48 protein-coding genes (1 of these 48 cut by a window edge) are annotated in these 57,061 nt (G+C 58.7%); 30 read left to right on the top strand and 18 right to left on the bottom strand.

What is annotated here, in order from left to right; all coding sequences use genetic code 11:
• From ACJO3M_RS19055 to ACJO3M_RS19035, 5 genes are all read left to right on the top strand, one after another.
• A protein-coding gene (locus tag ACJO3M_RS19055) for a marine proteobacterial sortase target protein (RefSeq protein ID WP_407002963.1) crosses the window boundary here: on the top strand, positions 1 to 1,513 show its 3' portion. Its footprint begins 620 nt before the window's first position; only the last 1,513 of its 2,133 coding nucleotides appear in the window; its start codon lies off the left edge, out of view; its stop codon occupies positions 1,511 to 1,513.
• Positions 1,510 to 2,121: a class GN sortase gene (locus ACJO3M_RS19050; protein WP_407002962.1), complete on the top strand. Its 612-nt coding sequence runs from the start codon at positions 1,510 to 1,512 to the stop codon at positions 2,119 to 2,121. Before ACJO3M_RS19055 ends, ACJO3M_RS19050 begins: the two co-directional genes overlap by 4 nt.
• 48 nt (positions 2,122 to 2,169) lie before the next feature.
• Positions 2,170 to 2,871, top strand: a complete 702-nt coding sequence (locus tag ACJO3M_RS19045) for a lysophospholipid acyltransferase family protein (RefSeq protein ID WP_407002961.1) — start codon at positions 2,170 to 2,172, stop codon at positions 2,869 to 2,871.
• Between the two features lie 96 nt (positions 2,872 to 2,967).
• A complete protein-coding gene (locus tag ACJO3M_RS19040) occupies positions 2,968 to 3,210 on the top strand; it encodes a GlsB/YeaQ/YmgE family stress response membrane protein (RefSeq protein WP_213477575.1) in 243 nt (80 codons plus the stop codon).
• Between the two features lie 2 nt (positions 3,211 to 3,212).
• Positions 3,213 to 3,614 (top strand): MAPEG family protein, encoded by a 402-nt coding sequence (locus ACJO3M_RS19035; RefSeq protein WP_407002960.1) that lies wholly within the window; start codon positions 3,213 to 3,215, stop codon positions 3,612 to 3,614.
• Between the two features lie 60 nt (positions 3,615 to 3,674).
• Here the strand turns inward: ACJO3M_RS19035 and ACJO3M_RS19030 are convergent, their stop codons facing one another.
• Complete coding sequence (locus tag ACJO3M_RS19030; RefSeq protein ID WP_407002959.1) at positions 3,675 to 4,118, bottom strand: OmpA family protein; 444 nt, start codon at positions 4,116 to 4,118, stop codon at positions 3,675 to 3,677.
• Between the two features lie 275 nt (positions 4,119 to 4,393).
• On the opposite strand from ACJO3M_RS19030, the gene ACJO3M_RS19025 reads away from it, so the two are divergent.
• The gene (locus tag ACJO3M_RS19025) at positions 4,394 to 5,842 is read left to right on the top strand and encodes a rhomboid family intramembrane serine protease (RefSeq protein WP_407002958.1); all 1,449 of its coding nucleotides are present in this window, start codon (positions 4,394 to 4,396) and stop codon (positions 5,840 to 5,842) included.
• Positions 5,843 to 5,987: 145 nt separating this feature from the next.
• Here the strand turns inward: ACJO3M_RS19025 and ACJO3M_RS19020 are convergent, their stop codons facing one another.
• Positions 5,988 to 7,442 carry a hypothetical protein gene (locus ACJO3M_RS19020; protein WP_407002957.1) on the bottom strand — a complete coding sequence of 485 codons (1,455 nt, stop codon included), beginning with the start codon at positions 7,440 to 7,442 and terminating at the stop codon, positions 5,988 to 5,990.
• 300 nt (positions 7,443 to 7,742) lie between these two features.
• On the opposite strand from ACJO3M_RS19020, the gene acnA reads away from it, so the two are divergent.
• Positions 7,743 to 10,499 carry an aconitate hydratase AcnA gene (acnA, locus tag ACJO3M_RS19015; RefSeq protein WP_407002956.1) on the top strand — a complete coding sequence of 919 codons (2,757 nt, stop codon included), beginning with the start codon at positions 7,743 to 7,745 and terminating at the stop codon, positions 10,497 to 10,499.
• Positions 10,500 to 10,557: 58 nt separating this feature from the next.
• Here acnA and ACJO3M_RS19010 read toward each other — a convergent pair whose 3' ends face one another.
• A complete protein-coding gene (locus ACJO3M_RS19010; RefSeq protein ID WP_407002955.1) occupies positions 10,558 to 12,552 on the bottom strand; it encodes an ATP-binding protein in 1,995 nt (664 codons plus the stop codon).
• The gene (locus tag ACJO3M_RS19005) at positions 12,549 to 14,360 is read right to left on the bottom strand and encodes a sensor histidine kinase (protein ID WP_407002954.1); all 1,812 of its coding nucleotides are present in this window, start codon (positions 14,358 to 14,360) and stop codon (positions 12,549 to 12,551) included. Before ACJO3M_RS19005 ends, ACJO3M_RS19010 begins: the two co-directional genes overlap by 4 nt.
• A 106-nt stretch (positions 14,361 to 14,466) precedes the next feature.
• Between ACJO3M_RS19005 and ACJO3M_RS19000 the strand changes: the two genes are divergently transcribed.
• The 6 genes from ACJO3M_RS19000 to ACJO3M_RS18975 all read left to right on the top strand — a co-directional run bounded on the left by ACJO3M_RS19000 (position 14,467) and on the right by ACJO3M_RS18975 (position 19,476).
• Positions 14,467 to 16,173, top strand: coding sequence for a diguanylate cyclase (locus tag ACJO3M_RS19000; protein WP_407002953.1), 1,707 nt, complete (start codon positions 14,467 to 14,469; stop codon positions 16,171 to 16,173).
• Between the two features lie 16 nt (positions 16,174 to 16,189).
• Entirely contained in the window at positions 16,190 to 17,335 is a 1,146-nt protein-coding gene (locus ACJO3M_RS18995; RefSeq protein ID WP_407002952.1) for a response regulator, read from the top strand.
• Complete coding sequence (locus tag ACJO3M_RS18990; protein WP_407002951.1) at positions 17,328 to 17,726, top strand: response regulator; 399 nt, start codon at positions 17,328 to 17,330, stop codon at positions 17,724 to 17,726. Before ACJO3M_RS18995 ends, ACJO3M_RS18990 begins: the two co-directional genes overlap by 8 nt.
• 99 nt (positions 17,727 to 17,825) lie before the next feature.
• Positions 17,826 to 18,146 (top strand): DUF2288 domain-containing protein, encoded by a 321-nt coding sequence (locus ACJO3M_RS18985; protein WP_407002950.1) that lies wholly within the window; start codon positions 17,826 to 17,828, stop codon positions 18,144 to 18,146.
• An 18-nt stretch (positions 18,147 to 18,164) separates the two neighbouring features.
• On the top strand, positions 18,165 to 18,536 hold the full coding sequence (locus tag ACJO3M_RS18980; protein WP_407002949.1) for a PA4575 family protein: 372 nt from the start codon (positions 18,165 to 18,167) through the stop codon (positions 18,534 to 18,536).
• A 31-nt stretch (positions 18,537 to 18,567) separates the two neighbouring features.
• Entirely contained in the window at positions 18,568 to 19,476 is a 909-nt protein-coding gene (locus ACJO3M_RS18975) for a LysO family transporter (protein WP_407002948.1), read from the top strand.
• 22 nt (positions 19,477 to 19,498) lie between these two features.
• Here the strand turns inward: ACJO3M_RS18975 and ACJO3M_RS18970 are convergent, their stop codons facing one another.
• A complete protein-coding gene (locus ACJO3M_RS18970) occupies positions 19,499 to 20,308 on the bottom strand; it encodes a TatD family hydrolase (RefSeq protein WP_407002947.1) in 810 nt (269 codons plus the stop codon).
• A 161-nt stretch (positions 20,309 to 20,469) separates the two neighbouring features.
• Here ACJO3M_RS18970 and ACJO3M_RS18965 point away from each other — a divergent pair, with 161 nt between their 5' ends.
• Both ACJO3M_RS18965 and ACJO3M_RS18960 read left to right on the top strand, forming a co-directional pair.
• Entirely contained in the window at positions 20,470 to 21,741 is a 1,272-nt protein-coding gene (locus tag ACJO3M_RS18965; RefSeq protein WP_407002946.1) for a D-amino acid dehydrogenase, read from the top strand.
• Complete coding sequence (locus ACJO3M_RS18960) at positions 21,738 to 23,021, top strand: methyltransferase (RefSeq protein ID WP_407002945.1); 1,284 nt, start codon at positions 21,738 to 21,740, stop codon at positions 23,019 to 23,021. The genes ACJO3M_RS18965 and ACJO3M_RS18960 overlap by 4 nt, the downstream gene beginning before the upstream one ends.
• Here the strand turns inward: ACJO3M_RS18960 and ACJO3M_RS18955 are convergent.
• The 3 genes from ACJO3M_RS18955 to ACJO3M_RS18945 form a co-directional block, all read right to left on the bottom strand.
• Entirely contained in the window at positions 22,978 to 23,457 is a 480-nt protein-coding gene (locus tag ACJO3M_RS18955; RefSeq protein ID WP_407002944.1) for a DUF4124 domain-containing protein, read from the bottom strand. The genes ACJO3M_RS18960 and ACJO3M_RS18955 overlap by 44 nt on opposite strands.
• A gap of 70 nt (positions 23,458 to 23,527) precedes the next feature.
• Entirely contained in the window at positions 23,528 to 24,721 is a 1,194-nt protein-coding gene (locus ACJO3M_RS18950) for an OmpA family protein (protein ID WP_407002943.1), read from the bottom strand.
• 152 nt (positions 24,722 to 24,873) lie between these two features.
• Positions 24,874 to 27,147, bottom strand: a complete 2,274-nt coding sequence (locus ACJO3M_RS18945; protein ID WP_407002942.1) for an ATP-dependent helicase — start codon at positions 27,145 to 27,147, stop codon at positions 24,874 to 24,876.
• A 116-nt stretch (positions 27,148 to 27,263) separates the two neighbouring features.
• Between ACJO3M_RS18945 and ACJO3M_RS18940 the strand changes: the two genes are divergently transcribed.
• The 3 genes from ACJO3M_RS18940 (at position 27,264) to ACJO3M_RS18930 (ending at position 30,859) form a co-directional block, all read left to right on the top strand.
• Positions 27,264 to 28,124 (top strand): patatin-like phospholipase family protein, encoded by an 861-nt coding sequence (locus tag ACJO3M_RS18940; RefSeq protein WP_407002941.1) that lies wholly within the window; start codon positions 27,264 to 27,266, stop codon positions 28,122 to 28,124.
• Positions 28,115 to 30,274 carry a tRNA(Met) cytidine acetyltransferase TmcA gene (locus ACJO3M_RS18935; protein ID WP_407002940.1) on the top strand — a complete coding sequence of 720 codons (2,160 nt, stop codon included), beginning with the start codon at positions 28,115 to 28,117 and terminating at the stop codon, positions 30,272 to 30,274. The genes ACJO3M_RS18940 and ACJO3M_RS18935 overlap by 10 nt, the downstream gene beginning before the upstream one ends.
• Positions 30,275 to 30,343: 69 nt before the next feature.
• Complete coding sequence (locus ACJO3M_RS18930) at positions 30,344 to 30,859, top strand: ankyrin repeat domain-containing protein (protein ID WP_407002939.1); 516 nt, start codon at positions 30,344 to 30,346, stop codon at positions 30,857 to 30,859.
• Between the two features lie 26 nt (positions 30,860 to 30,885).
• Here the strand turns inward: ACJO3M_RS18930 and ACJO3M_RS18925 are convergent, their stop codons facing one another.
• Positions 30,886 to 32,577 (bottom strand): SulP family inorganic anion transporter, encoded by a 1,692-nt coding sequence (locus ACJO3M_RS18925; RefSeq protein WP_407002938.1) that lies wholly within the window; start codon positions 32,575 to 32,577, stop codon positions 30,886 to 30,888.
• 47 nt (positions 32,578 to 32,624) lie between these two features.
• Positions 32,625 to 33,728: an enoyl-CoA hydratase/isomerase family protein gene (locus ACJO3M_RS18920; protein WP_407002937.1), complete on the bottom strand. Its 1,104-nt coding sequence runs from the start codon at positions 33,726 to 33,728 to the stop codon at positions 32,625 to 32,627.
• Between the two features lie 121 nt (positions 33,729 to 33,849).
• On the opposite strand from ACJO3M_RS18920, the gene ACJO3M_RS18915 reads away from it, so the two are divergent.
• A complete protein-coding gene (locus ACJO3M_RS18915; RefSeq protein WP_407002936.1) occupies positions 33,850 to 34,182 on the top strand; it encodes a c-type cytochrome in 333 nt (110 codons plus the stop codon).
• 36 nt (positions 34,183 to 34,218) lie between these two features.
• Here ACJO3M_RS18915 and ppnN read toward each other — a convergent pair whose 3' ends face one another.
• The gene (gene ppnN / locus ACJO3M_RS18910) at positions 34,219 to 35,601 is read right to left on the bottom strand and encodes a nucleotide 5'-monophosphate nucleosidase PpnN (RefSeq protein ID WP_407002935.1); all 1,383 of its coding nucleotides are present in this window, start codon (positions 35,599 to 35,601) and stop codon (positions 34,219 to 34,221) included.
• A gap of 160 nt (positions 35,602 to 35,761) precedes the next feature.
• Here ppnN and thiI point away from each other — a divergent pair, with 160 nt between their 5' ends.
• Positions 35,762 to 37,216 (top strand): tRNA uracil 4-sulfurtransferase ThiI, encoded by a 1,455-nt coding sequence (gene thiI / locus ACJO3M_RS18905; protein ID WP_407002934.1) that lies wholly within the window; start codon positions 35,762 to 35,764, stop codon positions 37,214 to 37,216.
• Between the two features lie 3 nt (positions 37,217 to 37,219).
• Here thiI and ACJO3M_RS18900 read toward each other — a convergent pair whose 3' ends face one another.
• Entirely contained in the window at positions 37,220 to 38,236 is a 1,017-nt protein-coding gene (locus tag ACJO3M_RS18900; RefSeq protein WP_407002933.1) for a histone deacetylase family protein, read from the bottom strand.
• Between the two features lie 181 nt (positions 38,237 to 38,417).
• Here ACJO3M_RS18900 and ACJO3M_RS18895 point away from each other — a divergent pair, with 181 nt between their 5' ends.
• Positions 38,418 to 39,872, top strand: a complete 1,455-nt coding sequence (locus ACJO3M_RS18895) for an NAD-dependent succinate-semialdehyde dehydrogenase (RefSeq protein ID WP_407002932.1) — start codon at positions 38,418 to 38,420, stop codon at positions 39,870 to 39,872.
• A gap of 65 nt (positions 39,873 to 39,937) precedes the next feature.
• Here ACJO3M_RS18895 and ACJO3M_RS18890 read toward each other — a convergent pair whose 3' ends face one another.
• From ACJO3M_RS18890 to ACJO3M_RS18880, 3 genes are read right to left on the bottom strand one after another with little or no spacing between them, the layout of a single operon-like run.
• Positions 39,938 to 40,351, bottom strand: a complete 414-nt coding sequence (locus ACJO3M_RS18890) for a type 2 periplasmic-binding domain-containing protein (protein ID WP_407002931.1) — start codon at positions 40,349 to 40,351, stop codon at positions 39,938 to 39,940.
• 9 nt (positions 40,352 to 40,360) lie between these two features.
• The gene (locus ACJO3M_RS18885) at positions 40,361 to 41,569 is read right to left on the bottom strand and encodes a hypothetical protein (RefSeq protein ID WP_407002930.1); all 1,209 of its coding nucleotides are present in this window, start codon (positions 41,567 to 41,569) and stop codon (positions 40,361 to 40,363) included.
• A gap of 21 nt (positions 41,570 to 41,590) precedes the next feature.
• Positions 41,591 to 43,204, bottom strand: a complete 1,614-nt coding sequence (locus ACJO3M_RS18880) for a methyl-accepting chemotaxis protein (protein WP_407002929.1) — start codon at positions 43,202 to 43,204, stop codon at positions 41,591 to 41,593.
• A gap of 266 nt (positions 43,205 to 43,470) precedes the next feature.
• Between ACJO3M_RS18880 and uvrD the strand changes: the two genes are divergently transcribed.
• Positions 43,471 to 45,636: a DNA helicase II gene (uvrD, locus tag ACJO3M_RS18875; protein ID WP_407002928.1), complete on the top strand. Its 2,166-nt coding sequence runs from the start codon at positions 43,471 to 43,473 to the stop codon at positions 45,634 to 45,636.
• Here the strand turns inward: uvrD and modA are convergent.
• Both modA and arsB read right to left on the bottom strand, forming a co-directional pair.
• Positions 45,633 to 46,382, bottom strand: coding sequence for a molybdate ABC transporter substrate-binding protein (modA, locus tag ACJO3M_RS18870; RefSeq protein ID WP_407002927.1), 750 nt, complete (start codon positions 46,380 to 46,382; stop codon positions 45,633 to 45,635). The two genes, uvrD and modA, sit on opposite strands and share 4 nt — an antisense overlap.
• Before the next feature lie 124 nt (positions 46,383 to 46,506).
• On the bottom strand, positions 46,507 to 47,577 hold the full coding sequence (gene arsB, locus ACJO3M_RS18865) for an ACR3 family arsenite efflux transporter (RefSeq protein WP_407002926.1): 1,071 nt from the start codon (positions 47,575 to 47,577) through the stop codon (positions 46,507 to 46,509).
• Between the two features lie 218 nt (positions 47,578 to 47,795).
• On the opposite strand from arsB, the gene ACJO3M_RS18860 reads away from it, so the two are divergent.
• The 3 genes from ACJO3M_RS18860 to arsJ are packed head-to-tail and all read left to right on the top strand — an operon-like array spanning position 47,796 to position 50,808.
• Positions 47,796 to 48,560 (top strand): metalloregulator ArsR/SmtB family transcription factor, encoded by a 765-nt coding sequence (locus ACJO3M_RS18860; RefSeq protein WP_407002925.1) that lies wholly within the window; start codon positions 47,796 to 47,798, stop codon positions 48,558 to 48,560.
• Positions 48,561 to 48,605: 45 nt separating this feature from the next.
• Positions 48,606 to 49,610, top strand: coding sequence for an ArsJ-associated glyceraldehyde-3-phosphate dehydrogenase (locus tag ACJO3M_RS18855; protein WP_407002924.1), 1,005 nt, complete (start codon positions 48,606 to 48,608; stop codon positions 49,608 to 49,610).
• A gap of 1 nt (position 49,611) precedes the next feature.
• The gene (gene arsJ / locus ACJO3M_RS18850) at positions 49,612 to 50,808 is read left to right on the top strand and encodes an organoarsenical effux MFS transporter ArsJ (RefSeq protein ID WP_407002923.1); all 1,197 of its coding nucleotides are present in this window, start codon (positions 49,612 to 49,614) and stop codon (positions 50,806 to 50,808) included.
• A gap of 63 nt (positions 50,809 to 50,871) precedes the next feature.
• Here arsJ and ACJO3M_RS18845 read toward each other — a convergent pair whose 3' ends face one another.
• Positions 50,872 to 51,276 carry an acyl-CoA thioesterase gene (locus ACJO3M_RS18845; protein WP_407002922.1) on the bottom strand — a complete coding sequence of 135 codons (405 nt, stop codon included), beginning with the start codon at positions 51,274 to 51,276 and terminating at the stop codon, positions 50,872 to 50,874.
• Between the two features lie 194 nt (positions 51,277 to 51,470).
• Here ACJO3M_RS18845 and ACJO3M_RS18840 point away from each other — a divergent pair, with 194 nt between their 5' ends.
• The 5 genes from ACJO3M_RS18840 to phoU all read left to right on the top strand — a co-directional run bounded on the left by ACJO3M_RS18840 (position 51,471) and on the right by phoU (position 56,993).
• Positions 51,471 to 52,520, top strand: coding sequence for a substrate-binding domain-containing protein (locus tag ACJO3M_RS18840; RefSeq protein WP_407002921.1), 1,050 nt, complete (start codon positions 51,471 to 51,473; stop codon positions 52,518 to 52,520).
• Between the two features lie 150 nt (positions 52,521 to 52,670).
• Positions 52,671 to 54,059 (top strand): phosphate ABC transporter permease subunit PstC, encoded by a 1,389-nt coding sequence (pstC, locus tag ACJO3M_RS18835; RefSeq protein ID WP_407002920.1) that lies wholly within the window; start codon positions 52,671 to 52,673, stop codon positions 54,057 to 54,059.
• Positions 54,052 to 55,329 carry a phosphate ABC transporter permease PstA gene (gene pstA / locus ACJO3M_RS18830; protein WP_407002919.1) on the top strand — a complete coding sequence of 426 codons (1,278 nt, stop codon included), beginning with the start codon at positions 54,052 to 54,054 and terminating at the stop codon, positions 55,327 to 55,329. The genes pstC and pstA overlap by 8 nt, the downstream gene beginning before the upstream one ends.
• 11 nt (positions 55,330 to 55,340) lie before the next feature.
• Positions 55,341 to 56,237, top strand: a complete 897-nt coding sequence (pstB, locus tag ACJO3M_RS18825) for a phosphate ABC transporter ATP-binding protein PstB (RefSeq protein WP_407002918.1) — start codon at positions 55,341 to 55,343, stop codon at positions 56,235 to 56,237.
• Between the two features lie 33 nt (positions 56,238 to 56,270).
• Positions 56,271 to 56,993: a phosphate signaling complex protein PhoU gene (gene phoU / locus ACJO3M_RS18820; protein ID WP_407002917.1), complete on the top strand. Its 723-nt coding sequence runs from the start codon at positions 56,271 to 56,273 to the stop codon at positions 56,991 to 56,993.
• Positions 56,994 to 57,061 lie beyond the last annotated feature (68 nt).

Here is a 57,061-nt window from a genome sequence, read left to right as displayed (position 1 = left end):
GCCCCGATACATGCCCGGTGCTCCGCTTGCCGAGACTCCCTCGCAATGGCAGGGCGGCTGGGCTAAGCCGACAACGGAAGTGCCGGATGCTGATGCTGTCAGCCCGTTCACAGTGCTTGCGAAGGATGTGGGAGAGCAGAGCCATCGCGCTTCGATCAGTCTCGACATCCATGCGGGGTTGCCGGTGGGCGATGTCACCAGTCCAAGCCACGAACTGGTCAGTACCTGGGACGGTGATCGAGTATCGGTTACGCCGGAGCAGCACAAGGTGTTGATGGACCGGGACCTGGTGGTGCGCTGGGCGCCGGTGCGGGGGCAGGAGCCTTCCGCGGCGGTGTTCCATGAGCAGTGGCAGGGTGAAGACTATCTGCTTGCCTTGTTGGTGCCGGGCCTTAATCGTGACCGGAACCTGCCCCGGGAACTGGTGTTCGTAATCGACACCTCCGGCTCCATGGCCGGCCAGTCTATCGGCCAGGCCAGGGCCTCGCTGCTGCGGGGGCTGGACACCTTGTCGCCCGCTGATCGCTTTAACGTCATCCAGTTCAACAGCCAGACCCATTCGCTGTTCATGCAGGCGGTGCCCGCCAACGGCCAGAATCTCGCCCGTGCCCGTCACTATGTGGAGGGGCTGAGCGCCAATGGTGGCACCGAAATGGCGCCGGCGCTGAATGCAGCGCTGGGCAATGATTCGCAACAGGATGGCGCGAGCGGCCATCACGTCCGCCAGGTGGTGTTTATTACCGATGGCGCCGTGGGTAATGAAAACGCATTGTTCGACCAGATTCGGCGGCAGCTGGGGGACCGCCGGTTGTTTACCGTCGGTATTGGTTCGGCCCCAAACATGCACTTCATGCGGGAAGCGGCGAGATACGGCCGTGGCAGTTACACCGCCATTAGTGATACCGCCGATGTTGCCGGTCCGCTGGACGATCTGTTTGCCAAAATGCAGTCGCCGGTACTGACCGATATTGATGTGGACTTCTCGCAAGTTGCCGGCAGCCCTGAAGCCTACCCCGCCAGACCCGGTGATCTGTTCGCCGGCGAGCCGATGGTTCAGGTGATTCGCGGTGCAGGCAAAGAGGGTTACCTGGGCGTCTCCGGTCTCCTGCCGGACGGAAGCCGCTGGCAGACCTCGCTGGACCTGTCCCGGGCTGCTACGGGCAAGGGGCTTCACCGTCACTGGGGGCGTGAGAAAATCGACAGTGTGATGGACCGGGGGCTATCTGGGCGGGTTGACGACAAAGAGAAGCAACAGGTTCTCGAACTGGCGCTGGCGCATCAACTGATCACCCGTTACACCAGCTTCGTGGCGGTGGACAAGACACCGGTAAGGACAGCGCCGGAGCCCCTGGAAACCGACCATGTGCCTACCCTGTTGCCGGCAGGAAGCAGCTCCACCATGCTGCGTTATCCGCAAACCGCGACCATGTCGCCCTTGCTGATCGCACTGGGACTGCTGGGGCTGATGTTCTCGGCCGCCGCCTGGATGCTGCAACGGAGGGTGTTCGCATGAACCGCCTCCTGCTGTTACTGACGATGACCTTTGGTGTTGTGCTGACCGTCGGGCTGTGGATTCCGTTCAAGGCCCTGGCGGCCCAGGAGCTGCTGGAGCTGGCCTGGGCCGAGAGCCAGGCCCGGCAAACGGAAACCCGCCCCTGGCCCTGGGCCGACACCTGGCCGGTGGCCCGCCTGTCGTTGCCCGAGCTCGGGCAGTCCATGATTGTGCTGGAGGGTGCCCACGGCGAGAGTCTGGCCTTTGGGCCGGGACAGGTGCTGGGTAACGCCGCCGGTCCGGGGCCGGTGGTGATCGCCGGACACCGGGATACCCATTTCAGCAGTCTGCGTCACCTGCAATCGGGCAGTGAACTGAAGCTGCAGACGCGCTCCGGTCGCTGGTACAGCTATCGGGTTGATAATGTCCGCGTTGTCGACAGTCGTCATGAGCAGATCGATACCGGCCAGCTTGATGACGATACCCTGTTGCTGGTGACCTGTTATCCCTTTGACAGCCTCAATAACCGTGGCCCCCTGCGTTACGTGGTGGAAGCCAGAGCCGGCCAGCCGCCGGTTGCCAGCAGTGATCATGGTCCCGTACAAATTGGCACTGTTGCCGGGCTGTGAGTATGGCTTACACTTGTGCGCAAAATTACGTAAGCGGGTTATTGTTCCATGGGTGTCCTGAGAAAAATCCTGGCCTGGTTGAGTGTGCCGGTTATCTGTTTTTTCGCGCTGTTGCTTTATATCGCACGACCATTCAATCCGGATAATAACCGGTTGCTGGGCTGGGCCGTTGCCCGGGTAGGGCGGTTTATTCTGGGCATGGAGCGACCACTGAGCGGGCAGGAGAATATGCCCCGGGATCGGCCGACAGTCGTCATCGCCAACCATCAGCACAACGACGACCTGTTCGTGATGGGGGATCTGTTACCGCCCCGCACCGTGACGGTTGGCAAATCGTCCCTGGTCTGGATTCCTTTTTTCGGTCAGGTCTTCTGGCTTGGCGGGAATGTGGTCCTTAATCGCGCCCGTTCCCACAAAGCCATCGCGGTAATGCAGGCGACCAGCGACGCCATCGTCCAGGAACACAAAAGCCTGTGGATATTCCCGGAAGGCACTCGCAGCCGCGGGCGCGGACTGCAAAAACTCAAGAAAGGCGCCTTCCACGCTGCCGTGGCATCCGGTGCCCCTATTACCATGGTCTGTGCCAGTCAGTATGAGGATGGCACCCTTGGCTGGTCCGGTCGCCGCGAGCCGGTGTCGATCCGGATTCTTCCCCCTGTTGAAACCGCAGGTCTGACCAGCGAAGACATTCCTGAGCTGATGGCCCGTTGTCATAGCGAGATGGAAGCGGCCATCGCGTCGATGGCCTGATCGCAGCCTGAAGCGGATGTGCTTGAAGCAGAACAGAAAACAGGGCAGTCTTTCGGGGTCTGAACAATTCGTCCGAAAGGCGGGGAGAAGCGTGTTATGAATCTGATTCTGTTTCTGATTATTGGTGGTGTTGCCGGCTGGCTTGCCGGCCTGATCATGAAGGGCCGCGGTTTTGGCGTTCTTGCCAATATCGGTATTGGTATCGTTGGCTCTTTTCTCGGCGGCTTTGTCTTTCGCCTGCTGGGCCTCGCAGCCCAGGGCGCGGTGGGAGAGCTGGTGACCGCCACGGTCGGTGCGGTTCTGCTTCTGGCCATCGTCAGCGCCATCAAGAAGGCCTGAGCATGATTGTACCTGTTACTGCGGTATTCGCAGCTGTTACCGGCCTGCTGTTGCTGGTGTTGTCCACCTACGTGGTGCGTTTCCGCCTGCAGTATAGAAAAGGCATGGGCGTCACCGATGACCGGGATTTTGAAGCGGCGGTGCGCGCCCATGGCAACCTGGTGGAGTATGCGCCGCTGGGGCTGCTCATGCTGGGTCTGGCCGAGCTCAATGGCGTGCCCGGGCACCTGGTCTACTGGGCCGGCATGGCGCTTGTTGTCGGGCGTATTCTGCACGCCTGGGGCATGATCAATGGTCGTGGGGGCCCCCACAAGGCCAGGATGGCAGGCATTGCCCTGACCTGGCTGGCCATTCTGATGACGGCAGTGCTGTTATTGTGGAACGTGTTTCAGGTCTATGGCTAAGGAAAGGCCCAGGGTGAATATCACGCCCTGAGCCTCCCGGCTTTCACTTGCGTTGAGTTCTCAGAGCGCCCTGGCCATTTCCTGGGTCAGGTATTCGAGTTCCAGGCGGCGGTTCGCCGCCCGATCTTCCGGCCGTGCAAGGGGGCGTGTACTGCCCCAGCCGCTGACCACAATCTGGGATTCCCTCACACCTTCCTGAATAAGTTGGCGGGCGACCGCGGTGGCCCTGAGGCGGGACAGGAAACGGTTGTAGTCTTCCGCCCCGAAATTGTCTGCGTGACCGTGGATATGAATACGCATGCCAGGCTGCTGGCGCAAATAGGCCGCATGCTGTCGCAGAATCTCCACATCCTGGTTGTCCAGGGTGTGCTTGTTGAAACCATAGTGGAAGCGCATCCGGTGGGGTTTGCGCGGGCTGCTTTCCGTGGCGGCAGACATCATCAGGCCGGCCTCTACAGCGGCTCTTGCCAGCATTTCCGGGTTGTCCAGTATGAGTACGGTCATGTCAGTGTCCTTGTTTCCGGTGTCCGGTTTTTTCTTGTTGTTCCCGGCTACTATTGGCATAGCCGGGAACAACGGCAATTGGCGAATGGTCGATAACGGGTGTTTCACGACTTACCGGTTGCCCTGATTGAATGGCATTTGTGTGAATCTGATGTGACAGCCATCCAATAACGGTGTTGTGAATTACCCTGACTTCCATTTGAACGCGAAAAACTGGCCTTGCTGTGGTAAAAAGCAGACTTTCAGGGACAGATTATGATGAATTGTGACCGCCTATGCTGATTATTCCTGCCGAGAACGCCGTTAACTGGCGCCGACCACCCTGGGTAACCCTGGGGTTGATCCTTACCTGCCTGCTGGTCTTCCTGTTCTATCAGGGTGGTGACAACCGATTGCTGGAAGGGGCCATTGACGAATACATGGCATCCGACCTGATCGAGCTTGAAGCGCCGGTCTACGAGGACTACCTGCAACGGGAGATCCGCTTTGAGGGTGAGTCTGAACGGATTCTGGAGTTGCAGGAGTTCCAGCAGTTGCAGGAATCCGGTGAAGACGTCTGGGTAGCGGTCAGCCTGCTGGTTAATCCCGAGTTTTATCAGTACATGCGGGAAAACCGGGAGCTGCTGTGGGCGCCTGCCGAGAGACAGCAGTGGCTTGCGCAACGCGAGGCCATCCAGACCCGCTATATCGACCGTCTCAGCTCCAATCAACTGGGGCTGGTGCCTTCGGAACTGGAACTGTACACCCTGATCACCTATCAGTTCCTCCACGGTGGCTGGGGCCACATCATCGGTAACCTGGTGTTCCTTTTCCTGCTGGGATTTACCGTGGAAAAAGCGCTCGGGCCGGGGCGTTATCTGCTGGCGTATCTGTTGTGTGGCGCCCTGTCAGGCCTGGTGTTCACCGCCTTTTCCCTCGGCAGCCCGGTGCCCCTGGTCGGCGCTTCCGGTTCCATTTCCGGGCTGATGGGAATGTACGTGGCCATCTACGGCTTACAGAAGATCCGCTTTTTCTACTTTATTGGCGTCTATTTCAATTACTTCCGGGCGCCGGCGCTGGCGATTCTGCCGATTTGGGTCGGTAAGGAAATCTATGACTACTGGTTTGCCGGCGCCACCGGGATCGCCTACATGGCCCACGCCGGAGGTCTGATTGGCGGGGCGGCCTTGGTGTGGCTGCTGGGGCGAAGCGTGCTGCAGGTTCGTGAGGCGTTTTTCGAGCCGGAAGAGGAAGAACAGGACGAGCGCTTTACCACGGCCTACGCTCAGGCCATGGGCAGCCTCGGGCGCATGGAGTTCGAAATAGCCCGTCGTCAGTTTGAGGCCTTGCGGGAGCGCTATCCCGATCGGCCCATTCTACTGGACCACCTGTATCAGTTGGCGAAGCTGCGACCGGATTTACCGGAGTACCGGGATCGTACCCGAGAGCTGATGAACGAAACCATCAGCCGCCGCCAGCCGGAGCGGCTGGTGGAAATCTGGCAGGAGTACCTGAGTAAAGGCGAAAGGTATTCACCTTTGGCCGCGGAGGACCACAACCGTGTGCTATTCACCAGCCTGCGTCATGATGACCTTAAGGCGGCGGAAAAGGCGTTCGAACGTCTACGGAGTACCGGTGATGAGTTGCTGACCGGCGAGGCTTGCCGGTTACTGGTGGAGGAATTCGAGAAACGCCAGATGGCGCCGAAAGCCCGGCACTACAGGCAGTTGTTGCCGGCCAGCTGAGGGTGTACGGAAAGAGCAGGGTGGGGCTCTCCAAAACACGCTGTGAATACATCCCTGTACGCTCCGCTCCGCCATCCATGGCTCCGCAGGGTTTTGGAGAGCCCCACCCTGCTCTTTCCTATATCGGCCTTGTGAGCGGGCCTGTTTATTCCTCAACTAGAAACGAGGCCCTCGGGCCCTTCAGTGGCTCCCGTTTTTCTGCCTGTTTGAGATAAGTCGCGACCTGGTCGTGCAGGGGGTGGTTCGCGCAGCGTTTCTGGATGTAGTTGAGAAACGCAGTGGCTTTTTCCCACTGGTTCAGGCCGTTGGCCAGGGATTGGGCCACCAGGATATAGGCGGGCGCCAGTTCGTCGCTCTTAGGGAAGCGTTTGTGGAAATCCTGCATCAGTTTCAGCACAGCCTTGAAGTGGCCGCGCTGGTAAAGCGCCCGCGCGCATTGCACCGCCAGCTCCGGGTCATCCAGGCGGAAGCCGGGTTCCGCTCTTTCCAGGGTTTCCAGCAACCGGGCGATGCCGTCGCCGTCATTGCGGGCAGCCAGCCATCCCAGCAGTCTCGGATGAGAGCGGTACAGCTCGGCGCTGTCGTTGCGCGCGTCCAGCAACTGGTAGAGCTGGCCCAGGCGCTGGCTGTTATGGGGATCCCTCTTCAGGGCTTCCTTCAACATGGCATGAACCCGGTCGTAGTTGCCGTCCTTGAGATTCATGTCAATGTCGGCATCGAAGCGGAGGCTTCGGTCTCTTGTTTGCGAGGGCGTGTCACCCACCGTTTCCTGAAAGTCGCTGGCGAATCCTAATTCTTCCTGATACTGGAACAGCAGGTAGCCAAGCATATGGAACAGAATCAGGGTAAAGGTACTGTTCAGGAAGCCGGCCAAAGGCTGAGAGAACCAGAAGGGAAAGTGGTTGACCGCAAAGTCCTGGGCGGCGCCAGAGGCGAGGGTCAGCAGTATCAGGTAGCCGTAGAGCAGGAAGTAGGGGGTGCCGATACGGGAAATCAGCACCGCCAGGTTCATCGGGTTCACCGCCGCGCCCACGGAATGCTCCATGGCCAGCACCATGATGCTGGCGGGCAGGGCGAGGATGACAAAGGCCATCACCAGCATCATCAGCAGCGGCCCGCCCACCATGGCGGCTGCGCCTACCAGCCCCCCCATCAGGACAAAAACCAGCAACTGCAGGATGACGATGTCGAAACCGCTGCCGGTAAAGGCGACCGCCAGTGGCGGTGGTTTCATATGGCCCTCGGCGGTGTGGCGGATAACGGTATAGGTGTATTTCAACAGCGCCACGGCCAGCAGCAGGGTGATGATGATCCCCACGATGTTGGGTTTGGTCAGCAATGGCACCAGGGTGCAGATGGCGATGACCAGCAGGGGGTCGGTGTGGAACGGGTACCGGAAAAACGCCCCGAGCCGGTTCCAGAACGGTACCGCCTCGGTTGCGGCTCCGAGGTAGCGCATGACTCGGCTACAGTGTGGGCAAAGGGCCTGGCGTTTGCGGCTATCGGCATCGGGCATGCAGCGGCTGCAGTAATGAATCTGACACTCACCGCAGTGCCACTTGGCGGGGTCGCCCGGGTGGTAATGACAATCGTGTTTCACAATCAACCTGGTTCTGGTCCATCAGAGAATCGGGGCTTAATAATGACAGAAGCCTGGCCATCGCCACAATGGAACGGGTCGACAATTGTATGCGAACGGGCCCGGCGCATTCACCGGAGTGATCCCGAACATTCATGCAACAGAGGTTGAAGTCTCGCCAATCGCTGCAATAGTTATAGGTGACTTCTCATGCGGGCGCCTTTACCCCAATCTATTCCGGACCAGTTGGAGTACATTGGGGTAAGGGCGCTTGTATAGCCTTCCGGAATGCTCGGATAACGACGAAAAAGGAGGCATCTCATGTCGACTGACAGTCTTGGTAAAGACAGCCTGAATACCTTTTCCAGCCTCGAGGCTGGTGGTAAAACCTTCCATTATTACAGCCTGCCCAAGGCAGCGGACACTCTAGGGGATCTCAACCGTTTACCTTTTTCCCTGAAAGTATTGCTGGAGAACCTGCTGCGCAACGAAGACGACACCACGGTGGATCGCAGTCACATAGACGCCATGGTGCAGTGGATGAAAGACCGCAAATCCGACACCGAGATCCAGTTCCGTCCCGCACGGGTGCTGATGCAGGACTTTACCGGCGTACCGGGGGTGGTGGATCTTGCTGCCATGCGTGAGGCGGTGAAAGTGGCGGGTAAGGACCCGGCGATGATCAATCCACTGTCGCCGGTGGATCTGGTCATCGACCACTCGGTGATGGTGGACAACTTTGGTGATGCCTCGTCATTCAAGGACAACGTCACCATTGAGATGGAACGTAATCAGGAGCGGTATGAGTTCCTGCGCTGGGGCCAGCAGGCCTTCGACAATTTCCGGGTAGTCCCCCCCGGTACCGGCATCTGCCACCAGGTGAACCTGGAGTACCTGGGCAAGACCGTGTGGCAGAAAGAGCAGAACGGTAAGCACATTGCCTATCCGGACACCCTGGTGGGTACCGACTCCCACACCACCATGATTAACGGCCTGGGGATTCTTGGCTGGGGTGTCGGGGGTATTGAAGCCGAAGCCGCGATGCTGGGGCAGCCGGTGTCCATGCTGATTCCGGAAGTGGTGGGCTTCAAGGTCACCGGTAAGTTGCGGGAAGGCATCACCGCCACGGATCTGGTGCTGACGGTCACCGAAATGCTGCGTAAGAAGGGCGTCGTCGGCAAGTTCGTCGAGTTTTACGGCGATGGCCTGAAAGACATGCCCGTGGCCGACCGCGCCACCATCGCAAATATGGCGCCGGAGTACGGTGCCACCTGTGGTTTCTTCCCGGTGGACGAGCAGACCATCAAGTACATGCGTCTGACCGGTCGGGAGGAAGAGCAACTCGAACTGGTGGAAGCCTACGCCAAGGCGCAGGGCCTGTGGCGCGAACCGGGCCATGAACCGGTCTACACCGATAAGCTGGAGCTGGATATGGGCGAGGTCGAGGCCAGCCTTGCCGGCCCCAAACGGCCCCAGGACCGGGTTGCCCTGAAGAACATGAAGGCATCCTTCGAGCTGCTGATGGAAACCGCAGAGGGAACCGGCAGCCGCGAAGCCAACCTCGAATCCGAAGGCGGGCAGACCGCAGTCGGTGTCGAAGACAGCTATGAGCACCACGCCAGTCAGCCGCTGGAGATGAACGGCGAGAAAAGCCGGCTGGACCCGGGCGCCGTAGTGATCGCTGCGATCACATCCTGCACCAACACCTCCAACCCCAGCGTGATGATGGCCGCCGGCCTGATGGCCCAGAAAGCGGTGGCCAAGGGGCTGCAAACCAAGCCCTGGGTGAAAACCTCCCTGGCGCCAGGTTCCAAGGTGGTGACCGATTACCTGAGAGTCGGCGGTTTCCAGGACGATCTGGACAAGCTGGGCTTCAACCTGGTGGGTTATGGCTGCACGACCTGTATCGGCAACTCTGGCCCGCTGCCGGAGGCGGTTGAGAAAGCGATTAATGAGGGCGACCTGACGGTGGCCTCGGTGCTGTCCGGTAACCGCAACTTCGAGGGGCGCGTGCATCCGCTGGTGAAGACCAACTGGCTGGCTTCACCGCCCCTGGTGGTGGCCTATGCGCTTGCGGGTAATGTGCGCCTGGACCTGTTCAATGATCCCCTGGGGACCGACAAGGACGGTAAGCCGGTGTACCTGAAAGACCTGTGGCCCAGCCAGCAGGAAATCGCCGAAGCGGTTGAAAAGGTGAAAACCGACATGTTCCGCAAGGAATACGCGGAGGTCTTTGACGGTGACGACACCTGGAAAGCCATCAAGTTTCCGGAGAGCAAGGTGTATGAGTGGTCCGACACGTCCACCTACATCCAGCACCCGCCGTTCTTTGAGGGCATGGGCCCGGAGCCGGATCCCATAGAGGACATAAAGGAGGCCAACATCCTGGCCTTGCTGGGGGATTCGGTGACGACCGACCATATCTCCCCGGCCGGTTCTTTCAAGCCGGATACACCGGCTGGCAAGTACCTGCAGGAGCACGGGGTTGAGCCCCATGATTTCAACTCCTACGGCTCCCGCCGGGGTAACCATCAGGTCATGATGCGCGGCACCTTTGCCAACGTCCGCATCAGGAACGAAATGCTCGACGGAGTGGAAGGTGGTTATACCAAATACGTTCCGACCGGTGAGCAAATGGCCATCTACGATGCCGCCATGAAGTACCAGGAGCAGGGCACACCACTGGTGGTCATCGCCGGCAAGGAATATGGCACCGGCTCCAGCCGTGACTGGGCGGCCAAAGGCACTCGCCTGCTGGGTGTTAAAGCCGTGGTTGCGGAATCCTATGAACGGATTCACCGCTCCAACCTGATTGGCATGGGCGTCATGCCCCTGCAGTTCCCGGAAGGCGTGGATCGCAAGAGCCTGAAGCTGACCGGTGAGGAAACCATCAGCATTGAAGGGCTGTCCGGTGACATCAAGCCGGGTCAGAGCCTGAAAATGACGGTGAAATACAAGGACGGCTCCACCGAAACTTGTGACCTCAAGTCACGGATTGATACGGCTAACGAGGCGGTTTACTACCGCCACGGCGGCATACTGCACTATGTAGTGCGGGAAATGCTGAAGTCAGCCTGAATGTGATAACCCGGCAGGCTTTTGTCTGCCGGGCTTTTATCGTCACTTTTTCTGGTGGTCAGTCCAGGGGTAATTCGAGCCAGAACGTCGCGCCCTGTCCTTCGTTGGATTCAAAATCCACGTGGCCGCCCATTTGGGACATGATTTCCCTGGTAATCGCAAGTCCCAGTCCGGTGCCTCGTTTGCCCCGGGTGTCAGAGCTGTCGGCCTGGGCGAACTTCTGAAATATACGCGTTCGGAAATTGACCGGAACGCCAGGGCCATAATCAATGACCTGGATGCGAAGGTGATCCTGTTTGACCAGGGTTGATACTTGCACTTGTGATTTTTCCGGTGAGAACTTGATGGCGTTTGAGAGCAGGTTGCTCAGGGCCTGACCGAGACGATGGCGGTCAAAACAGACGATAAGATCCGGGTGGTTGTTTTTGTAAGTGACCGATATTGCCTGATCGACAGCGTATGTTTCCAGGCTTTCAATGCTTTCTTCTATCGCGGGTGAAATTGGCTGCCGTTCCAGATGCATGGTCATTTGTCCTGAAACGAGCTTTTCCATATCGAGCAAATCGTCAATCAGGTGTTTCAGTTGATTGCTGTTTCTGAAGGCAATCGTGATCATCCGATGAATAGCGTCGGGGAGCTCCCCGAGGGAGCCGCTGATAACCAGGCCGAGCGACCCGGCGAGGGAGGTTAATGGAGTGCGGAGCTCATGGCTGACGGTAGATATGAATTCATTTTTCATCCGCTCCACTCTCTTGCGTTCGGAGATGTCCTCAACAAGAGACCAGAGCAACGACTGTCCGGAAGTGCTCTTCATAAGGGCGCCTTGCATCCTGACGGGGTAGCAGGAGCCGTCTTTCCGAATCACCTCCTGTTCGAATGGGCCGTACCGCCCGAATTCCTTCAGATCCTGAATGGCCTGATCTCTTAATGGTTCGAATTCGCGCGGGGTATAATCCCAGTAATCAAGCGTGATGAATTCGTCCCGTGTATAACCGGTGTTTTCCAACAAAGCATGATTGGCATCAATCGGACGACCGGTGACATAGTCGCTCAATGCGATGCCAATGGGCGATAGCTTGAACAGGGCTCTGAGTTGCTGCTCGCTCTCCTCCAGCGCCAGTGTCACCCGTTTTTTGTCGTCAATATCGGCAATAAAGCCGTGCCAGATGGTGCTGCCATCGGGCAAACGCTCAGGGGTAGCGTGTCCTTCCACCCATTTCCAGTCATGATCCGGGCTTTTGACCCGGTATTGATGATTCCATATCTGGAGTGTTCTTTCGGAGTGACCGATGGATGCCAAAACGTGCGGTCGATCCTCCGGATGGAGGGTATTGAAGACTGTGTTGGCATCGGCTTTAGCGGCTAGCGGGCTGACATTGTAGATGTGCCGGATGCCTTCGCTGACATAGGGGAACGATGAATGCCCATTCGGAAAGGCACGGTATTGGTAAATCATGCCCGGCACGTTTTCGAGCAGCTTTCTGAGGGTGCTCTCGTGGGAATGTTGCTGGAGAAGACCGGCGATCCATCGGGCCATCAATACCACAAACATACGATCAGCCTCAGTGAAAGGGATCTTCCGGGGGCTGGCTGAGGAAAAATTGAGCGTACCAAACAGCCGGTTGTCCACTTCAATCGGGGCAGCGATGTAGCTTTCGAGTCCGAACTCTGTGTAGCAGCGGTGATGTCGAAACTCTGATTGGCCCATGTGGTCGATGGCCAGGTTGTCCCCCTGTCCCAGGAGCAGCGCGCAGTAGGTCTTTTCTACTGGAAGGGCGGTGCCGGACATCTGGCCGGATTCGGACGGGGCCTGAAACCAGCGGATGGTATAGATGTGACTTGTTATCTCGCTGACGATACCGACATCGAGCGACAGATGCTGTTTGCCCAGCTTCAGGGCCTTGTCAATTTTTTGGTCCAGGGTGCCGGAGGTTTCGACCGCTAACTCGTTGAGGATGGCAAGGGCGGTGTTCTGCCTTTCCAGACTTTGCATGACGTCCTTGGCATGCTTATGCGGCGAATCCGCTGGCGCTCCCTTTCCGGACTTGCTCATCCCGCCGTCTCCGTTTCTGGTTGTGTAGTGGCTGCTGTCTCGGGTGTTGGGAGTTCGATCCAGAAATGAGCTCCGTTTTGGTTGTAATAGCCAACGGTGCCGTTCATTAACGTTGCCAGCTCATAACAGATGGCGAGCCCGAGACCGGTTCCTTTCGCAGAACGTGCCGTTCCGGTTTCTGCTTGGGCAAAGCGTTTGAACACTTCCCCGGAAAAGGAGTCCGGTACCCCGGGGCCCTGGTCGCTGACGATAATTCTGATCCGCGAGGAAACGGTTCTCTCTGCCCATACGGACACTCTCCCGCCCTCGGGAGAAAACTTGATGGCATTGCTGATGTAGTTATCCAGGACCTGGCGCAGTCGATGGCTGTCGGCAAGACAGGTCAGGCCTTCTGTAAGATCGCATGTGAGAGTGACACCGTGGTCTGCTGCCATGGTAGCGTTGTCCGCAATGGCTTCTGCCACGATGGGAGCGAGCTCGCCCGCACAAATATCGGTTTTCATACTTCCTTCAGACAGCTTGTTCAGGTCCAGCAGGTCCGAAATCAGCAACTGCAGGCGTTCTCCGTTTCTGAGCGCAAGGTTGGCCATGGTTTGGGTTTTTTCTTGGAGCTGGCCTGTGGCCCCTGAAGCTATGAGGCGCAGGGCTCCGTTCATCGACGTCAGGGGGGTGCGTAATTCATGGCTGACCGACGACATAAAGTGGTCTTTCATGTGAGCCAGTGTTTCCCGCCCTCCCAGGAGCTGATTGAACGCCCTGGCAAGGTTCTTGACCTCTGAGGTTCCCACCTCCCTGAGCCGGAATGCGGAGTCCGGCTGTAATGACATTCGTTGAATACGGGCAGTCATTCGGTCCAGCGGCGACATGGTTGCCTTTGCCAGGGCATAACTGATAATCGCCATTACCAGGGCAATCAATAGGGTGATCATGGCAAAGCGAGAAAAGGATTCACGGGCGGGGACCGTTGCCCGGTCATAGGGAACGGCTCGCACAAACATCCAGCCCAGCCTTTGCAGATGATGGGTCGCATAGATGAGCAGCTCACCCCGAGAGTCCGTCACCTGACCAAATGTGATGCCGGATAAAGCAGCATCAATGAGCGCATCTTCTCCCGGAGCCGGTAACGGCAGGATGTCCTGCGAGCCGCTACCGGAATCCACTTGCAGGAAATTCTCGGCATCAATGATTCTCTGGGTCGCGCCCGCCGAAACATCGCTGTTGGATTTCTGTTCTGGCAGCAGGGTTGTCTGGGTGAGGTCGAGGGTGCCGCCGGCAAACCCTAGCAGTTGCCCTTGATCGGATAGAATGGGCGCCAGAAACGATAACAGCGGCTTGCCGGTAACCCTGCCGACAATTGGCTTGCTGACAAGCGGTTGACGTGTCGCAAATGCTTTCCTGAAGTGGGGGCGATCCTCGTAGCTGGTACCAATCCTGCCTGCGACATGGATGTTTTCAGCAATGGCGCGCCCCTTGTCATCGAACACCAGAAGGCTGGCGGGAAACAGTTCCCTCAGCGTTGATTGGCGATTGAGTGCGGCCTGTAGCTTCGCAGCAGGCGGTAGGGCATCCCCGTCTGGCAACTGGGAGGCAAACGCCGTCAGCGCATTGAGCCGAAGCTCAATTTTCTGGTCGACGCGTTCGGCCATGCGCCTGGTTTCCAGAATCTGTCGTTGGGTGAGGAGGTCTTCAAAGTCATTGACCAGTGCCTGATAGGCTATGCTGACAATGACAGCTACGGTAACCAGGCTGCTGCCCAGAATAATCAGGGCAACACGGCTGCCAAGAGAGAGGGAACCTGTGAATTTCAATGATGACCTCGCTGTGCTTGCCTTGACCGTGTTTCATGTCATCAAGACTAGCTGATATTACCGTAGAATATCAGGCATCTTTCAGCGCTTATTTCCGGGGTTTGTAATGGCGAAGGGTTCATCAGCCGATATTGCAGTCAAGCTCGAGAGCTTACGCCAGAGCTTTCGCGAAAAAGCCGTCAGGGATATGGATCAGCTTGATGAATTCCTCGCACGTATGGCCGACAGGAGCCTTGGTGCAGAGGAGCACCGCGCAGTCGTCAAGGCGATGTACCACCTGCTGCACCGGTTGTCCGGCTCAGCCGGGACATTCGGACTGGGGGCGCTGGGTTCAGAGGCACGACAACTGGAACAATCCCTGAAGCCTCTGATCGAGCCTGATCAAGGCACAGCACCGGGAACCGGCCCGACACCGAGCGTAGATGATGAACTGACGCCGGAGTTTTTCAGCCGTGCCCGTCAATTGCGAACGTTCCTGGAGCAGACGGAGAGCGCGTCATACGAGAGTGCCGATGACGTCCTCGCGGAACCCGTGGCGGCACGATCGGAAGCTGCTATCACGGTTTTTCTTTGCGACTTGCCTGAAGCTGTTGGTGTCTTCCTCGAACATACCCTTACAAACCACGGCTTCACGGTCGACAGGGTGGAAGTGTCGGACCTGTTGAATCTGAGCGGTGAGGTGTGTGCCGGAGCATTCGCAGTCATTACTCATGAAGCGTCAGTTGCCAGTATCTCCAGTGCCCTCCAGCTTCTGAAAAGACAATACGGCATCAGCTCCCCGCCACTGATCTGTACAGGAAGTCATAACGATTTTGATAGCCGATACGCCCTGGCGGAAATGGACGCTGATGCCCTGTTTTCGGAGCCTCTGGATGTGCCCTTGCTGGCGGAACGGATTGAGCGGCTGATCGATGAGCGAAGCAAGGCAGTGCCAGGCAAGGTGTTGATTCTGGACGATGACGAAGACCTGGCGAGACATTATCAGTTGGTATTGCAGGAGGCAGGATTTGAGGTGCATGCCATCAGCGATCCCGAGAAGGTACTCCTGGTGCTTGCTGACTTTCGTCCGGATATTATGCTCCTGGACGTTTGGATGGGGAATTACTCCGGAGTCACCATTGCGAAGCTGATTCGTTTTGAACCGGAATGGTTAAGCCTGCCGATTATCTACCTGTCCTCGGAAAAAGACAGGACTATCCAGCTCGAAGCGCTGGCTCAGGGCGGCGATGAATTCATGACCAAGCCTGTTTCAGATGATTACCTCGTCCGTGCTGTGCAGGTGCGGTGTTATCGGGCCAGGCAGCTCAATCAGTTGGTCATACGCGACAGTCTGACCGGTTTGTTGAAACATTCCGTCATCAAGCAGGAAATCGAGACGGAGCATGCCCGTTGTCTGCGTATGGGGCATGTCTCGACTGTGGCAATGATCGACCTGGATCATTTCAAACAGGTCAATGACCGGTATGGTCATCGCACCGGGGACCATGTCATAAAGGCGCTTGCGAACCTTCTCCGGCACCGTTTGCGGTCAACCGATTTAATCGGTCGATATGGCGGAGAGGAGTTTGTTGTGGTTTTGCCTGAGTGCACCGAGGGTACGGCAATCGATGTTCTCGGCAAGATCTGTAATGGGTTCTCGGAAATCCAGTTTGCCACCAGTGAAGGGGAGATCTCGGTGACGTTGAGCGCCGGGGTGGCGGAACTCAATGCATTCAAGACAGCGAATGATGCACTGAGTGCTGCTGATGAGGCGTTGTACTGGCGGAAAACGGCGGGCCGTGACGGAGTCACTGCCTGGCACCCGCAACCATGACACATGGCCGATACCTATGAAGATACTGATTCTGGAAGACGACAAGCCGTTGGCCGATCTACTGGAAACGATCGTCGCAGGCCTCTATCCGAGCGCCAACATTTTCGTTCTGGATAATGTCGGTGCCGCAACGGAGCAGTGGTTGAAGCAGGGCGCAGATCTGATCGTTCTTGACTGGAATCTGCCGGATGGTTCCGGGCTTGATCTGGTCAAGATAGTCCGGAAAGAGGACGACGATACGCCACTGGTCATGATCTCAAGCCGTTCTGACAGGGATTCCGTGGTGGCAGCGGCTCATTACGGAATCAACGGGTACATTACAAAACCCTTCAGTGTCGAGCTGGTCAGTCAGAGGTTGGCGGTACTGATCAGTCCGGAGACGATCGCCCGGGATTTCGAGCCCGATCTCGACCGGTTGCTGGAAGCCTCGGTCGATACAGTGATCCAGCTTCCTACATCAATTGATACCGCGTCCGTTCTCGATCTGATGGCCCGAAAACAGGAACTTTCACCAGTAGATCTGGTGGAGCTTTGGTCGGGGGAAGTGGCGCTGGTCACCCGTATCCTGGATGTCGCCAACAGTGCTTCTTTTCAGAAAAGCGGCGAGCCTGTTGGCAATATTCGCAGTGCAATCGGAACCATTGGCGTGGATATGGCGTTACAACATGCGCTGGCACTGTCGCTGGACGTGTCCGGCCACCTCAAGGACAAACGGCTCTCGACCAAGGCGGAAGGCTTCCTTGATATGGTTGAAAACGTGGCGAGGGAAGCTCGTCAGCTGGCCGGCGACATGCGCCTGGATCAGTCTGAGTTCCACAGCGCCGCGTTGCTGAGTCGTATTGGTGAACTGGCCGTTTTGAAGGTCATGCAGCAATTTGTCGACGGCGGTGGAACGCTCACTGACGAACAGCTTGAAAACGGGCTAAAGGCATGGGCGCAGGCCTACGGCAACCGGTTAAAAGTGCAGTGGCGTCTGCCAATTCAGTTGCGCAATCTGGTGGGTTCCGTCCACCTGCTAACCAGGGACACAACCAGTGAATCGGCACTGGTTATGCGTACTGCAGCTCTGAGGGCGCGGGGCGAGCAAAGCTCCCCTGAGTGCCAGCGATTGTTGCGAAGGCTGGGACTGGATCACGATGACAAGGGGCGGGGGAATGAGTAAGCGCAAGGCAGTACTACAGAAGATTCTGTATGTTGAAGATGAAGAGGATATTCGTGCGGTTGCGGAACTGGCCCTGGAGTCCGTGGGTGGCTTTACTCTCAGGAGCTGTGGCTCGGGGCAGCAGGCCCTTCGTGAAGGGCCTGAGTTCGCTCCCGACCTCATTCTGCTGGACGTCATGATGCCCGGAATGGACGGCCCGTCAACATTGGAGGCCCTGATGGAGATCCCGGCCCTGGCGGATACACCCGTTATTTTCATGACGGCAAAAGTTCAGAGCGATGAAGTGGCCTACTACAAGAAACTGGGCGCGATAGATGTTATTCCCAAGCCGTTCGATCCCATGAGTCTTGCAGCCCAGATACGCGGTATCTGGGCGAGAACGGTTGATTGATGTATCGGCAGGTTCTGACTCGGAGGAGCTGTCTGAAGAGGCAAATTCCGGTAAGCTGATAGTGTCTTTCGTCAATCTGGCACTTTCTGGAGATGCACCATGCCTGCCGATATTTCCCGGGATGAACTACTTACCAAACTGAACCTGGAAACCTCCCTGATAAACTGGCATGACCTGCAGACCTATTATGCCCGTGGGCATGTGGTGCGTGTTGCACCCGACCTGGATTTGCTGGATGTTGCTGCGGAGCTTGCCGCCGACAATAAGGCGCGTTTTGAACAATGGATGAAAGACGACCGGATCGGCGATGTGCCGCCGGACATGGCCCGTGCCTGGTATGACCGCAACGCCGAGCTGTGGGCGGTGGTTGTCGCGCCCTGGGTACTGGTGCAGGATCAGCCCAACCATGCGCTCCACTGACCGGAGCGGGTGGACACGGTGAAGCTTCACTACTTTCATGGTCGCGGGCCCCTGCGCGCCCTGGTGATGGTCCGTGACGGGCGGCGGGTAGAGCTGTTCGTCAAGCCAGTGGGTGAGGATATCTGGGCACTGGTTGCCCTGAGTGGCGCCCAGTCCGGCCAGCCGGAAAAACACCGTTGCCAGGGACCCTATCGCAGTATCGGTCAGGCCGAAGCTGTATTACGGGCGGTGGCCGGGGCGTTGCTGGAAAGCGATTATCAACCACGGCCGGGAGACCATGTGGTGTGGTCGGTTCCGGCCCAGCGTCTGGCCCGCACTATTCGCACAGACAGGACGGCCAGTGACGGCAACTGCCTGTTTGATCCCGATCAGTACGAACCTATCGGCTGAATCTCTCCATTTCTTCTTTTTCGAGGACGTCATGCTAACCGGCGCATTGCTGATTCTTGCCCCTTTGTTTCTGGGGTTTGCCCTGGCCCTGGAAAACCGCCGGTTAATGACCGCGATTCACTATACCGTGGAAGGTCTGGTGTATTTCATCCTTGCGCTGTTGGGGCTGGGACTGGGGCAGATGGAGGGGCTTGCCCAGCAACTGGGCAACATGGCCGTTCAGGTGGCCGCTCTGGTGGTCGTGCTGTTGCTGGCAAACATGGCAGGGCTGTGGCTCTTCCATCGCTGGCAACCGATGGAAGTGGAGACAGACGGGGATGCGCCCCGACCGGGCTATCGGCGCCTGTTCCTGGCCGGTCTGAAGCCCCTGGCTGCCGTGGCCGTGGGTGTGCTGGCCGGGTATTATTTGTTGCCTGACCTGCCGATGGCAGAAGACCTGGCGACCTGGTCGCTGATGTTGCTGCTGTTTCTGATCGGGCTTCAGTTACGCAATGCCGGCTTGTCGTTGCGCAAGTTGCTGATGAACCGACAGGGGCTGGGTATCGCCCTTGCCATGGCGGGCAGCTCTTTGTTGGCGGGGTTGGCACTGGCACCCTGGATGGATCTGGCCTGGCATGAGTCCCTGGCGCTGGCTTCCGGCTTTGGCTGGTATTCGCTGTCGGGCATTGTGGTGGGCGATGCCCTGGGCCCGGCCTGGGGCGGGGTGGCTTTCCTCAACGATGTGATCCGCGAAATCATCGCCCTGGCCATCATTCCACTGCTGATTGTCAGGCGACCGGCCATGGCGATTGGCTACGGTGGCGCCACCGCCATGGATTTCACCCTTCCGGTCATACGCAGCAGCGGCGGGCTGACCTGCGTGCCGGTGGCCATCGCCTCCGGCTTCGTGCTGTCCTTCCTGTCTCCGGTACTGATGGGAGTGTTCCTCTCCCTGGGCTGATATAGGGAGGGGCGCACGGTCATCAATGCCCGGGGAAGAACGTCCTCAGACTGTTTTGATAGGTGTGGGCCAGTACCTCCGAAAGCGGCAAATCCTTCACTTCGGCGATTTTCTCCGCCACAAACGGGATATAAAACGGTGCGTTCTCCCGTCCGCGATAGGGCACCGGTGTCAGGAACGGCGCGTCGGTTTCCAGCAGGATCTGCTCAATGGGCGCCATACGTACGATGTCCCGCACATTTTCCGCCTTGTTGAAGGTGGTAATGCCGTTGAATCCCAGGCACCAGCCCTGATCCAGGGCGTACTGGGCAAGCCCCGGCCCCGAGGTGAAGCTGTGAATGACGCCGCGACGAGTCAGGGTGTCCTCGAATTCGCCCAGGATGGCAATGGTGTCTTCGTCCGCTTCCCGGCTATGGATGACTACCGGCCTGTCCGTATCACAGGCGATCTGGAGCTGACGGCGGAACACCTGCCGCTGAACCTCCCGGTCGGCGTTGTCATAGAAGTAATCCAGTCCGATTTCGCCGACCGCAACGATCTTCTCGTCCCCGGCGTGGGCCCGGATTTCGGCTTCCGCCGCATCGGAGTAGCTTTCTGCATCATGTGGGTGAATGCCCTGTGTGCCATAGACCCAGGGGGCAATCTGACTGAGCTCACGGACCCGGGCAAGGTTGTCCGGTGACACTGCAATGGTGATCACTTTCTCAATGTTGACCCGCTGCGCCTGCTCCAGGGTTTCCTCCAGGGGGCGGTCCTTGAGGTAATCCAGGTGGCAGTGGGTCTCAATGATCGGATGATCAAATACGGGAATCTCGCGACGTTTCTTACTCATTGCCAGCTACTACACTCCATCGCAACCAGGAATTTGGCTGCTATTCTGAAAGTTTGGTCAGGCAAGTTTAACAGCTTGTACGATTGTTGACCTGTATAGCATTGATAGGAAACTGCAGGGCGCCCTGGAACAGGGCTCCAAGTTAACGAAACGGAGAGCGCATGCATATTGTCGTCGTTGGTGGCGGTGTGGTGGGTATGACCACGGCTTATGAGCTGAATCGCAGGGGCCACCAGGTCACGGTGCTGGAGCGCCACGGAGTAGCGGGAAACGAAACCAGCAAGGGCAATGCAGCCCAGCGCTCCTACGGCGTGGTCTACCCCTGGGCCGATCCGGCCATGGTGTTCAAGGCGCTGCCCTGGCTGTTCAAGCAGGATGGCCCCCTGAAATTGCGGGTGCCGCCCTCTGTGGAAACACTCAAGTTCATGTTTGCGACCCTGCGTTATGCCTGGTCCCCGGGTCTGTTCGGCCTGAACCGGCGTGCGATGTTACGGCTGGGCATGCACAGCCGGGAGCGATTTCTGACCCTTGAAAAAGAGCTGGATCTGGCGTTCGATGGCGCCCACCAGGGCTTGCTCCATCTGGCCAGCACGCCGGAAGCACTGGAAGGCTACCGCGCCACGCACGAACTGCTGAATGAGTTGGGCATCCCCTCCCGTCTGCTGACACCGGAGGAAGTCCGGGAAGTCGAGCCGGGCATGGTGGGCGACGGTCCACTATACGGCGCACTGCGCTACGACACCGATGGCACCGGCGACTGCCACCTGTTCTCCCGGGAACTGGCGAAAGCCTGTGAGGAAAACGGCGTGACGATCCGCTACAACATTGAGGCGGAAGAGTTGATTGCCGGCGATAACAAAGTCAGGGCCGTCACCCTGCGAAGAGCCGGCGGCTTGCTGGAGACCCTCGAAGCTGATGCATTCGTGATCAGTGCCGGCTGCTGGTCAAACCACCTGGTGAAACCCTTGGGGCTCGACCTGCCGATATACCCGGTCAAGGGGTATAGCCTGACCGTACCTTTGAAAGATCCGGCCCGCGCTCCGGTCTCTACCATCCATGATGATAACTTCAAGGTTGTCTCCACCCGCCTTGGCAACCGCCTGCGAGCCACCGGATTCGTGGAACTGGCCGACTTCAACCGCGACATCCCCGAGGCAAGGCTGGCGACGATCCGCAAATCCGTGGAATCCAGATTCCCGGACTGCGCCGATCTCGACGCCGCCGAGAGCTGGACCGGCTTCCGCCCCATGACTCCGGACGGCCCAGCCATTATCGGTCGGGGTCCCAGAGAGAACCTGTACCTCAACACCGGCCACGGCACCTTCGGCTGGACCCTGTCGGCTGGCAGCGCGGATGTGATTGCTCAGGTGATCGACGGAAAGGAGCCAGCGGTTTGTCTGGACGCTTTCAGGCCCGGACGATTCAGGGAATGATTCGACAAGCCAGTGCCTTGTCGGCAAATTTACACGACCCGGCAGAAAGTGTTTACAGCCGGTGGCAGCGACTCAACCAGTGGTTGTCAGCGCACCAGATACTGTGGCGACCGACGCCGTATACGGATCCCCGACCGGCCTGGACGGTACAACACCGTGACCTTGCCTGTGACATCGAAGGACTCAGTGACAGTGCCTGTGAAGCCTTCGACGACTCCCCCGAACAGCTGGCGGAGCGGCTGGCGAGGTTTTTGCCATCCCTCGGTGAAAGACAATCGCTGGTGGCACTGCCCGCCATGGCGGATCAGCAGGCAACCGTTGCGGCGAGCACGCTGCCGGAAACCCGCGCCACCGATATGCCGGGTCGCAAGCGCCTGCAGGCCGGCGCATTCGCTGCCGCAGTCTCACCGCTGACAGAGTCCGTCGTGGACTGGTGTTGCGGCAAGGGGCATCTGGCCCGCACACTTGCGGCGCAGTGTCCCACACCGATTACAGGGTGGGAGTGGGATGATGCACTGGTGGCCGATGGTAATCGCCTGGCCCGCCACTTCAATGACGACGTTACCCTGCACCGGCAGGATGTCATGGCCCCGGATCTCACCCTGTCTGAGGGGGCTCACGGCGTGGCGCTTCACGCCTGTGGGGACCTGCATCGCAGGCTGATTCGCAAGGTTTGCGAGGGCGGCGCGGCCCGGGTGAGTTTCTCGCCTTGTTGCTATCACCTGACCGCCACGGCGGACTACCGGCCGCTGGCGGAGCGGGTCAACGGCTGCAAGGATACTTTGGCGCTGAGCCGCAGTGAATTGAGGCTGGCGGTTAGGGAAACGGTCACGGCGCCGGCCCGGGTAAGGGCGGAAAGATCGCGTATCAGAAGCTGGCGCCTGGGCTTTGATGGCTTGCAGCGCGCCCTGCGCGGGATCGATGATTACCTGTCTGTGCCTTCCCATCCGGCGTGGCTGGCGGGTGAGGATTTCGAGGCATTCTGTCGCTGGGCTGCGGAAAAGAAAGGGCTGGTATTGCCGGCAGGGATCGACTTTCACTATTGGCAGACCTTCGGCGAGCAGCGATTCTCTCAGGTTCGTCGCCATGAACTGGTGCGCCACCTGTTCCGCCGGCCACTGGAACTCTGGATGGTGCTGGATTACGCGCTGTTTCTGGAAGAGCAGGGATACCAGGTCAGGCTGGGTACCTTTTGTGACCGTGCGCTGACGCCCCGCAATATTCTGGTCGATGCCGTCAGGGCTTGCGGTAGTCCACCCGTTCCACACAGCCGTCCTTGAAGTACACGTAGGTCAACTCGTACAGCGCCCCGTAGTATTTGGTGTGGTACACCCAGGTTTCCTGGGGTGTCGGATAGGTTTCGGGCGGGCGTCCAAAGGCCCTCAGGACATGGTCTTTAGTCATCCCTTTCACCACCTGATTGCGGGTCAGATAGGTGCGCAGATCGGTCGAGTTGATGAAACGGCAGGTGCCTTCACTCTCCTGGCGGGCTGACTGTCTCTCCTCCTCGTCGGTTTCCGTTGGGGCCGATGCTTCTGGCAGGTTATCGCCAAAACTGCCGCCAATGCGATTGTCCCGAATGGTGACGGTTTCGGAGTTCTCTCCGCAGGGCTGATCCGAGAAGCTGGTGCCGGTGTCGGTCTTGCAGCGGTAAACCTGCGCCTGTGCGGCGATCGGCAAGGCCATCAACACCAGCAGTGACATCAGACGGATCATCACATTCCCCTGACACAGACAGAAAAGGCGCCCGAAGGCGCCTTCACGTAGAGGATAGCTTACTGGTTAATCAGCGGCTAACCTGGATACGGGCCTCAACCCGACGGTTCTGGGCGCGGCCTGCCGGCGTATCGTTGCTGGCAATCGGCTCTGCCTCACCGTACCCGGTGGCACTGACGCGGTCTTCATCCACACCCAGTGACTGGGTCAGACGATCGGCAACCGCCTCGGCACGACGCTGGGACAGGTCGCGGTTGTAGGCTGCATCACCAGTGCTGTCGGAGTGACCGGCAATTTCCACGGACGTTTCCGGATGCTCGGCCATGAAATCGGCGACCTTGCGGATTTCCGAATCGTAGGTGTTGTCGATCACCGAGCTGTTGTTGGGGAACTGAACGCGAAGCTCAATGGTTTCCACGGTTTCAGTCACGCCTTCGCAACCGGTTGAATCAACCTCGGCGCCGGCTGTGGTGCCCGGGCACTGGTCTTTACTGTCAACCACGCCATCGTTGTCGCTGTCCAGTTCGCAGCCCTTGCTGTTGACGCTGGCACCGGCCGGAGTGTTCGGGCATTCGTCGCGGCTGTCCGCAACACCGTCGTTGTCACCGTCCAGTTCGCATCCGGCGCTGTCCACAGAGGCCCCTGCAGGGGTACCCGGGCACTGGTCGCGATTATCCGCTACGCCATCGTTATCGGCATCAGCAGGCTTCGGCTCCGACGTGGTGCGGTGGAAAGCCAGGCTCAGGCCCAGGGATACCTGGGTATCGAATGTACTTTCATCGATGCCGTGGAATTCGCGCAGGTCACCGCGAATGGATACCAGATCGCTGACGTTATAACGAACGCCTGCACCCACGTTGACGCGGGTCTCGTCGTGGTCGGAACCGGCGGTTTGCACTGCGAGCACGTCATCACCGAAATCGGCGTGGCCGGCACCCAGAGAAACATATGGGTTCCAGGCTTCGTCCTGACCGGCAAAGTAGTAGGTGCCGTCGAGACGGATTTCGTCGAAGTCGGAAGAGCCGGGGCGGTATTTACGATCGGCATCGGCACGGGAGTAAACCGCTTCGACCGCCCAGTTCGGAAGGAACCGGTACTCTACACCGACACCAAAGGTGCCGGTCTCACTCAGGTCGCGCTTGTCATCAAACAGCTGGTAAGCGGCGAACGGGTTGAGATAGAGAGATTGCTGATCGTCGGCCAGAGCCGGAGTTGCAAGGGATGCAGCCAGAGTGGCCACGGCAAGTGGGCGCATGATGTTCATGCAGAACCTCCTGTTCAGTTATCGTTAACAGCGACTTGTGAGAGTTGCTTCAAGTTTCCTGACGTTGAATTTACGTGACAGGTTTCAAAAAAACAAAAAAAGTTACACGACCGTCATTGTACGCATGGCCTGCCACAAACGGATCTGGCTGATCAGGCCACGACGGTGAAGTACAGATGCGCGCTTTTTTTGCTGAAGTTCAGGGTTTCGCCGGAATCGAAGCGTACTTCAAACGCGCTGTCGTCTTCCGAGATAACCGCCCCCTCACCGAATATGGCGTGGCTCAGCCGCTCCCGGGCCCACAGTGGTGCACCACTGGCTTTGGGATCCTGCTGCGTCCCTTCGAGTGTCACCGCTTCGCGGTCCGCATAACGATTGGCAACCGGCGTCAGCGGTGAGCTCGCCCGGAAGGCATCGGTGTCGTCGTCAGACCTCTGGTCAAGCCAGGCGCCAAACTCCGCGGACAACGGGAAGCACAGTTCGTTGATGAACCGGCTGGGGCCCAGGTCGCCATCCAGGTGAGGTTGGGTGCTGGCCGGACGGGTGATCAGGTGCAGTTGTTCCCGTGTCCGGGTCATGGCTACGTACAGCAGTCTGCGTTCGCTCTCCATAAAGGCGCGGGGATCATCTTCGGCCCGGGGACTGTAGGGCAGGTATTTTTCCTGGAGTCCGGGGAGGATGACGATGGGCCACTCCAACCCCTTGGTGCGATGGATGGTGGATAGCAGTACCCCGTGGCTGGTGGTCTCGCTGGCCTGTTTTTTCAGGGCCTTGAGGTGTTGCAGGGCGCCGCTGGCATCCACGTCGAGACCTTTCAGGTAGTCGCGGAAGCCGTGGATGGTATCGATACGCTCATCCGCAGCTTCGTGGGTCAGTGCCAGGCTGCGGATGCCCTCGTACAGATCCGTGTGTTCGGCGTAGACCGCAATTGCATTGGACACCGGTCCTCGGTAGCCCAGCAGACGGGCCAGCACCTCGCCCAGTTTACGCAGTTTTTTTGCCGCCATGGGTGCCAGTGCATCGAAGTCCAGCGCCAGCAGCCGTTCGTGCCAGCCGGTGCCGAAACCGGACAGGAAGCTGGCGAGCTGCTCCAGTTCCGGCTCCTTCAGACCAACATGGGGAAAGCGCAGGAGTTGCCGCGCCACGGTCAGGCGATCCTCCGGCGGCAGTTTTTCCAGCTTTCCGGCAATAACCGTCAGCAGTGCGCCGACCGCCTGAATTTCACGGCTGAACAGGGCGCCCTTGCCAGCGTCGATACGGTAAGGGATCTGTCGGGCCAACAGTTTCAGCTCAATGGGTACGCTCTGGCTCCAGACCCGGAACAGAATGGCGGTGTCTGCCCGTTGCTCGGCAGCCTGCTGCTGGAGGATCTCCAACACGGTGTCGCTGTCACTGCCGGACTCGTGCAGGGCGATACCGGTGTCCGGCGTGGAGGGGTGGGAGTGGCAGAGCACGTCCTTGCGACCGGTATTGTGGCAGATCAGGTGGTTGGCCAGCAGGGCCACCTGATGACCGTAACGGAAGCTGTAGCTCAGGGTCTGTTCCAGCGGGCTTTCGAATTCGTCGCTGAAGCGTTTGAGGATGAACTCCGGTTTGGCGCCGCGAAATTCGTAGATGGTCTGGTCCGGGTCCCCGACCACGGTGACGCGGGCCCGTTCGCCGGCGACGTAACGCAGCAGCAGGTGCTGGATTTCGTTGGTGTCCTGGTATTCGTCCACCAGGATCAGGTCCATCTTGTTGCCCACCAGGCGTTGCAACGGCGGGTTCTGGTGAATCGCCATCACCGGTTCATACAGCATGTCAGCGTAACTGATGCGACTCTGGCCTTTGCGCCACTGCTCAAAGCTGTGGAACAGGTCGATCAGGTAGCGATGCTTGTCGGAATACCCCAGTTCCTCGAAGACCACGTCCACCGGTGACAGGGTGGTTTTCACCAGATCGATGAAACTGGTGGCGGTTTCCACAAAGTCTTTCTTGTTGCGGCGGATGTCATCGGCCAGGTCCTCCGGTGCCAGTCGCCGGGTCAGTTGCCAGGCCTGATAGCTGATTTCCTGCTCACTCAGGATCTTGTCGGAGAACCCCGGCAGATAGCCCTCCCGCACGAACCGCTTGTACAGTCGCAGGCCCATGGCGTGGTAGGTGCGGATTTCCGGCGTCGCCAGGCCCTGATGCCGGGTGACTTCCTGCAGCTTGTGCTCGAAATCCGCCCGCGCGCTGCGGTTGAACATCAGCACCAGCATGCGGTCGGGATCGTGGCCCTGTTCCAGCAGGTAGCGAATGCGCCAGGCCAGGGTGGAGGTCTTGCCGCTGCCGGCCACGGCGGTAATCACCGAATGCTCATAGCCTGCAGTGATGATGGCGCGCTGCTCGTCGGTGAGGAAGTCCGGCAAGCGGGTAGTTTCGGGTATGTCGGGTCGGGTTGGCATGGTGCGTATTGTACCGGCCTTTTCCTGTTCTGATAGCGTAAAGGCGGACGTTATCACGGTCATTTCTGATAAAATGCATCGCTATGATGACATCCGACCTACCTGCCACACATGCCATGAGTGAAACCGAAACATCGCCGGCTCTGGTGGTCGAAGGTGGCGCCATGCGGGGTATCTTCGCTGCCGGTGTCCTTGACGCCTTCCTCGAGCATGAATTTCAGCCCTTTGCACGGGCATATGGCGTTTCTGCGGGCTCCACCAACCTGATCAGCTACCTGTCGGGTGATCACGGCCGCAGCCGGAAAGTTATTACGGGCCATGCCTGCCAGCGCGAATTCATTGACTGGGCGCGGTTTATCCGCGGTGGGCATTTGTGCGACGTACACTGGCTGTGGCACCAGTCCTTTTCAGACGTGCCGCTGAACCTTCGGAAATATCTGGAGGGGGACACCGAGCTGTGGGTGACGACGACCTCGATCCGCACGGGCGAAGCCTGTTATTTCCGGATTGATGAACACAACCTGCACGATGTGTTCACCGCCTCCTGCTCGATACCCATTGCCTTTCGTGATTACCCAACCGTCAATGGCGAACCCATGACCGATGGCGGTCTGGCGGATTCCATTCCGGTCATCAAGGCCTACGAGGATGGTGCCAGGGACATTACCGTGGTGCTGTCCCGGCCCCTTGGCTACCGCAAGAAACCGTCCAGGTTCCCGTCTGTTTCCCAGCGGATTTTCCGTGATTATCCGGCACTGGCGGAAGCCTCACTCCATCGTGCGGAGCGATACAACGCCACCCTGACCTTCATTCTCAACCCGCCCGAAGATTGTCGTATTAGGGTGATTGCACCCCCTGAAGACTTCCCCGTGGGCCGACTGACCCGAAAGCAGGCGTACCTGGATACCGGTTACCGGCAGGGGCATGAGGCGGGCCTGAGTTATCTGGAGTCCGCTAAGCAGAGGTTGTGTCATTGAATCAGACATCAGAACCCGTGGATGGAGCTGCCTGGCTGCGTCTTCGCAAGCAGTTGATGGCGGCCGGCCACCGTCGCCTGGTATTGATTGAGGGCGACCGTCAGGCCGCCGTGGCCTGGTTGCGGGCCCTGTTTGACCGGTGGCCGGAAGGTGACGCTCTGGCTGGTGTCTGGAGCGGCCCTGCCGACGAGTCCCCCTGTAGCGAGTTGTGTGCTATCCGCCCGGTTGAAGGCCGGCAATGGCTCGGGCGGGAGCTGGATTTAGTGGTGTGGGATGGCTGGCACGGCAATCCGCCGGACAGTCTCGCCGCGCTGGCGGGCACCCTGAAAGCGGGTGGCTTGCTGTTCTGGTTGATGCCACCCCTGGCTCAATGGGCCGGTTTTGACGATCCGGATTATCGCCGTACCGGACTGGATGGCGCGGATGATCACCCTTTTGCAGCCCGGATGTCCGAGCTTCTGGCGAGCTCACCCGATGTCATCCGCGTAAATCCGCAGCAGGGTGGAGTAGTTGATTTACCGGCGGTGCCGGTGCCGCAAACCCCGTTTGAAATCATGGAATCCGGGGATCAACGACGCCTCGTTGATAATCTGGTGCAGACCGGGCAGGGGCGCCGGCGGCGCCCGCTGGTGATTACCGCGGATCGGGGGCGGGGCAAGTCTGCCGCGCTGGGCATGGCGGCCATCAAGTTATTGGAACAGGGGCGGCGTCAGGTGATGGTGACGGCGCCAACGGAGGAATCCGTGGCAACCCTGTTCCGCCATGCCCGCCTGGCTGCGGGTGATTCCGGTTATACGGACACCCCGGAAGGGGATGTTGTTCTCGCCAATGGTGGTCGGCTCAGTTACCTGACACCGGATCAATTGCTGGACGGGAAGCCAGACGCGGAACTGGTGATGGTCGACGAAGCCGCCGCCATTCCCGCCAACCGCCTGGCGCGGATACTGCTGGGCTGGCCTCGTGTGGTGTTTGCGTCGACCGTTCACGGCTATGAAGGGGCCGGCCGGGGCTTTGCCATCCGCTTCCGAAAGGTGCTCGACACACAAACGCCCCAGTGGCGGAAGACCACCCTCAAAACCCCGATACGCTGGTCCGGTTCCGACCCCCTGGAACCGTTGATTGCCAGACTTTTCCTGCTGGACGCGGATGCCCCGGCCGAGGTGCCGGAGTCCGGGGAGGTCAGCATTGAGCGCTGGTCACCGGCCCACGCCAGCGAGCAGGATCTGGCGGAAGCCTTTGGCCTGCTGATCAATGCCCACTATCGGACCACACCCGCTGATTTGCGCCAGTGGGTGGATGATCCGGACGCTATCAGCTGGCGACTGACGATCAACGGCCAGCTGGCGGGAGTGCTGTGGGCCGCCCGTGAGGGTGGCTTGTCTCCGGAACTGGCCGGACAGGTGATGCGCGGCAGCCGTCGTCTGCGGGGGCACCTGTTGCCGCAGTCCCTGGCCAATCACAGTGGCTTTGCGGAAGCGGCGTCCCGCTCCTGGTTGCGTGTGGTGCGGATCGCGGTGAGCGAACAGTGCCGGTTTCGTGGCCTTGGCAAGCAACTGGTGGCCAGTGCCGCCGAGTATGCCGGGGCTGCCGGTTACGATGGTCTGGGCACCAGTTTCGGGGGCAGTGAGGCATTGATCCGTTTCTGGCAACGAGCCGGACTGACCCTTGTCCGCGCCGGCATGAAGCGCGAAGCCAGCAGCGGAGAGTATCCGGTCCAGATGCTGGTTGGCACCTCGGATGGCGCCCGGGCGTTGGTATCAAAGCTCAACGACCGGCTGTCGGAACACTGGCCGACGCTGGTTCCCCTGAATTGGCGGGATATGGAGCCGGGGGTGTTGCGGCTGATGACGGCCGAGCTGGCGACCAGCGCCGCATTGAGTGAGGACGATGTTCGGGACCTCCATAGCTTTGCCGACGGCTACCGTGGCTTTGAACTGACGGTTCCGGTTTTGCGGAAAGTCAGTCTGACGCAGGGTTTTTCCAGCATTCTGGCCGTGAGTGACGATGCGGATCTGTGGTGTCGTCGGGTGATTCAGGGCTGGTCCTGGCCCGAACTCCAGCACGCCGGTTTGTGTCGTGGACAGAAGGACGGTGAGACCCGGTTACGCCAATTGACGGGCAAACTCCTGCAACAGTCACGGAACTTGTGACCGGCTCGATTTAATTGCCCGCCAGAGCTGCCCAGAATACGGGCAATAATATCCGACAGAGACCCTATCATGGCCAAGGAAGCTGGCGCCGTTCATCCCGTATTCATTCTATCCCTTGTTTTCAGCCTGTTTGCTGCCGGCTGTGCCTCCGATCCCGAGACGGGCATCAGCCCGGAGGTCAGGGCAGCGATGGCAACGGATGACGGCGGTGAGACGCCGCTGATGGTCGCTGCACAGAACGGCAACCGTCGGCTGGTTGAGTTATTCCTGTCCGCCGGAGCCAAAGTGAATGCCACGGATGCGGACGGCTCCACGGCGGTGATCCGGGCTGCCAGAAATGGCCATCTGTCGGTGGTCAGGGTGCTGCTGGCGGCCGGCGCCAATGTCAACGTCAGCCAGGGCGGCCGCTCCTTGCTGATGCACGTGGTCGACAGTGGCGACATGCTCACGGCGGAAATGTTGCTGGCGGCAGGGGCTGACGTGAACTACCGGTCCGGGGATGGCATGACTGCCCTGGATGTGGCCCGGGAAAATGGCAACCGTGACCTGGAAATGCTGTTGATCCAGGCGGGTGCAACGTTATAGATCGGCCATACTCGGGTTCACCGGGCTCAGGTCAGTGAGTCAATGGCCTTCTCATCAGTGGCATAGATATGTTCTTCCCTGATCAGTTGTGAGAGCCCTGACCGTGAAAGCGCTTCCCGGACGGCAAGTTTGGGGCCGGACAGGCAAAGCGTGATGCCTCTTGAGTCAAGGAAAGACCAGATATCTCGTAGCGTGTCGAGCCCCGTGGAATCCACCTGGTTCAGTGACGATGCCGAGATCAGCAGCACTCGAATGTCCGGATCGGCGTCTACTTTTTTGCGGATGTAGCGCTCGAGCATCGGGGCGGTCAGATAGGTCAGTGATGCGTCCATGCGCACGCCCAGCACCCCTTCGGCAATCGGCGGAAGCTCGTAGAGTTTTCGGTCGCGAAATCCGCCGCTCTCATGGACACCCAGTTCAATGATGCGGGGAATGGCGTGGTGGTGGAGGAAGGCCAGCAGGGAGGCGCCCATTCCCGCCAGGATTCCCCAATACAGATTGGGTACGGTCGCCAGGGTCACGATCAGTGTGACCAGCGCAACAAAGCCGTCCTTGGGGTTGTCCCGGCAGAGTCGGGTCAGTGACCGGATATCGATCAGTTGGGTGACCGGCACGATAATGATGGCGGCCAGGACCGCCGTGGGCAGGTGATACAACAGCTCCGTCAGTCCGAACAGGGAAATCAGCACGATCAGCGATGCCAGGAGGGTTGCCCTGGCGGTTTTGGCGCCGCTGTAGGCGTTCAGTGCGGTGCGTGAAAAGGAGCCGCTGACCGGAAAGGCGCCGCTGAAGCCACTGGCTATTTTTGCCAGGCCCTGGCCGATGAGCTCCTGATTGCGGTTCCAGGATTCGCCTGTTATCCGGGACATGGTACGGCAACTCGACATCGCCTCGGTAAAGCTGATCAGGGCGATAATGGCAGCTGGCAGCAACAGAGCCAGATGCTGATCCAGTGAAAGGGTGAAAGGCAGTGTCAGCGCCGGCAGGCCACTGTCGATGGAGCCGACGATGGCGCCACCCAGTCCGTCAAACCCTGCCAGCAGGCTCGCTGCGACCCCAATCAGGCACACGATCATCACACCGGGCAGCCGTGAAGAAAACCGTTTGAGTGCAACCAGGGCCAGCACAGTACCCACGCCGAAACCGGCGGTCACCGCCAGGCGCACAGGTTCATCCCGCCACGCTTGGGTGATGTGTGACAACCAGTGGCCATCAGCGCCGGAGGCAAAGCCCAATAGCGCCGGCAACTGGGAAATAATAATGATAACCGCGGCGGCATTGACGAAACCCTGGACGACCGCGTTTGATACCAGATTGGCGAGAATGCCCATCCGGAAGGCGCCCATGAAAAACTGCATCAGACCGGAATAGACGGCGAGCCATATCGCCATGGCGATCCACTCTGGCGAGCCTGCGGCGGCCAATGGTTGCAGGGCGGCGAAGGTCAGCAGGCTTGTCAGTGCAACCGGCCCTACCGCGAGCAGAGAGGACGATCCGAACAGCGCTCCGACAATGCCGGGCAGCAAGGCAGCGTAGAGGCCGGTGACCGGAGGCATGCCGGCGAGCTGGGCATAGGCCAGTGCCTGGGGCACCAATACCAGGCCAACGGTTATGCCCGCAATGGCATCTGCTCTTATCTGGCCTTTGGTGGGCGCGGGCCATGCCAGGAACGGGAAGAGTCTGAGCAACAGGCCGCCAAGAGGCGTCTTTGGATTCATTACGTCTCCATTCAGAGAATGACCGCACGAAGGTGGCTGGTTGGCGATTATCCCAACGTCATCGGATCGGTCTCGTCATCCCACTCCGGGTGGAAGTGTGCGTCGATCACTTCCTCCGGCACCTCCTGAAGCGTGTTGAATGACCATCTGGGGTTGTGGTCCTTGTCCACCATCCGTGCCCGTATGCCCTCCGCCAGATCCGGGCGACGGGTGCATTCGGCGGCCATCGCCAGTTCCATCCGGAAGACGTCCTTGAGCGGCATCTGTTGCGCGCGTTTGAGCTGGTGCCACACCAGCCACATAGACACCGGGCATCCGGTTCTCAGGTTGTGGACAGCGCTTTCCCACCAGTCGCTGTTGATGTCCGCCGAGATCAGGCGGTCGACAATGGCGGCCAGGTCGTCACCCGCACCCAGTCTGGCGATGGCCTGTTCATGGTTCGCCAGTTCGCCGGAGCCGAGGGACCGGTAATCCACACCATCCAACTGGTTAAGCAAGCGGAACAGCCGGTTGTCGTCCGCTGCCGACTCCCCGGTCCAGCGTTCGTTCTGCAAGCGCTCCAGCAGGGACGTTTGCTCTTCCGGACGAACCACCATGTCCGCCAGGCCGACCCGTATGGCATCGGAGGCGTTCAGCCGGCATCCGGTCAGCCCCATGAACAGCCCCAGTCGCCCGGGCAGACGATTGAGGAACCAGCTGGCGCCCACATCGGGGAACAGACCAATGGCTATTTCCGGCATGGCCATGGTGACGTCCGGAGTGATCAGCCGGTAACGGCAGCCGCTCAGAAGGCCCAGGCCTCCGCCCATAATCACCCCATGGCCGATGCCGATCACCGGTTTCGGGAAGCGATGAAGGGTATAGTCCAGCCGGTATTCACGGGCGAAGAAGTCCGCAGTGGGAACGGACTCATCGGTGCTGGTCATGGCGTCGTATAACTGGCGGATGTCACCGCCTGCGCAAAAAGCCCGGCTCCCCGCGCCCTGCAAGGCTACCAGTGCAATCCGGTCATCGTCGGCCCAACGGTCAAGAGTGGTCTGGGCGGCATCGATCATGTCTCCGGAAAGCGCGTTCAGGGTGGCGGGTGAATCCAGGGTGATCAGGCCGATGCGGCCTTCCAGGCATTCGAGTTCTTGGGCCTTTATGGGCATTTTCAGGTCTCCGCATTGCCTTGACATAACGCATTTGAGGTTTGAAGGCTCTGTGCTATAAGTTCACGCAGTTTGATGTTCTTCGGACGCCGTATATAAAAACGATGAGAGGGTAAAATTAATGAGCTTGAAACACTATACCATTGCCGGTTTGTTTGTACTTGGCGCCATGGCTCCGGCCCTGGTTGCCGCTGCCGATGCGGAAGCGGGCAAGGCCAAGGCTGCTGTCTGTGCCGCGTGTCACGGGAAAAACGGTATTGCTGCCATTCCGGGGTATCCGAACCTGGCGGGTCAGAACGAGCAGTACCTGGTGTCAGCCCTCAAAGCCTATAAAAACAAGCAGCGTTCCGGTGGTCAGGCAGCCATCATGCAGGGCCAGGCGATGAGCCTGAGCGATGAGGACATCGCCAATCTGGCGGCTTATTACGCCAGCTTGCCCGCAGGTGGCCAGTAATCACGGGCAATACCTTCGGGGGCTCAGCGGGCCGGTTCAGGCCGCCCCGCTGACAATCCGGTAGCTGGGTTTGTAGCAACTGGAACCGGGCAGTTTCATCCGGTCCTGGGCCACGAACTGCTCAAGCATGGCCTCCAGGGGCTTGATCAGATTGGGGTCACCGGAAATTTCAAACGGCCCCTTTTGCTGCACCTGTCTGATACCGCTTTCCTTGACGTTCCCCGCCACAATACCGCTGAAGGCCTTGCGCAGGTTGGCGGCTATCATGTGCACCGGCTGGTCCCGGTGCAGTTCCAGTGCCAGCATGTTTTCATGATTGGGTTCGAAGGGTAGCTGGAACACCGGATCGATTTTCAGCATCCAGTTGAAGTAATAGGCGTCCTGCATGGCGCGGCGGAAGGTTTCCACTTCTTTCATGCCGTCCTTCATGGTTTGCGCCACCCGCCCCGGATCATCAATGATGATTTCATACTTGCTGGCGGCCTCGTCACCCAGGGCATTGCGGATGAACTGGTCGATCATCTCGAAGTATTCGGCGTTTTCCTGCTGGCCGGTGAAAACCACCGGGAAGGGCAGGTCGGCATTGTCCGGATGCAGGAGAATGCCCAGCAGATAGAGAATCTCCTCGGCGGTACCGACGCCGCCAGGGAAGACAATGACGCCATGACCGGTACGCACGAAAGCTTCAAGGCGCTTTTCAATATCCGGCATGATCACCAGTTCGTTGACGATCGGGTTGGGCGCCTCGGCGCCGATAATACCCGGCTCGGTCAGACCGATGTAGCGACCGTTCTTCACCCGCTGCTTGGCGTGACCAATGGTGGCGCCCTTCATCGGACCTTTCATGGCGCCCGGGCCGCAACCGGTGCAGATGCTCAGCGCCCGCAGGCCGAGTTGATGTCCTACTTCCTTGCTGTACTGATATTCCTGCTGGTTGATGGAGTGACCGCCCCAGCACACCACCAGATCCGGGAGGCGGCCGGCCTGCAGGACCCGCGCATTGCGCAGAATGTGAAAAATCAGGTTGGTGATATCTTCGGGATCGTCCCGCCGAAAGCCGGCCGCTGACTGCGGAATCGAGTAGGAATAGATAATGTCCCGCAACACCGAGAACAGGTGCTCGCGAATGGCCCTCAGCATTTCGCCATCCACGAAGGCATGGGCCGGGGCGTTCACCAGTTCCAGTTTCAGGCCCCGTGGCTGTGGTACCAGGCGCACATCAAAGTCCGCGTGAGCTTCCATCAGGGTCTTACAGTCATCGGTTTCAACGCCGGTGTTCAGAACCGCCAGGGCACACTGACGGAAGAGTCGGTAAAGACCACCTTCACTCCTGTCTTTCAGTCGGTTGACTTCGTGGTTGGAAAGAATCTCAAGGCTGCCCTCGGGTGATACCAGGGCATTGATGGTCGGTTCTGTCATGAACAGTATGGCTCCTGAACATTGTACGGAGTGGGTGTAATGGTCGGCCCTGCGGGTCGTTGATTATGGTGTTACGGCAATGCCTGATTTTGAGGCATCCGTCAAAACCGTTAGACTAGGCCTATTCTTTCCAATACGCCACCCGACAAAATTCTGATATATGAAACTCCTGATTCGTCCTGCGGCGGAAGTCGCCATTAAAAGCAAACCTGTACGTCGCCAGCAAATGCGGCACCTGCGCCAGAACATCCGCAAGGTGCTGTCGCGTCAGGACAGCGACATCCAGGTGGATGGCAGTTGGGACCGTGTGACCGTGGAAGTCCCTGATGGCCGGGGACTCTCCAGCGTGGTCCTTGACGAATTGATGCGCATCCCGGGTATCTCCACGATCCAGGAAATAGCCGTGTTCCCGTTTGTCAGTATGGACGATGTGGCGGACAAGGCCGTAGAGGCGTTTGCCGAGCGCATCAACGGCAAGACCTTTGCAGTGCGGGTGCGGCGTCATGGAAAGCACGACTTTCGCTCCATTGATCTTGAGCGGCACGTGGGCGGCGCACTGGTGCAGGCCTCCAGTCCGCAGGGGGTGAATCTGAAGGCTCCCCAGGTAGAGGTCCGTATCGAGATTCAGGACGACCGCTATCACATCGCTCACCGCAAACACCGGGGCCTGGGTGGCTATCCCCTGGGTAGCGTGGAAACCGTGATGACGCTGGTCTCCGGCGGGTATGACTCATCGGTGGCCGCCTATCTGATGATGCGCCGGGGCCTTCGCAGCCACTTCCTGTTCTTCAATCTGGGCGGTACGGCCCATGAAGTGGGCGTTCGCCAGGTGACGCATTACATCTGGGAGCGCTACGGTTCATCCCATGGCGCCAAGTTCATTTCCGTGCCCTTCGATGGCGTTATTGGCGAAATCATGCGGTCGGTCAATCACCGCCACTGGGGCGTGGTGCTCAAGCGCCAGATGCTGAAGGCGGCATCGGACATCGCCCGGCAGAGCAATGCCGTGGGTCTGGTGACCGGTGATGCGGTCGCCCAGGTCTCCAGCCAGACCCTGACCAATCTCAATGTGGTGGATCGCGCCAGTGACGAGGTGGTGCTCAGGCCCCTGGTCTCCATGGACAAGGAAAGCATCATCCGGATCGCGAAGGAGATCGGCACCGAGCCCTACGCCCGTACCATGCCGGAGTATTGTGGCGTGATTTCCCAGAAGCCGGCTACCCGGGCGAAACTGCACCGGGTGGAGGAAGACGAGGCTGAAATGGATGCGACGGTGCTGCAGCAGGCGATCGACAACCGTGAAGAAACACCGGTTGCCCGTCTGCTGGAAACCACCACCACGCCGGAAGAGGTGGAGCTGGTGCATACCCCGGACGTCAACGATGTCATCATCGATGTACGCCATCCGTCCGAGGGAGAGCAGTCACCCCTGACGATGACCAACAACGAAGTGCTGCAGATTCCTTTCTACGAGCTGAATCAGCAGATCGAATCGTTGCCTCAGGGGAAGCAGTACCTGCTGTACTGTGACCGTGGCACCATGAGTCGCATGCACGCCGGCCACCTGAAGGCTGAGGGGCATACCAACATCAAGGTGTATGCCCCGGCGTCCTGATCGTTACCCTTCGATGCCCTTGAAGAACTGCTGAACGTTGGCGCTCAGGGTATCCAGGTCATAACCGCCTTCCTGCACCACCAGGGTGGGGAGGCCGGTCTGGCGGACATGGGTGCCGATGCGGGAAAAGCCTTCGGAGGAGACCGACACCTTGGCCTGTGGGTCGTCCTTGTAGATATCAAAGCCCAGGGTCAGTACCAGTGCATCCGGCTGGAATAGACGGATGGCCGCCAGGGCCTCGTCCAGTTTGTCGAAGAAATCCTCTTCCGACGAACCATGGGGCATCGGCATATTGATGTTATAGCCGTAGCCTTCACCTTCCCCCCGCTCGTTCTCGAACCCGCTGACCACTGGATAGAAATTGGTCGGGTCGCCGTGAATCGAGATGTAGAGCACGTCACTGCGGTCGTAGAAGATTTCCTGAATGCCCTGGCCGTGGTGCATGTCCGTATCGAGTATCACCAGGCGCGGGAACCGGCTTTTCATGTGTTCGGCGGCAATAGCGGCATTGTTGAGGTAACAGAAGCCGCCGGCAGCATCCTTGCGGGCATGATGGCCCGGTGGGCGACACACCGCGTAGGAGATCCGCTCACCGGCGATCAGGGCATCGGCAGCGCCCAGCGCGGTTTGCGCTGACCAATAGGCAGCCTCCCAGGTATTGGCGCCGATCGGACAGCTGCCATCCGCCATGTAACGGGCCGCCTCGGCAAGAATGCCCTTCATGGCGTTGGGTGAACGCACAAAGATATTGGACATCACCTCGTCGCCCCAGTCATCGGGAATCTCCATCCAGCGGCGGTGGGCAGATTCCAGGAATCGCAGGTAGCCGAGATCGTGCACTTTGGAGATCGGCCCTGCACCCTGGTCCGCCGGCTGCAGTACTGGAACTCCCATGGCCTTCAGACCATCCAGCATCTGACCAGTGCGGTCGGGCACTTCCTGAGGCTGGCGCATCTGACCGCGGGTAAAGTAAGTCTTGGGAATATGCTGGTCCTGAGCAGGGTGGAAAAATGCTTTCATTTGCCGGCCTCCTGAATTGATCGTTCTTCGAGTATAGGCGCAGAAATCACGTGGTCAAAACACCTTAGTCTTACTTTACAGCCCGTGTTTCTGCATCCACTATGAGAGTCATGCTGCTGTGATGCAAACACCAACGGAACCCTGCTTTTCGACCGTTAATCATTGAATGAAAGGAGCCGAGATGATCGAGTCACCCCTGCTTGAAAAGTTGACTGGCTATATCGGCGGTCGCTGGTCTGATGCTGCCGAGGGCCAAACGTTTGACGTCTACAACCCCGCAACGGGAAAGGTCATTGCCAGCCTACCCTCCATGCCGGAGTCTGATGTGGTGGCGGCGGTGGAAGCGGGTAAATCCGCGCTTCGGCTGACCAATCCTTACACCCTGGAAACCCGCCGCCGTTGGCTGGAGGGCATCCGCGATGCGCTCAGGGAAAACAAGGAAGAAGTGGGCCGCATCCTGTGTATGGAACACGGCAAGCCGCTGAAGGAAGCCCAGGGCGAAGTGGATTACGCTGCTGGCTTCTTTGATTACTGCTCCAAACACATCCAGGCGCTGGACGCCCACACCCTGGCCGAAAAGCCCAAGGACTGCACCTGGACCGTTCACTACCGGCCCATTGGCGTGGCCGGGCTGATCACGCCGTGGAACTTCCCCATCGGCATGATCGCCAAGAAGCTGTCCGCCGCCCTGGCCGCCGGCTGCCCGTCGGTGATCAAGCCCGCCAGTGAAACCCCGTTGACGATGATTGCCCTGTTCAGTCTGATGGACAAGCACGTGGACCTGCCTGACGGCATGGTCAACCTGGTGATGGGCAAGGCCAGCGTCATTGGCAAGGTGCTGTGCGAAAGCCCCGATGTGCCGATGCTGAGCTTCACCGGTTCCACCGAGGTTGGTCGCAAACTGGTGGTGGATACTGCGGAGCAGGTGAAGAAACTGGCCCTGGAGCTGGGTGGCAATGCGCCGTTCATCGTATTCGATGACGCCGACCTGGATGCCGCTGCCGACAACCTGATTGCCAACAAGTTCCGCGGTGGCGGCCAGACCTGCGTCTGTGCCAACCGCATTTTCATCCATGAGAAAGTGGCTGATGCGTTTGGTGAAAAGCTGGCGGAGCGGGTCAACAAAATGACCGTGGGCGACGGCCTGACCGAAGACGTGGACCTCGGCCCGCTGATCAACAAGGCCGGGTTCGACAAGGTCAAACGCCATCTGGAGGATGCCCTCGAGAAAGGCGCAGGTCTTGTGGCCGGTAAGAAGCCGGAGGAACTGGGTGAAGGCCACCTGTTCTTCCCGCCAACCGTGATAACCGACGTGAACCGGGATATGTGCTGCTACCGGGAGGAAACCTTCGGTCCACTGGTACCGATGGCGCTGTTCCGCACTGAGGAGGAAGTGATCGAAGCGGGTAACGACACCGAGTTCGGTCTGGCCTCTTATGTGTTCACCAACGACGCTGAACGCGCCCAGCGGGTGGCGGCCGGTTTGCGTTTCGGTCACGTGGGTTGGAACACCGGTACCGGCCCGACACCGGAAGCGCCGTTCGGCGGTATGAAAGCGTCCGGCATTGGTCGTGAAGGTGGTTTGGAAGGTCTGTTTGAATTCGTGGAAGCCCAGACAGTTCCCAGAGGCTTCTGATCGCCCAATGATGGACACAGAAAGGGCGAGCCGTGGCTCGCCTTTTCTTGTTTCGGGGCCGGCCCTCAGGGTTTCAGGAGAACCTTGACCGTATCGTCCACTTCGGCATCGTCGATGTATCCGATTCCGCCAGGCGTGGAAGATACCTGAGCTTTCATCGCCGCCGTACTGCCAGCTTCCTCAGGTGGCTGACCGCGCCCGGTAAACACCTGCTTGGACCAGAAGGCCTTGAGCTGGGCGTCGTTCCGACCGGTCACTTTCTGGTGAAATTCAGCACGGGCCGTGTTGCCTTCGGGAAGTTCGAACGGCTGGGCGCTTTGGCCATTCGGCAAGGCTTTGCTGCGGTTCAGGTACAGATCGCGCACTTCATTGGAGCTGATGCTGTCAGGACCGGCCGGGTGACCAATGATCACAACCTCTGCAAGCACCAGAGGGCTGGCCAGCAAGCTGGCCGCAAATAACAGGCTTAGCTTTTTCATGGGGCCTCCTCAGAATGCCGAGTCAATTTTGATGGTGTAGACGTTGGTGCTGTTGGTGCCCGTTGCCAGAATATAGGCCGGGTCCAGGTTGCCTGTGCCCTTGTCAAAGCCGCGGGAATGGGTGATGTCCGCTTTGATCGCTACGCCAGGGGTGATATCCCATCGAGCGCCCACGCTGTAATCTTCGCGTTGAAAGTTAAGGATTGATTCCGGAGCCAGTACGGTTCCGCCGGCGGTGGTGACGAACCCGGAACGCTCATTGTCATCCTTGCTCTCAACCCACCCAAATGCCACGTAGGGTGTCCAGCTGCCAAAACGGTGACCGACAGAAAGGTAGGCAGAGTCCGTGTCCGCAAATCGACCGTCCAGCTCTACGCGGGTCACTTCACTGATGATTTGCCAATTGCCATCATCGTAGCTGGCGCCAATACCGTAAAAGTTGCCACGGTCATTATCGGCCAGGACGGTGTTGACGTTTGCTCCGGCGGGCGCCTGGGCTGCCAGCCTGGTCGCATCAATATCTGCCTCAGCGGTCGCGGCTACACCACGAATGCTCCAGACATAGTCAGTCCAGGTCAGGTTCAGGCCGGCAATATTGCGAAGCTGCACATCACCGGAGTTGCCGTCTTCATCCGTAAAGCCGGTAAAGAAGTTGGCTGTCAGCGATGAATTTTCAAAATTGAAGTTGTAACTGGCATCTGCTCCCACGTAGCTGGTCACAGCAATCGGACCGTATACGCTCTGGGGCGGGCGAGCCCAGGGTTGGGCGTAGCCGACTTCCAGTGAGTCCGAGTACATGAAGAACGGAATACGCATCTTGCCGGCACGCAGTTGCAGGTTATTGGTCGGTCGATGGCTCAGGTAGGCCCATTCAACCTGGGGGTCCCAGTCGTCGGCGCCGCGACCAACCAGCTGCATGACGATGTCGCTTTTGGGGGTCACTTCGAAAGTGCCCTGAAGCGCAAACAGGCTGAGGTCATTCACTTCAGATTCTTCAGTGATGCCGGCGTAACCGGCATCATTACTGGCGCGAGCGTAGCCGGTACTGAAGAACCCGTTAAAGCGAACGCCGGTATCCCGGGCGGAGTTCAGTTGCTGCTGCATGGAATTGAGCTGCTGCTGCATGCGCGCCAGGGCATCGTCTGTGTTGTCGTTTGCCGATGCCGGAGCGACGGCAATAGCGGACGCGAGACACAATGCTCTCGAATAGAGTTTCATCTGGAGGTTCCTTTGCTGGAGTTAAACTCGAAACTGGCTGGCGACGGACTGAAGGCCATGGCTGACTTTCTGGATATCTTCACTGACGGTATCCAGCTCATCCGTGCTCTCCATGACTGATTCGGCATTTCGGTGCATATCGGTCATGTAGCTGGTGATCTGATTGAAAGTGGTGCTTTGCTCGTAGGTCGCCGCGGCGATTTGTTCGTTGAGCCCGCTTATCTGCTGAACGCTGGTGAGTATTTGGTTCAGGATTTCGCCTGATTCCGTCGTTGCCTGGACGCCCTCGTGGGCGCGGCCGACACTGTTGTTCATGGACTCAACAGCGGCTGTTGAGAGTTTTGACAGCTCTGAAATCACACCCTGAATTTCTTCCGTGGACTTGTGGGTGCGAACGGCAAGCCCCCTGACCTCGTCTGCAACAACGGCAAAGCCGCGACCGTGCTCGCCTGCTCTCGCTGCTTCTATCGCTGCGTTCAGAGCCAACAGGTTCGTTTGTTCGGCAACCGCCTGAATAGTTTCCAGGAGCCCGCCTACCTTCGTGGAGAATTCGTCGAACTGATTGACCAGTTCTGAGGTGGATTCGATTTCGCTGACCAGCAAGCGAATGGACGTGGCATTACGTTCAACTTTCTCTTGTCCCGAGGTCGCAAAATTGGCGGCGTCTCTGGTTTGCTCAGAGGCGCTGGCGGCGAAACCGGCGACCTCCTCAACGCTGATCACCAGTTCATCTACAGAGTTGCGGGTGGAAGAAATGGATTGGGACTGGTGGCTGATGAGTTCCAGATTCCTGCTGCTGGTACTTCCCAGCTGGCCGGATACCGTGTTGAGCTTCGCTACGTCATTGCGAATAGTGCCGAAGGATGTGTGAAGCTTCTCAACGAAAAGATTGAAGTGATCGACCAGCTCTCTCAATTCATCACGTCCCTGGTACTCAATTCTTGATGTGAGATCGCCTTCCCCTGAGGCCATGTTGCGGAGAGAGCCAATGATGCGTGACAGGCTGGTGCTGATTGAACGACCGATCACCAGACTCAATGCAATCATGACGACCAGCGCGGTGACCAGAATGCCGACAGCGACCGTGCCGGCATCAGCGGAAGCTTGCAGTGTATGGTTGATTTCAGCTTCGAATCGGGCGCGTGTTTCTTGCTGCATCCGGGAGAAAGTGTCTTGCAGCGTTTCCAGTCGCTTTGCATTTTCCGATGCTTCACGGCCAATGCTCGAGAAATCCGCGGTTCCCTCGATCATCGCGCTGGCTATCCGCGTTGCTTCGGAATAATAGGTGTCGAGCAATTGACTGACCTGGCGAACGTCCCGGGACAGCCCCTGGTTCAGGACGGAAAGCTTTTTCAGGTTTTCGGATATGGTCGTTTTAAATCTGGCCGTTTCATTCAGTTGCTGATCATCACCAGTGGCGACGGATCCGTTGATCTGCTGCTCCATAAGCCGCAACTGACCGAGATTGATGGTGGTCAGTTCCAGGGTTGGGTACAGGCGGTCTTTAACCTCTGAAAGTCGTGACGAGTTTTTCCGGTCAGTGATAATCGAAAAGGTCAGGCTGATCAGAAAGGCGAGGATTGCCACTGTTACCAACAAGCCGAGCTTATGTGAAATCTTCAGGGCAGAGAGCATGGGGTCCATTTCCTTGGCGCGGTAAGCCGGGTAAAAGAGGCGCGGATTGTAGGTTTGTGAGTCATCTGTTTAAAACACTTGTTTGTATCCTGGTGTTTCAAAGTGTTTCAGGCGGGCCGTTGCGCGCGTTTATCCCTTGCCATGACCTGCTCTGGCCTGTTTGAAAAATGTTGTTAAATGCAGAATTCCCCTTGGGGTGAGGTCTCTCAAAACTGTCCCTGTTATACTTCTGCGTCTCGAATCACCGGATATAGCGGACTTTTTCAATGGATGTCTCCCACATAATCGACGCCCTCAACGACGCCCAACGCGAGGCCGTGACCGCCCAGAACGACCACCTGCTGGTGCTGGCGGGGGCCGGCAGTGGCAAGACGCGGGTGCTGGTGCACCGGATGGCGTGGCTGATGCAGGTGGATCGGGTGCCGCCAACCGGGATTCTGGCAGTGACGTTCACCAACAAGGCCGCCAGGGAGATGCGTTACCGCATTGAACAGATGATGGATATCCCGGCCCGTGGCCTGTGGTTCGGTACCTTTCACGGCATTGCCCATCGCCTGTTGCGCTCGCACTGGCAGGACGCCGGGTTGCCGGAGAATTTCCAGGTGCTGGACAGCGACGATCAACTGCGGCTGGTCAAGCGGGTGATGCGGGAGATGCGGATTGATGAGAGCCGCTGGCCGCCGAAACAGGCCCAGTGGTTCATCAACAGCCATAAGGATGAGGGCTTGCGGGCGGATCACATCCAGGAGAACCCCGGCGATCACTTCACCTCCACCATGCTGGTTGTCTATCGTCAGTATGAAAAGCTGTGCCAGCAAAGCGGTCTGGTGGATTTCGGCGAACTGCTGCTGCGCTCCCATGAGCTGTGGCTGCACCGGCCGGAATTGCTGGCCCATTACCAGAGCCGTTTCCAGCACATTCTGGTGGACGAGTTCCAGGACACCAACACCATTCAATACGCCTGGCTGCAGGTGCTGGCCAGCAACCGGGTGCCGTTGACCGTGGTGGGGGACGACGACCAGTCCATCTACGGCTGGCGGGGCGCCAAGATCGAGAACATCCAGCAGTATCAGCGGGATTTCCCCAACGCCCGGCTGATCAAGCTGGAGCAGAATTACCGGTCCACGCAACTGATTCTGAAAGCGGCCAACTCGGTGATTGCCAACAATCAGGGCCGCCTGGGCAAGGAGTTGTGGACCGACGGGCCGGACGGCGAGCCGATCAGCCTGTACGCCGCCTTCAACGAGCAGGATGAAGCCAACTACATTGCCGACACCATTTCCGGCTGGGCGCTGGACGGCAACCTGCGCAGTGAATCTGCGATTCTCTATCGCTCCAACGCCCAGTCCCGGGTGCTTGAAGAAGCACTGATGCGCCAGGGCATTCCCTACCGGGTCTACGGTGGTTTGCGGTTCTACGACCGCCAGGAAATCCGCAACGCCCTGGCATACCTGCGTCTGGTGCACTACCGCCGTGACGATGCCGCCTTTGAGCGGGTGGTGAATGTGCCGGCGCGGGGGATCGGAGCGAAAAGCCTGGCGGAATTGCGGGAAGTGGCCACGGGCCAGAGTATTTCCCTGTGGGAGGCCGCCGAGCGGCTGCTGGAAGCTGGGCTGATGAAAGGTCGCGCCAAGACCGGGTTACAGTCGTTTATGCAGATCATCAACGACCTGTCAGAGATGGTGGACGACGCCTCCCTGCACGGCCTGATGAAACAGACCATTGAGGCCAGTGGGCTGAAAGATTACCACGCCAGTGAAAAGGGCGAGAAAGGGCAGGCCAGGGTGGAGAACCTGGAAGAACTGGTCAACGCGCTGTCGGATTTTGAGGTGGAAGACGGCGTCGATCCGTTAGCAGAGTTCATCGCACAGGCGGCGCTGGACGCGGGTGAATCCCAGGCGGAATCCCATGAGGACAGTGTCCAGCTGATGACGCTGCACTCCGCCAAAGGGCTGGAGTTCCCGCTGGTGTTCCTGGCCGGTGTGGAAGAGGGCCTGTTTCCCCACAGCATGTCCCTGGAAGAGCCGGGGCGCATGGAGGAGGAGCGCCGCCTTGCCTACGTGGGTATTACCCGGGCCATGAAAAAGCTGGTGCTTACTTACGCGGAATCCCGCCGTTTGTACGGGCAGGAGAAGTTTAACGCCCTGTCACGGTTTGTGCGGGAGATTCCGGGTGACTGCATCCAGGAAGTGCGGTTGCGCAATACCGTCAGCCGACCGGCGATGCTGGAGCGCCCCAACGAAAGCCTGTTCAGTCAGGACTCCGCGGCGCAATCCGGCTTCAGCCTGGGGCAGCGGGTGCGTCATCCGAAGTTCGGGGAAGGGATCGTGATGAACAGCGAAGGTACGGGGCATCACACCCGGGTGCAGGTGAATTTCGACGAAGGCGCCAAGTGGCTGGTGCTGGCCTACGCGCCCCTGGAGGCTTGTTAAGGGTTCTCGGGCAACTCGAATCCGTAACGATCCATTATCGCCCGGGCCTGGTCGCTGTTGATAAAATCGGCAAAGCGCCAGGCCAGCTCATTGTCCGCAGCCCGACGCGTAATGATGAAGCCCTGCTTCAGCGGTGAGTGCAGGGTGCCTGGCACCAGGGAATAGCGCCCCACCTCCGCCAGTGACGGGCTCAACACCAGCGACAGCGCCACGATGCCAGCATCGGCATTACCGGTTTCAACAAACTGTGCCGTCTGGGCAATGTTACTCCCCAGCACCAGGCGCTCTTCGACTTTATCCCAGATTCCTGCAGATTCCATGGCTTCCTGCGCGCGTTGTCCGTAAGGAGCGTGCCTGGGGTTGGCGATGGCTATTCGCTTGATATCAGCTCGGGGCAGGTCTGCCAGCGACAGCGGCTCACCCTCTGCGCTGGACCAGACGACCAGTCGGCCAACGGCGTAGGGATAAACCGGAGACGCTGCCAGCCCTGCCTCCTCAAGTCGTTCCGGATAGGCGATGTCCGCCGAGAAATAAAGGTCGTACGGGGCGCCGTGTTTAATCTGTGCATGAAATCTGCCGGAAGAACCATAAACGACCTTAACGGTCTGGTTGGCGTTCTGCAGGTGAAATTCGTCCAGTATCTCATCCATTGCGAACTTCAAATCCGAAGCGGCGGCCACCGTCAGGTTCTCTGCCCAGGCTGGGGCAATGGTGAATAAGGTCAGTAGTAGTGTGCGGATCATCATTGAACTAACACCCCAGAGATAATGACTGCGAGAAGAATCCCGTAAAACGGAAGGTCGCCGTATTGGCCGGCGCAGACAGGTTAGCGCCGGCTCTCGAATACTTCCAGTAACCGGTTTCGGCCATTCAGGTCGGGAACCGGTCCCGGGTGTTGTTGGCAATACGCACCAGCATCAGCATCAGCGGGACTTCCACCAGCACGCCAACCACCGTCGCCAGGGCGGCGCCGGATTGCAGGCCGAACAGGGCGATGGCGGCGGCTACGGCCAGTTCGAAGAAGTTGCTGGCACCGATCATGGCGCCCGGCGCGGCGATGCAGTGGCGAACCTTCCATAGCCGGGCCCAGCCATAGGCAATGAAGAAAATCAGCACGGTCTGAATGATCAGCGGCACCGCGATCAGGGCAATGTGCAGGGGATTTTCCAGAATCACTTCGCCCTGGAAAGCAAACAGCAGCACCAGAGTAACGATCAGCGCCGCCGGTGTGATCGGCCCAAGGCGCTTCATGAACACGTCGTCGTACCAGCGCTGGCCACGCCGGGCAATCAGTGTGCGGCGGGTCAGGTAACCGGCGACCAGGGGGATCACGATATACAGCACGACCGACAGAATGACGGTGTCCCAAGGCACTTGAATATCGGAAATGCCCAGCAGGAACACCACAATGGGTGCGAACGCGAACAGCATGATGATGTCGTTCAGGGACACTTGCACCAGGGTGTAGGCGGCATCGCCCCTTGTCAGGTAGCTCCAGACAAACACCATGGCGGTGCAGGGCGCAGCGCCCAGCAGAATCGCACCGGCCAGGTATTCGCTGGCCAGTTGCGGTGCAATAAACGGCTCGAACACCACCATCAGGAAGAACCAGGCGATGGCAAACATGGTGAAAGGCTTGATCAGCCAGTTCACCACCGTGGTGATGGCCAACCCTTTGGGCTCTTTTCTCACGTCCAGGATCGCACCGAAATCGATCTGGGCCATCATCGGAAAGATCATGGCCCAGATCAGAATGGCAATGGGGATCGAAACCTGGGCATATTCGAAGTGGGACAGTGTTTCGGGAATCGAGGGCGCCAACTGACCCAGGGTCACGCCGGCGATGATGGCCAGAGCTACCCAGACCGACAGGTACTTCCCGAACAGATCCATGCCGCCTCTGGCGTCTTCAGCTGAGGTGACTTCTATATTGCTGTTCATTGCTTACCTCTCACATGGACTGCTGATTGACTCGTTGTGATGCTTCTTCATAGTACTCCTTAATTCACTCTGCAGAATTCATGGATCTGGATTGCGTTTCGAAGCTTGGCTGTTCGGCTGGATCAGCCCTGGTCGGAAAAGGGTTTACTTTACCGTTTTGCCTGCTTAATATCCAAAACATCAGATATCCATTAATCAATATATACGGATAGACAGATATGAAGCGTCGGGTTTTGTTTGTCTGCAGCGCCAACAGCGCCCGCTCCCTGATGGCAGAGGCCCTGCTTAAAGACATGGCGGGGGATCGTTTTGAGGTGGCCAGTGCCGGCACCGAGCCAACCCATCCGAATCCCATGGCATTGCAGGTTCTGGAGGAGTCCGGGATTGCGGTGGCGGGGTTGCATAGCAAACGGCTGGCGGATCTGCAGGAGGAATCCTGGGATTACGTGATTACCCTGTGCGAGAAAGCGGCCAACGAGTGTGGAACCGTTTGCGAGCCGGCCCAGCAAATTGCCTGGGACTTTCCGGACCCGGCGCTCAGCAACCGCCATGCGACTTTTGCTCTGACACTCAAGGAGCTCAAGGAACGGATCGGGCTGTTTACCCTGGTGCATCAGAAGGAAACGGGTCTGAAACCCCTGGAATACAACCCGGTAACCGTATTTCGGGCGTTCGGGGACGAATTGCGGCTGACTATGCTGATGCTGATTCGTGACCAGAAAAAACTCTGCGTGTATGAGCTGACCAAGGCACTGGATGTGTCACAGCCAAAGGTCAGCCGGCATTTGGCGACCCTGAAAGATGCTGGATTGCTTGAGACGGAACGTCAGGGCCAGTGGGTCTATTACTACCTTCATCCCCAGTTGCCCCAGTGGGTGTTACGGGTGCTGGATGAGACCTCGGGTGGTCATACGAAACTGATAGAACAGGAAAAAGAGCGGTTGAAGGCCATGCCCGACCGTCCTGTTATCCGGTTTCTCTGAATTCAGCGTGACTCATCGGATTACAGAGCATTCAAGGAGCGCATCATGAGCAAGATCAAAGTCGGTATTAACGGGTTCGGCCGTATCGGTCGCCTCGCCCTCAGGGCCGCCTGGGAGTGGCCGGAGATGGAGTTTGTCGCTATCAACGATCCAGGCGCCGACGCTGGCACCCTGGCCCATCTGCTGAACTTTGATAGCGTGCATGGCCGCTGGAACCACGAAGCGATTGCCGATGGCGCGGACATTGTCATTGGCGACCAGCGCATGCGCGTGACCCACAACAAGACCATCGGGGAGACCGACTGGTCTGGCTGTGATCTGGTGATCGAAGCCAGCGGCAAGATGAAGAAAGTGGATGTACTGAACACCTATCTGGACCAGGGGGTGAAGCGGGTGGTTGTCACCGCACCGGTTAAGGAAGCCGGAGCGAAGAATATCGTGGTGGGGGTGAATGACGAGATTTTTGATCCGGCAAATGACCGTATTGTTACCGCCGCCTCCTGCACCACCAACTGCCTGGCGCCAGTGGTGAAAGTGATCCACCAAAAACTGGGCATCAAGCACGGTTCCATTACCACTATCCACAGTCTGACCAACACCCAGACCATTATCGATGCGCCCCATAAAGATCTGCGGCGGGCAAGGGCCTGCGGCAGCTCGCTGATCCCGACCACCACCGGCTCGGCCACCGCCATTATCGAGATCTTCCCGGAACTGAAAGGCCGGCTGGATGGCCACGCGGTGCGTATTCCGCTGACCAACGCTTCACTGACCGATTGTGTGTTTGAAGTAGAAACGCCGACGGATCGTGACACCGTGAATCAGTTGCTGAAGGAAGCCGCCGAAGGTGAGCTGAAGGGGGTTCTGGGGTATGAGGAGCGCCCGCTGGTGTCCATCGACTACAAGACCGATCCGCGCTCGTCCATCGTCGATGCCCTGTCCACCATGGTGGTTAACGGCACCCAGGTGAAAATCTACGCCTGGTACGACAACGAGTGGGGCTACGCTAACCGCACCGCCGAATTGGCGCGCAAGGTAGGTTCTGCCTGACATGAGCGCCGCCATCCGACAGTACCTGGTCATCACCGGCAACTACTGGGCCTTTACCCTGACGGATGGCGCCCTGCGGATGCTGGTGGTGCTGCATTTCCACCAGTTGGGCTATTCGCCGCTGGAGATCGCCCTGTTGTTCATCTTCTACGAGTTCTTCGGGGTGGTGACCAACCTGGTGGGCGGCTATCTGGGCGCCCGCATGGGCCTGAACCGCACCATGAATATCGGGCTGTTCCTGCAGATTGTGGCACTGGCGATGCTGGCGGTACCGACGGCCATGCTCACTGTGCCCTGGGTCATGGCGGCGCAGGCCATGTCCGGTGTTGCCAAGGATCTGAACAAGATGTCCGCCAAGAGTGGCATCAAGCTGCTGGTGCCGGATGAGCAGCAGGGCACCCTGTACAAATGGGTCGCCATCCTCACCGGTTCCAAGAACACCCTCAAGGGTGTGGGCTTCTTCCTGGGTGGCGTATTGCTGATGACAGCCGGCTTCACGGGCGCGGTGATCCTCATGGCTGTGGCTCTGGGCCTGGTTTGGCTGGCGAGCCTGTTTCTGCTCAAACAGGAGCTGGGCAAGAGCAAGGCGAAACCGAAGTTCAGTGAGATCCTGTCGAAGAGCCGGGCCATTAACGTGCTCTCAGCGGCGCGTATGTTCCTGTTCGGTGCCCGGGATGTTTGGTTCGTGGTGGCGCTGCCGGTCTACTTGCATACGGTGTTCGGCTGGGATTTCTGGAAGGTGGGCGGCTTCATGGCCACCTGGGTCATCGGTTATGGCTTCATCCAGACCATTGCACCGCGTATTACCGGTAATCAGGAGGGCAAACAACCGGCGGTGCTCTGGGCTACAGCCCTGGCGCTGATCCCTGCGGCGATTGCCGTTGGCCTGATGGCGGGCTGGTCACCACAGGTGGTGGTGATCGGAGGCCTGCTGCTGTTTGGCGTACTGTTTGCCATCAACTCCTCCCTGCACAGCTATCTGATCGTCAGCTATGCGCGGGGCGATGGCGTATCCCTCGATGTGGGCTTCTATTACATGTCCAACGCCGCCGGCCGGCTTCTTGGCACCATCCTGTCGGGCTGGGTGTACCAGGCCTATGGGCTGGAAGCTTGCCTGTGGATATCCACCGGGCTGGTGGCGACGGCGGCGTTGCTTTCACTGTTGTTGCCAGAGAAGCGACCGGTGATTGTGGGGTAGTGATAAATCACGGGCTATCGAGGCAATAGCGCCTGCGATAACCGTTGGCACAGTACCGGCTGTTCAACCGTTCTGGTCGGGCACTTCACGAATACGGCCCTGCTCATCAATCGCAACATACACGAATCGCCCTTCAGTAACCTTGCGGGGATGTTTGGCCGTGCGATCCAGTGTCCAGACTTCGACCTCAATTTTCATGGAGCTGCGGCCAATGTCGACCAGTTCGCAGTAGCAACCGACCTGGGAGCCAACTCTCAGCGGGGAAAGAAACTCCATCCGGTCCATTGCGACCGTGGCGTTGCGGCCCTGGGAGATCCGCCCGGCGATAGTGGCCGCGGCAATGTCCATTTGCTTGACCAGCCAGCCGGCAAAGACATCGCCGTTGGCATTGGTGTCCGAGGGTAACGGAACAATCTGGAGAATCAGCTCGCCTTTCGGCGTGGGTTTGTCATCATCGAGCGCTGTCATGGAGCCTGCCTTATATATTGCTGAGTATTGTTTTACACGCATGTTAACGGCCTGCGGGCAGTCTGCAAGAAAAATTGAGCGCCGTGATCTATATTTCAGTAGCTGTAACAAAGTTGTCACAGAGCCCCGTTAGTCTTCACTCATCGGTAAAGCAAATCCGACTATAAAGTCCAAATGAAAAATGGAGACTCAGCGTGATTAAACTGAAAACCGCCCTTACAACTGTGGCACTGGCAGGCAGCATTGCCGCCGTATCCACTCCGGCCATGGCTCGCGATACCATCAACATCGTGGGTTCTTCAACGGTTTACCCGTTTGCCACCGTGGTTGCCGAGCGTTTTGGTCGTAACACTGACTTTCCGACTCCGAAGCTGGAATCCACCGGTTCCGGCGGCGGCCTGAAGCTGTTCTGTGAAGGTGTGGGCACCCAGCACCCGGACATCACCAACGCTTCCCGCCGCATGAAGAAGAGCGAGTTTGATAACTGCCAGGCCAACGGCGTTAAGGAAATCACCGAAGTACGTATCGGCGCTGACGGTATTGTTATTGCCAACTCCAATGATGCCGAGAAGCTGGACCTGAGCCTGGAGCAGGTGTTCCTGGCCCTGGCCAAGGATGTTCCGAACCCTGACGGTGGTGACGAGCTGGTCGCCAACCCGTACCAGAAGTGGAGCGAAATCGACTCCAGCCTGCCGGATATGGACATCAGCGTGATGGGCCCCCCTCCGACTTCCGGTACCCGTGACGCCTTTGTTGAGATCGCAATGGAAGGTGGCTGTAAGCAGTACGACTTCATCAAGAAGATGGAGAAGAGCCAGATGAAGTCCGTCTGCCACAGCATGCGTGAAGACGGTCCGTTCGTTGAAGCAGGCGAGAACGACAACCTGATCGTTCAGCGTCTGGCCCAGGATCCGGAAACCCTTGGCATCTTCGGCTACAGCTTCCTGATGGAAAACGAAGGTCAGATTCAGGCATCCACCATTAACGGTGTTGAGCCGACTCCTGAGTCCATCGCGGCTGAAGAGTATCCGGTCGCCCGTTCACTGTTCTTCTACATCAAGAAGGCGCACGTTGGCGTGGTTCCGGGTATCCAGGAATACGTGGCCGAGTTCACCAGCGAAAGCACCTGGGGCGACAACGGTTACCTGGTTGATGTGGGCCTTATCCCGAACCCGCGTGATCAGCGCATGAAGACTGCCAAGGCGGTCAAGGCACTGAAGCCGATGACCGGTAACGAGCTGTAAGGTTCGGCAGAGACACGTCAGGGATGACAAAAAGGAACGCGGGCCTGCAGGTCCGCGTTCCTTTATTACGTTCAGATGAATATTTCTGGCCAGCTTGCTGGCAAAATAGACGCCTTAGCTAACTAATACGCCAACACGACAGAGACTGTTATGCAGACGGCTAACCTTTTGCCCCTTGTTCTGGTTCTCGCGGTTGCTGCCTATGGACTCGCATTCATGCGTTCCAGGGCGGTAGCGGCACCGCTTGGCGGAATCCGGAACCTCAAGGCACTTCCATTCTATTACGCGGCGCGGGCGGCCCTCTGGTGCGCGATTCCCGCCCTTGTTGTTCTGGCAATCTGGACCGGCTTTGAGGGCAAAGTCATTCAGGACATTGTCATCGCGTCATTGCCACAGGATGTGTGGCCCAAATCACCGGGCCAGGCCAGCCTGGTGATTTCCCAGATCGGTAACGTGGCTGCAGGTAAACTGAACCCGGATTTTGTGCCGGAACACATCGCTGGTGCAGCGGGGCTGCTGGAAACACTCCGGGATCAGAGCCGGATGTTCAAGGCGATTCTGGTGGTGCTGATCGCGGTGCTGGGTGCCGCTTTCGCGTGGACCCGCGTGGCGCCCCATATCAATGCCCGTGAAAGCGTGGAGAAAACCCTCCGCCGGATCTTCTTTGTATGTGCGGCGGTTGCCGTGCTGACCACCGTTGGCATCGTATTCTCGGTGATTTTTGAAACTGTGCGATTTTTCGGCAAAGTGCCGATCACCGAATTCCTGTTTGGTACCTCCTGGAGCCCGCAAACCGCCTTGCGTGCGGATCAGGTCGGATCCGATGGCGCCTTCGGCATGATCCCGCTGTTTACCGGCACGCTGTTGATTTCAGCAATCGCTCTTTTTGTCGCGGTGCCGATCGGTTTGCTGTCCGCCGTTTACCTGTCGGAATACGCCAGCAAGCGCATTCGCTCCACGGTCAAGCCGCTGCTGGAAATGCTGGCTGGCGTGCCTACGGTTGTTTATGGCTTTTTCGCGGCACTGACGGTCGCGCCGTTCATTCGTGATCTGGCGGAGCTGGTTGGGCTGGAGGCGTCCTCCCAGAGCGCTCTTGCGGCGGGACTGGTGATGGGCATCATGATCATTCCTTTTGTCTCATCCCTGTCGGACGACGTTATCAACGCGGTCCCCCAGACCCTGCGGGACGGTTCCCTCGCCCTGGGCGCGACCCAGTCGGAAACCATGAAGAACGTGATTTTCCCGGCGGCATTGCCGGGCATCATCGGCGGCATTCTGCTGGCGGCATCGCGGGCCATTGGTGAAACCATGATCGTGGTGATGGCGGCGGGCCTGGCCGCCAACCTGACCGCCAATCCACTGGATTCGGTAACCACGGTGACCGTTCAGATTGCCACGTTGCTGGTAGGTGACCAGGAGTTCGACAGTGCCAAGACGCTGTCGGCATTCGCCCTGGGCATGATGCTGTTCATCGTGACGCTGGCGCTCAACGTGGTTGCACTCAAGATTGTACGTAAATATAGGGAACAGTATGACTGATCAACGTTCTCAGGCGGAGTTAGTCCGTCAGTCACTGGCGCGCCGGTACCGTAAGGAGCGCCGTTTCCGTCTGTACGGCATCCTGGCCATTTCCATCGCGCTGGCGTCTCTTTTCATCCTGTTTGCCGACATCATCGGCAAGGGCTACACCGGTTTTGTGAAGACAACGATCACCCTCGATGTGACGCTGGATTCGGAAGCCATGTACCTGGATGATCCGACCGATGAAGATCAGATCTCCATGGCGGATTTCGCCGCGCCGATTATTGCGGCGTTGCAGGAGCATTTTCCGAATGCGGAAGGTGCGTCGGCCAGGCGCGAACTGGGCCGGTTGGTTGGCAGCTACGCAGCCAGCGATGTTCGCGATTTCCTCGAAAACAATCCGGATTTGCTGAATACCACACAAACCATGGAGTTCCTCGCGCACGACACGGTGTCGGTGTATGTGAAGCATGCTGACAATCCCAGCTACAGTATCCGCCTGTCGGAGCGACAGCAGGGATGGGTTGATGAACTGCTGGAGAAGGGCGTTATTGATACCGGTTTCAATGACGTGCTGTTCAGCCGGGGTGACTCACGGGAGCCCGGCAACGCCGGCATTCTGGGCGCCATCGTAGGATCGTTGTTGACGATGCTGGTTACCCTGGCGATCTCGTTTCCGATGGGGATTGCGGCAGCCATTTATCTGGAAGAGTTCGCACCCCAGAACAGGATCACTGACTTCATCGAGGTCAACATCAACAACCTGGCGGCGGTGCCCTCAATCATCTTTGGTCTGTTGGGGCTGGCGGTGTTTATCGGGCTGTTCGGCATGCCACGTTCGGTGCCGGTGGTGGGTGGTCTGGTGTTGGCACTGATGACCCTGCCAACAATCATCATTTCCAGTCGTGCGGCCATCAAGAGCGTGCCGCCGTCGATCCGGGAAGCAGCCGAAGGTATTGGCGCGTCGAAAATGCAGGTGGTGCTTCATCATGTGGTTCCGCTGGCCATGCCCGGCATGCTGACCGGCTCCATCATCGGTATGGCGCAGGCACTGGGTGAAACCGCGCCGCTGTTGTTGATTGGCATGGTGGCCTTCATTGTCGAAGTGCCGGACGGTTTCTTCAGTTCCGCAACTGTACTGCCGGTACAGATTTACCTTTGGGCAAGCAGCTCCGAGCAGGGCTTTGTCGAGCTGGCCTCCGCCGGCATCATGGTGCTGCTTGCCTTTATGATCAGTATGAATGCATTGGCCATCTGGCTCCGTAAGCGTCTTGAGCGCCGGTGGTAAAGGAGAAAGCTATGAATATGAACGAATCGATTACCAGCGTAGCTGAAACATCGGATGACAGCGTGAAGGCCCCTCAGGAGCCCACCGCCGCCACAAAGCGGGAAGATATTGCGGTTGAAGAGGGCAAAACCGTCGGCGTTCCCTACGCTGACGATCCCAAGTTCAAGCTTCGCAACGTCGAGGTGTTCTACGGTGAGGATCGCGCCATCAAGGACATCAGCCTGGACATCGCCCGTAACGAGGTGATCTCTTTCATCGGCCCGTCCGGCTGCGGCAAGTCCACGTTCCTGCGCTGCCTGAACCGCATGAACGACAGTATTGATATCTGCCGAGTCAAAGGTCAGTTGATGCTGGATGACGAGGATATCTACCACTCCAGGAAAGACGTGGTGGAGCTGCGTGCCCGCGTGGGCATGGTGTTCCAGAAGCCGAACCCGTTTCCCAAGTCGATCTACGACAACGTGGCTTATGGCCCGCGCATTCACGGCCTCGCCAACCGCAAATCGGAACTGGATGAGATCGTTGAAAACAGCTTGCGCAAGGCCGGCCTCTGGAGCGAGGTGAAAGACCGCCTGGACGCCACGGCAACCGGTATGTCCGGTGGTCAGCAGCAGCGCCTGTGTATCGCCCGCGCCATCGCCGTCAGCCCGGAAGTGATCCTGATGGACGAACCGTGTTCAGCGCTGGACCCCATCGCAACCGCTCGGGTGGAAGAACTGATCTCCGAAATGTCGGAAAGCTACACCATCGTGATCGTGACCCACTCCATGCAGCAGGCGGCCAGGGTGTCTCACCGCACCGCGTATTTCCATCTGGGGCATCTGGTGGAAGTCAACGAAACCTCCAAGGTCTTTACCGCACCCGAACATGAACTGACCGAATCCTACATCACTGGCCGTTTCGGCTAATCCGGTCATTGTTGAACATTGGAGAACAGAGCTATGCCAAATAAAAAGGACGACGTATACGGCGATCACATATCGCACAAGTTCAACGATGAACTGCTGGAGCTCAAGACCGAGTTCCTGAAAATGGGCGGTATGGTCGAATCCCAGGTGGAACGCGCTATCCAGGCGCTGGTGGATAACGATGGCCACCTGGCGGATGAAGTGCGCGCCGGCGACAAGAAGGTCGACCAGATGGAGATCGACATCGATGAAGAGGCGACTTTGATCATCGCCCGCCGTCAGCCCACCGCGCGGGATCTGCGCCTGGTGATTTCGGTGATCAAAATGGTCGCGGACCTTGAGCGGGTAGGGGATGAAGCGAAGAAGATCGCCAAGTTCGCTATCAAGCTTAATGAAGAAGGCCAGGCTCCCCGCGGCTACGTGGAAGTCCGTCACATCGGCAATCATGTGCTGAGCATGCTGCACGATGCTCTGGACGCCTTCGCTCGTCTGGATTCACAGCAGGCGCTGCGGATCATGAAAGAGGACAAGCGGGTTGATGAGGAGTACCAGGCAGCCACGCGAACGTTGCTGACGTTCATGATGGAAGACACGCGCAACATCTCACGCTGCATGTCGGTGATGTGGGTGCTTCGTGCCCTGGAGCGGGTGGGTGATCACGCCTGCAACATTGCCGAGAATGTGATTTTCATGGTCAAGGGCGAGGATGTTCGTCATACGCCGGTGGAAGAGGCCGAGAGGGTCGTCGGTCGCTGACTTGGTTCTTTTGGGCCGGGCTTTATCAGGCTTGGCGGGAGGGCCGGTGTGTGGTTCGGCTTTCCGGG

The sequence above is a fragment of the Marinobacter alkalisoli genome, from assembly GCF_045449795.1.
Taxonomy (GTDB): Bacteria; Pseudomonadota; Gammaproteobacteria; order Pseudomonadales; family Oleiphilaceae; genus Marinobacter.
Note: the sequence above shows the minus strand (reverse complement) of the source record. Positions and strands in the feature narration are given on the sequence as shown.

What these genes read in the sequence shown, in the direction of transcription:
- modA (WP_407002927.1), bottom strand. Translation starts at nt 46,382, where the DNA reads ATGATGATCCGCACACTACTACTGACCTTATTCACCATTGCCCCAGCC.
- ACJO3M_RS18855 (WP_407002924.1), top strand. Translation starts at nt 48,606, where the DNA reads ATGAGCAAGATCAAAGTCGGTATTAACGGGTTCGGCCGTATCGGTCGC.
- pstC (WP_407002920.1), top strand. Translation starts at nt 52,671, where the DNA reads ATGCAGACGGCTAACCTTTTGCCCCTTGTTCTGGTTCTCGCGGTTGCT.
- ACJO3M_RS18845 (WP_407002922.1), bottom strand. Translation starts at nt 51,276, where the DNA reads ATGACAGCGCTCGATGATGACAAACCCACGCCGAAAGGCGAGCTGATT.
- ACJO3M_RS18930 (WP_407002939.1), top strand. Translation starts at nt 30,344, where the DNA reads ATGGCCAAGGAAGCTGGCGCCGTTCATCCCGTATTCATTCTATCCCTT.
- thiI (WP_407002934.1), top strand. Translation starts at nt 35,762, where the DNA reads ATGAAACTCCTGATTCGTCCTGCGGCGGAAGTCGCCATTAAAAGCAAA.
- ACJO3M_RS19040 (WP_213477575.1), top strand. Translation starts at nt 2,968, where the DNA reads ATGAATCTGATTCTGTTTCTGATTATTGGTGGTGTTGCCGGCTGGCTT.
- ACJO3M_RS18925 (WP_407002938.1), bottom strand. Translation starts at nt 32,577, where the DNA reads ATGAATCCAAAGACGCCTCTTGGCGGCCTGTTGCTCAGACTCTTCCCG.
- ACJO3M_RS18960 (WP_407002945.1), top strand. Translation starts at nt 21,738, where the DNA reads ATGATTCGACAAGCCAGTGCCTTGTCGGCAAATTTACACGACCCGGCA.
- ACJO3M_RS19000 (WP_407002953.1), top strand. Translation starts at nt 14,467, where the DNA reads ATGGCGAAGGGTTCATCAGCCGATATTGCAGTCAAGCTCGAGAGCTTA.
- ACJO3M_RS18895 (WP_407002932.1), top strand. Translation starts at nt 38,418, where the DNA reads ATGATCGAGTCACCCCTGCTTGAAAAGTTGACTGGCTATATCGGCGGT.
- arsB (WP_407002926.1), bottom strand. Translation starts at nt 47,577, where the DNA reads ATGAACAGCAATATAGAAGTCACCTCAGCTGAAGACGCCAGAGGCGGC.
- ACJO3M_RS19030 (WP_407002959.1), bottom strand. Translation starts at nt 4,118, where the DNA reads ATGACCGTACTCATACTGGACAACCCGGAAATGCTGGCAAGAGCCGCT.
- uvrD (WP_407002928.1), top strand. Translation starts at nt 43,471, where the DNA reads ATGGATGTCTCCCACATAATCGACGCCCTCAACGACGCCCAACGCGAG.
- ACJO3M_RS18920 (WP_407002937.1), bottom strand. Translation starts at nt 33,728, where the DNA reads ATGCCCATAAAGGCCCAAGAACTCGAATGCCTGGAAGGCCGCATCGGC.
- ACJO3M_RS19050 (WP_407002962.1), top strand. Translation starts at nt 1,510, where the DNA reads ATGAACCGCCTCCTGCTGTTACTGACGATGACCTTTGGTGTTGTGCTG.
- ACJO3M_RS18890 (WP_407002931.1), bottom strand. Translation starts at nt 40,351, where the DNA reads ATGAAAAAGCTAAGCCTGTTATTTGCGGCCAGCTTGCTGGCCAGCCCT.
- ACJO3M_RS18955 (WP_407002944.1), bottom strand. Translation starts at nt 23,457, where the DNA reads ATGATCCGTCTGATGTCACTGCTGGTGTTGATGGCCTTGCCGATCGCC.
- ACJO3M_RS18885 (WP_407002930.1), bottom strand. Translation starts at nt 41,569, where the DNA reads ATGAAACTCTATTCGAGAGCATTGTGTCTCGCGTCCGCTATTGCCGTC.
- ACJO3M_RS19035 (WP_407002960.1), top strand. Translation starts at nt 3,213, where the DNA reads ATGATTGTACCTGTTACTGCGGTATTCGCAGCTGTTACCGGCCTGCTG.
- ppnN (WP_407002935.1), bottom strand. Translation starts at nt 35,601, where the DNA reads ATGACAGAACCGACCATCAATGCCCTGGTATCACCCGAGGGCAGCCTT.
- ACJO3M_RS19045 (WP_407002961.1), top strand. Translation starts at nt 2,170, where the DNA reads ATGGGTGTCCTGAGAAAAATCCTGGCCTGGTTGAGTGTGCCGGTTATC.
- ACJO3M_RS18880 (WP_407002929.1), bottom strand. Translation starts at nt 43,204, where the DNA reads ATGCTCTCTGCCCTGAAGATTTCACATAAGCTCGGCTTGTTGGTAACA.
- ACJO3M_RS18990 (WP_407002951.1), top strand. Translation starts at nt 17,328, where the DNA reads ATGAGTAAGCGCAAGGCAGTACTACAGAAGATTCTGTATGTTGAAGAT.
- ACJO3M_RS18965 (WP_407002946.1), top strand. Translation starts at nt 20,470, where the DNA reads ATGCATATTGTCGTCGTTGGTGGCGGTGTGGTGGGTATGACCACGGCT.
- ACJO3M_RS18970 (WP_407002947.1), bottom strand. Translation starts at nt 20,308, where the DNA reads ATGAGTAAGAAACGTCGCGAGATTCCCGTATTTGATCATCCGATCATT.
- ACJO3M_RS18995 (WP_407002952.1), top strand. Translation starts at nt 16,190, where the DNA reads ATGAAGATACTGATTCTGGAAGACGACAAGCCGTTGGCCGATCTACTG.
- ACJO3M_RS18940 (WP_407002941.1), top strand. Translation starts at nt 27,264, where the DNA reads ATGAGTGAAACCGAAACATCGCCGGCTCTGGTGGTCGAAGGTGGCGCC.
- ACJO3M_RS19025 (WP_407002958.1), top strand. Translation starts at nt 4,394, where the DNA reads ATGCTGATTATTCCTGCCGAGAACGCCGTTAACTGGCGCCGACCACCC.
- ACJO3M_RS19010 (WP_407002955.1), bottom strand. Translation starts at nt 12,552, where the DNA reads ATGAGCAAGTCCGGAAAGGGAGCGCCAGCGGATTCGCCGCATAAGCAT.
- ACJO3M_RS18950 (WP_407002943.1), bottom strand. Translation starts at nt 24,721, where the DNA reads ATGAACATCATGCGCCCACTTGCCGTGGCCACTCTGGCTGCATCCCTT.
- ACJO3M_RS18900 (WP_407002933.1), bottom strand. Translation starts at nt 38,236, where the DNA reads ATGAAAGCATTTTTCCACCCTGCTCAGGACCAGCATATTCCCAAGACT.
- ACJO3M_RS18860 (WP_407002925.1), top strand. Translation starts at nt 47,796, where the DNA reads ATGAAGCGTCGGGTTTTGTTTGTCTGCAGCGCCAACAGCGCCCGCTCC.
- ACJO3M_RS18975 (WP_407002948.1), top strand. Translation starts at nt 18,568, where the DNA reads ATGCTAACCGGCGCATTGCTGATTCTTGCCCCTTTGTTTCTGGGGTTT.
- ACJO3M_RS18915 (WP_407002936.1), top strand. Translation starts at nt 33,850, where the DNA reads ATGAGCTTGAAACACTATACCATTGCCGGTTTGTTTGTACTTGGCGCC.
- arsJ (WP_407002923.1), top strand. Translation starts at nt 49,612, where the DNA reads ATGAGCGCCGCCATCCGACAGTACCTGGTCATCACCGGCAACTACTGG.
- pstA (WP_407002919.1), top strand. Translation starts at nt 54,052, where the DNA reads ATGACTGATCAACGTTCTCAGGCGGAGTTAGTCCGTCAGTCACTGGCG.
- phoU (WP_407002917.1), top strand. Translation starts at nt 56,271, where the DNA reads ATGCCAAATAAAAAGGACGACGTATACGGCGATCACATATCGCACAAG.
- acnA (WP_407002956.1), top strand. Translation starts at nt 7,743, where the DNA reads ATGTCGACTGACAGTCTTGGTAAAGACAGCCTGAATACCTTTTCCAGC.
- ACJO3M_RS18945 (WP_407002942.1), bottom strand. Translation starts at nt 27,147, where the DNA reads ATGCCAACCCGACCCGACATACCCGAAACTACCCGCTTGCCGGACTTC.
- ACJO3M_RS18985 (WP_407002950.1), top strand. Translation starts at nt 17,826, where the DNA reads ATGCCTGCCGATATTTCCCGGGATGAACTACTTACCAAACTGAACCTG.
- pstB (WP_407002918.1), top strand. Translation starts at nt 55,341, where the DNA reads ATGAATATGAACGAATCGATTACCAGCGTAGCTGAAACATCGGATGAC.